We start from the raw sequence: 41,831 nt of genomic DNA on the forward strand, positions 1-41,831 counted from the left end.
ACAACAGCTTGAAGAAAAGCGATATCAAAATCACGTGCAAAGGCAGCAGATATGAGCATAAATAAAGAAAATCTTATTTTATTCATTTTGTGTCCTTTATGGAAAGTATATTAAATTTAATGGTACAAATACTAGAGATAAATTTGCGCACAAACTAGGGCGCAAATTTCTTAAGGAGGGAATGTTTAATATTAAAATTTATAAGTGTAGCCTACGTAAAGACCGATGTTGCTCTCTCTAACTTTGCTAACATCGTCTGCTTTGTAGAAAGTGTAGTCAGTTTTCATGCCAGCTTCTAGGATGTTATTTTGATCAAGTAGGTACTCAGCACCAAATTTAGCACCTAAAACAAATCCTGTGTCATAGAATTTATGATCTGTGTCATCTCTACTTATCAAAAGTCTAGATACGCCAGTGTAGCCACCTAAAACAAGCTTAATATCTTCAGTGATGCTTGGAGTATAGTCGGCTCCAGCTAATAAGCTATGTTTTTTCCATTTAACAGTAAATCTGTCATCATCATTTTCTATTTGTTTTTTTGTTTGAAAGCTATAAAAATAAGCACCATAAGCTCTGAAACTGTCAAAATCATAACCAGCTTTTACGCCACTGTTAAATTGACCTTTTCTAACACTTGCGCTCTCGCCGTCTGTTGTTTTCTCTTTCCAGTTTGACGCAAAAGAGTATCCGCCCTCGTAACCAATAAATGCTCCCTCTGCCATAGCAAATGAGCAAACCGCACATGCAATCATGCTAGCTTTCAAAAATGAACTTTTCATTTTCAATCCTTTAAAAATATAATGTGAATGTAATTTTACGGATTTTTATTTAAAATATTATTAATTTATAATATTAAATAAGTATTGATAAATTTATTTTGTTTATATAGTACGTATCTTAGGGATTTATAAAGATAAATTTATAAAATTTTTAATTATTAAAAAGTAATACCTAGTCATTAAATTTCAAACGACTAGGCAGAAAGCTATAAAATTTCTCGTATAAGAAGCTGTGGTGTAACAAGCCCGCGGAATGAATTTTTAGATACGCAAAAGATGATATCCACCATCTCACCCACTCTAACGTGCCTTGTGAAGTTAAAAAACAGCGCCTCAAGCGTCTTGTTGTCTTTTTGCAAGATAAGTTTTAAGTGGTTTTGATCCCTACCTATGAGCCTCTCGTTCTTCACGACAGCGTTTTCTATCTTAAAGACTGGACGTGGATTTTTCTGTCCGTACGGCTCGTAAAATTCCAAAATTTCAAGTAGTTCAAAGTCGATCTCGCTTGGCATTATGTCGCCAAGTAACTCGTCTGAGCTTTTGCACTCTTGCATGTTTAAGCATGAGCAGCTTTTATTTATCGCCTCTTTAAATTTTTCTAAATTTTCAGGCGCAAGCGTTAGCCCTGCTGCACCTTTGTGACCGCCGTAGCTTGTTAGCAGATCTTCGTGGCTTGCGATGAGTGATAGGATATCAAGCTTGCCAACGCTTCTAGCACTGCCTTTTGCGCGGCCTTTATCGATGCTAAAGACGATAGCTGGCTTTGCAAAGTGCTTTGCCAGGCGGCTGGCCACGATGCCTATCACGCCCTCATGCCACTGCTCGCCCCAGGTGATGATGACCTCATCGTCCTCTTTTACGTCCTTTAATGAGCACTCAAAGAGTTGGCGCTCCTCCTCTTTTCTGGAGTTGTTAAATTCAATGATCGTATCAAGGTAGTTGTAAGCCTCTTCGATGCTCTTTGCACGCAAGAAGTTAAATGAATTCATCGCATCGTCCATGCGTCCGGCTGAATTTATAAGAGGCGCTATAAGAAAGCTGATATCATCACACTCAAATTTATCCTTGCCGTAAAACTCTTTTATGACGCAAAATGCCGAGCGTTTCGAGGCATTTAACTTGCAAATACCCATGCGAACAAGCATCCTGTTCATGTCTCTTAGCTCCATCATATCAGCTATTATCGCGATGGCTAAAAGCTCTAAAAACTTGCTCATATCGTAGTTTAGCTTGCAAACATCCTTTAGTGCTCCAACCAAATACCAAGCCACTTCAGCACCGCAAATTTCGATATTTGGGAAGTTACAGTCTTCTTGTTTTGGATTGATGATAGCGTAGGCTTCTGGTAGAACGGCTGGTGGCATGTGGTGATCTGTGATGATAAGATCTATGCCTTTTTCTTTGCAGATGCTAGCTGCTTCATTAGCCGAGATGCCGTTATCGACGGTGATTATTAGACTTACATCGCTTGCGAGCTCATCGATGATCTCAGGATTTAAGCCGTATCCATCCTTAAAGCGGTTTGGGATCTTTACTAGGTAGTTTTTTACGCCAAGATCATCAAAAAACTCGGCTAAAATCACACTTGAAACCACGCCATCAACGTCATAATCGCCAACAATAGCGATGTGTTCGTTTCTCTCGATCGCTTCTTTGATGCGATTAGCGCCTTTGTAGATATCTTTTAGGGCGCTTGGCGTTGGAATTTCACTAAGTTTTTTGTGTATGTCGTTACAAAATCTACGTGCTAGTAAATTCCTAATATCCTCTTTAGTTAACATAGCTTTGGCAAGGACTTTTTGACGCCCTGCCAACTTTTACTAATGCCATTTGCTCACTTAAATTTACGCCCAAACTGCCAAAATTTTGGCAATAAAAATGCTTTTTTTTCATCGTAATCTTTCGTCTTTATTTTGAATGCTTTGATTATATCTTTTTGAAATTTAATTTCTTATAATTTTCATTGAAAGTAAGATTTTTAGGGCAAAAAACTTTTGTTAAATTGATACTCTTTATAAATTAGCCATTGTAAATTTGAAGTAAAAAATGAGAGAAATTTTAAGTAAAAATAAGGGGTCATAAGACCCCAAAAATTAAAATTTATATGTGTAGCCTAGGTAAGCGCCGATATCTGTTGATTTAAGATTTTTAATTTCATCTGTGTCATACCAAGATCTATCAGCTTTTACACCAAACTCAAGTGCATTGTGTTCATCAAAACTATACTCAGCACCAAGTCTTGCACCAAATAACCATCCAGCTTGTGTAAGGTCATAAGTAGCTCTTACAGTAGATGATCTAGCTTCTAAATTTAGGTCAATAATTGAGATACCTGTATAAAGACCAGCAATTAGTTTAAAGTTGTCTGTTATTGCTGGGGTATAATCACCACCTACTACAAGTTTATGATTAGTCCATTTTGCATCTATTGTGCCACTAACACCATTAACTGAGCCTTTATTGCTCTTCTTGCCCTCTGTATGATAGAAGTATCCACCATAAACTCTAGCTACTCCAAAGTCATAACCGCCTTTGATACCAATATTAGGTCTGCTATCCTTTGCGCTACCAGTATCGTCTGTTAGCTTTGAGCTAAAATCATAGCCACCCTCAACTCCGACAAATCCACCTTGTGCTAAAGCAAATGAGCCAGCAAGTGAAAGTGCCAAAACACTTTTTAAAACGCAATTTTTCATTTTTTCTCCTTTATAAATGATTGCATAAGCATTGTATGTTTAGCAAGATTAAAAAATACTTAAATGATTTAAATTTTATCAATAATACATTTACTTTTATTTTTAATATAAATTTGAGAGAAATTTAAAGAGAAAATTTGGCAAGAAAGCTTGCCAAATTTATCATTTTACGTGATTAGCCAAGCTTGCTTTTATAAAGCCTAGTATCACAGGGTTTGGTCTAGTTAAGCGGCTAGTAAATTCAGGGTGACACTGCACGCCTACAAACCACGGATGGCCTTTTAGCTCGATCGCCTCTACTAGTCCGTCGCTTTCACCACTTACTATTAGACCAGCCTTTTCAAAGACCTCTTTATATTTTGGATTTGCCTCGTAGCGGTGGCGGTGGCGCTCTTTTACGCTCTTTGCGTTGCCATAAATTTCAGCCAAAAGCGTCTTTGGCTTGATGTCGCAGTTGTAAGCACCTAGCCTCATAGTGCCGCCAAGTGGGCTTGTGTGCGTTCTTATCTGCTTTTTGCCGTGGGCATCGATGAAGCTATCTATTAGATAGATGATAGGATTTTTGCACTCTTTGTTAAATTCCATAGAATTTGCATCTTCTAAGCCCAAAACATCCCTTGCAAACTCGATCATCGCTAGCTGCATACCAAGGCAAATTCCAAGATAAGGTATCTTATTTTCACGAGCAAATTTTATGGCCTGCATCTTGCCTAAAACGCCTCTTTCTCCAAAGCCGCCAGCTACTAAGATGCCATCCACGTCTTTTAAAAGCTCATTTACATTGCTCTCTTCTATCTTTTCACTATCTATCCAGCGTAAATTTACCCTAGCGTCCAAATTTGCTCCAGCATGGATGATGCCCTCAGTTAGGCTCTTGTAGCTCTCTTTTAGATCGATATATTTGCCTACAAAGGCGATTGTAGTTTCGTTTGTTGGAGCGATGATCCTTTTTACTAGGCTATCCCAGTTTGCCATGTCTGGTTTTAGCTCGCCAAAGCCTAAATTTTCAGCGATCGGCGTTAAGATATCTTGCTTTAAAAATGAAAGTGGAATTTGATAGATACTTGCGCTGTCTAAGCTCTCTATAACGCAGTTTTTCTCCACACCACAGCTTGCTGCGATCTTATCTTTTAGCTCGCGGTTTAGCGGCATTTCAGATCTGCAGATGATGATATCTGGGCTTATGCCGATGCGTCTTAGCTCGCCCACACTGTGCTGAGTTGGCTTTGTTTTTAGCTCACCAGCTACTTTGATAAATGGCACGAGCGTTAGGTGAATATTTAGCGCTCTTTTTTTACCAACTTCTACTCTTAGCGCCCTTATCGCCTCTAAAAATGGCAAGCCCTCGATGTCGCCAACGGTTCCGCCGATCTCAACGATGAGCACATCTTTGCCCTCGCCTGCTTTTTTGATACGATCAACGATCTCGCCAACGATGTGAGGGATCACTTGTATAGTCTTTCCAAGGTAGTCGCCACGGCGCTCTTTTTCGATAACTGAGCTATAAACTCTACCTGTTGTGAAGTTATTATCCTGACTTAGGCTCTCATCTAAAAATCTCTCGTAGTGACCAAGGTCAAGATCAGTCTCAGCGCCATCATCTGTGACAAAGACTTCGCCGTGCTCTAGTGGGCTCATCGTGCCTGGATCTACATTGATATATGGGTCAGCTTTTAAGACGCTCACCTTTAAGCCAGAATTTTTAAGTAATGTCGCGATAGACGCAGCTGCGATGCCTTTTCCAAGTGAGCTTAAAACGCCACCTGTGATAAAAATATACTTCGTCTCTTTTGCCATCAAAATTTCCTTAACTTTAGTTATTTTTTAATCTGCCGATTATACCCCTTAAATATTTAGTAAGGCATTAATCTTGCAATTTTTAAAAATTATTCTTTAAGTTTTTTTGTTATAGACTTCGACATCATGATTAAAAACTGCTTAAAAAACATCGCCTCTTTGTATATAGACGGCTTTAAAAATATGAAAATAGGCAAGAAACTATGGCTTCTCATAGCGATAAAGCTTATCATTATGTTTGGGATATTAAAGGTCTTCATCTTTGACGAGACTCTTAATACCAAATTTCAAACCGACGAAGAAAAAAGCGAATTTGTAATTCGTAATTTAATAAAGGAATAAAATGTCTGAGATGGATTTTGTTGATTGGTCTAGGGCTCAGTTTGCGCTGACTGCCATTTACCACTTTTTGTTTGTCCCGCTTACGTTGGGGCTAAGTTTTATCATCGCCATTATGGAGACGATATATGTTAAAACTGGCGATAAGGCTTGGCTTGAGATAACGAAATTTTGGCTAAAGCTCTTTGGTATAAATTTCGCTATCGGTGTAGCTACTGGCATCATCATGGAGTTTGAGTTTGGTACAAACTGGGCAAACTACAGCTGGTTTGTAGGCGACATCTTTGGCGCTCCACTTGCGATTGAAGGCTTGCTAGCATTTTTCATGGAGAGTACATTTTTTGCCATTATGTTTTTTGGCTGGGATAAAGTTAGCAAGAAATTTCACCTATTTTCAACTTGGCTTGTTGCGATCGGTTCAAATTTAAGCGCACTTTGGATATTGATCGCAAATGGCTGGATGCAGTATCCAATAGGCATGAAATTTAACCCAGATACCGCTAGAATGGAGATGCAAAATTTCTTCGAAGTCGCGCTAAATCCACTTGGTATCACTAAATTTTTACACACAGTAACTAGCGGCTACACCATCTCAGCTCTTTTTGTGATAGGAATTTCTGCTTGGTTTTTGATCCAAAAACGCCACATCTTGCTTGCTAAAAAAAGTATTGTCGTTGCTAGCGCATTTGGTCTTATCACTTCGGCATTTTTGCTACTTAGCGGCGATGAGAGCGCATATCTTGCAGCTCAAAAGCAGCCTATGAAACTTGCAGCCATGGAGGGACTTTACAATGGCGAGAAAAACGCTGGCCTAGTTGCAGCTGGCATTTTAAACCCGGCTAAAAAGCTTGGCGATGAGAGCGATGCCTTTTTGCTTGAGATAAAGGTGCCTTACGCACTTGGCATCATGGCAAACAGAGAGCTTGACTCATTTACACCAGGCATAAACGACCTACTTTATGGTAACAGCGAGCACAATCTAATAAGCGTAGAAGAGAAGATGGCAAAGGGCAAAGTAGCTATCGAAGCTCTTAAAAACTACAAAGAGGCTAAAAAAGCAAATGACGAGAGCTTGATGAAAAGCTCACTTTCAAATTTAGAAAGCAACCTAAATTTCTTAGGATATGGCTATCTTAAGGACGCAAAAGATGCTGTGCCACCAGTTGCACTTACATTTTATAGCTTCCACATCATGGTCGCACTTGGCACATATTTCATAGCTCTTTTTGCTATCACTCTTTATCTAAATCTCTCAAGAAAATATAAATTTGAAAACATAAGAGCGTTTTTGTGGATCTGCCTCTTTACCATACCGCTTGGCTACATCGCAGCTGAGGCTGGCTGGATAGTAGCAGAGGTCGGCCGTCAGCCATGGGCGATACAAGATCTCATGACCGTTGGTGTCGGAGCTACAAATTTATCTGACTCAAATGTCAAAATTTCATTTATATTATTTGCTGTTTTATTTACGGTCTTGCTAATTGCCGAGATCAAGATCATGCTTAAGCAAATAAAGATAGGATTTAACGATCATGCATAGTTTAAGCTTAGAAAATTTACAAATTTATTGGTGGTTTATAGTTAGCCTTCTTGGCGGACTTTTGGTATTTATGATGTTTGTTCAAGGCGGCCAAACGCTCATCTTTAGCCTTGGCAAGGACGAGCTTAAAAAAGATATGCTCATAAATTCTATCGGTAGAAAATGGGAGCTTACATTTACGACACTTGTTATGTTTGGTGGCGCGTGCTTTGCGGCATTCCCGCTATTTTACGCTACTAGCTTTGGTGGCGCTTACTGGGTTTGGCTGGCTATTTTATTTTGCTTTATCATCCAAGCTGTAAGCTACGAGTACCGCAAAAAGCCTGATAACTTCTTGGGTGCTAAAACTTATGAAATTTTCCTTTTCATAAATGGCTCACTTGGTGTTATCCTTATTGGTATGGCGGTTAGTACATTTTTTAGCGGCAGTGACTTTGTGCTAAATGAGCATAACTTTGTCGAGTGGAAGACTCCATTTCGCGGTCTTGAAGCATTGGCAAATCCTTACTTATACTTACTTGGTATAGCTATGTTTTTCTTATCTCGCGTAGGTGGCTGCTTATATCTTATAAACAACATCGCTGATGGCGAATTTATACAAAACGCCAGAAAACAGCTAATTATCAACACCGTGCTATTCTTGCCATTTTTCTTAGGCTTTCTTGCTTGGATACTTACAAAAGATGGCTTTGCATACGACGCAAACGGCGTAGTTAGCCTTATGCCTTACAAATACGCTATAAATTTGATCGAGATGCCTATCGCTGGCGCACTGCTACTTGTTGGCGTGCTTTTGGTGCTTGTTGGAATTTTCCAAGGAGCATTTACAAAAAGTATCCGCGGAATTTTTGCTTATGGCGTTGGTGTAACGCTTGCTGTAACCGCGCTATTTTTGATAACAGGACTAAATGGCACTGCATTTTATCCGTCATTTAGCGACCTTTCTAGCTCGCTAACTATCAAAAATGCAAGCTCTAGCCACTACACACTTGGCGTTATGGCATATGTTAGCTTACTAGTGCCAGTAGTGCTTGCTTATATCTTCATCGTCTGGAGAGCGATAGATAGCAAGAAGATCACGCAAGATGAGATCAAAAACGATCATCACGCATACTAAGGATAAAAGATGTTAGAAGCAGGAATTTTTTTGATACTTTGGCCAGTAACGCTATTTATTAGCTACAAATTTGTTCTCTTTTCTCTTAAGAAATTTGACTCAAATAACTAAAATTTAGGGGCATTTGCTCCTAAATTCTTCTTTTTATTTTCACCCTTTAAAACCACTTCTTTATAAATTTACTTAAGCATCTTTTTATATAAGCGTTAGTTTTGCGTGAAATTTGGGTAGTAAGATATCATTAAATTTCACAAAGGAGCGAAAATGAGCAAGAATTTCTTAGGTTCAGTTGCCCTTGCGGCTGTTTTGGTGAGTGGTTTTGGCTTTAGTACTCCACTAAACGCTGGAGTCTTGGCTCATCAAGTAAAGGTTCAAGGAGAGCTTGGCTCAGTCTTTATAAACCCCTACGATGTATCGCCGCTAACTGCTATCATCGATAGAGCTGGCAAGGACATCAAAGATATCCACGTCAAAGTAAAGGGCAAGCCAGATAGCGGCATAGATATCGACTACAACGTCTCAGAACATGCCTTGCTCACGCATGATGGCGTGCCTATTTGGGGACTTTATCCTGACTATCTAAACGAGGTCGTGCTTAGTTATACATTTAACGGAGCTAAAAAGGTTGAGACATATAAAATTTACGCCCAACCTATCGTCACATATAGCCGTGATTTTAGGTTCTCCCACATGCAAAAAACTCACGTCAAAAAGGTCGATCCTGCCTTTAAAAACAGGCTCTATCTCATAAACAACACAATTACAAGCGTCTATAAACCGCTTGATTGGAAAAATGGTGGAGCTGCTAGCTGGAACGACTTTACCGAAAACTACATCGTAGATACCAAGGGCGAGGTCAGATGGTATCTTGACTATCAGAAATTTTACGACCGCAGCGAGAGAAGAGTGATGGATGGAGGCATGATGATGGGATTTCATCAGCTCAAAAACGGCGACATCAGCTTTGGCATGGCTCAAAGATATCTTAGATATGATCTAATGGGAAAAGAAATTTACAACCGCCCGCTACCTAGAGGCTACATCGATCTAAGCCACGAGGTGATGCCACTAAAAGATGATCACGCACTTCTTAGAGTAGCAAAATACAACTACCACCACAAAAATGGCAAAATTTCTCACACCATAAGAGACCACATCATCGAGGTCGATAACACCGGCAAGGTGGTCGAAGAGTGGGATCTAAATGAAATTTTTGGCAACAACGTCTACCGCAGCAACCTCATAAAAGCGCTTGATGCTAGGGCTGTTTGCCTAAACATCGATATGGACGCAAAAGAGATCAAGATAAGCGACGATCAGCCATTTGGCGATGTCACCTCCACTGGCACAGGCAGAAACTGGGCACATGTAAATTCGATCTCATACGATGAGAGCGATGATAGCATCATCCTTTCGCTTCGTCACCAAGGCATCGTAAAGATAGGACGCGACAAGAAAGTAAAATGGATACTAGCCTCTCCTGAGGGCTGGAGCGAGGACTTTAAAGCAAAAGTGTTAACTCCGGTTGATAGCAAAGGCAATAAGATAAAATGTGAAAACTCAAAATGCGAAGGCGAATTTGACTGGTCATGGACGCAGCACACCGCATGGCTAACACCAAGATATGACAACAAAGGTAGCGTAAAACACCTAAGCGTCTTTGACAATGGCGATGGCAGAGGCATGGAGCAGCCAGCCTTTAAAGAGGACAAATACTCTCGTGCGGTTGAATACAAGATAGATGAGAAAAAGGGCACGGTTGAGCAGACTTGGCAGTTTGGCAAGGAGCGTGGATTTGACTTTTATAGTGCAGTCACTAGCAACGTCGAGTGGCAAAAAGATAAAAACACCTACTTTATCTCAAGCTCAAATGTAAATTTACTCCGCCCTGATAAGACTATCAAGATGGTCTTAGTTGAGATCGACCCAAAGACAAATGATATAAAATTTGAAATGGATGTGGATTCTGCATCAAGAGATGATGTCGCTTATAGAGCGATGGTTATCGATCCAGAAGTGTTTAGTTATTAAATTTTGGTGTGAGACCCCCTCTCACACCATTTTTATCGGATATTGTTTTGAAATTTATAAATTTCTTCTTTGACGCTAGTTAGGTCAAAATTTATCGCTCGCTCTAGCTCTAGCAAGCTTACATCTTTGTCTATCTCAAGAGCCATCGCTATCTCGTTTAGCTCTTTTGCTTCCTCATTTGCGAGGATCGCACTCTTAAAACTAGCCTCATCTATCTGGCCAAATTTTGAAAAGATCGATTGAAATTTATCTTTTAAAATTTCTCTACTTAGCTTTTTATCTTCTAAAGCCTTTTTCGTGCCGCCATTTCTGTTACAGGTTCTAAATATAAAATCTATTGTTTCATTTACTTCATCAAGTAAATTTTTTGTCTTCTCGCTTTGCATACAAACTCCCTTCACCGCAAACAAATTCAAAGCAAGGCAGACTCTCCTGCCCTGCTTATATTTTTAGACTAGATAACGTGGATCTCGTCTTTGATTTGAATAGTTACGGTGTTGTTTGTATATGTTGTGTAACCATCTTCTGAAGCACCTTGATGCCATCCGCTGCCTTTAACGTCCTCTTTTAGATCAACTGTGTCGCCTTTATCGCCTGTGATTTTTAGCGTATGTTTGTCATCAGTCATATCTAGGACATCATTGATGCCAACTTTTAGAGTAGTGTTTTTAGCACCAGATATATCAAGCTCTTCAAAATTCTTAGCATGATATGAAACATGTTTTAGATCTATGGTATCTTCTGGGCTAGAGATGATTAGCTTATCATAGCCTTTGCCACCATCAAGGGCACCTTTGTCATCTACGCCGCCTATAACGTGTGCTGCTTTGATGGTTAGAGTATCATCGCCATTGCCTAGATCTATCTTAGCTTTATCTATAGCATTGCCTTTGATAGTTACGCTATCGTTGCCATCGCCAGTTGAAATTCCAACTTTGGTAAATATAGTATTTGCTACTGTATCTCCTACTATCACAGTGTCATTACCTGCACCTGTGATAATCTTAGCACCATTAGCAACATCGTCTTTGATCTCTATATAGTCATCACCTTTGCCAGATATAACAGTAGAGCTATCAAGGTCTGCAGCTACAATTAATCTATTATTGCCATCGCCTAGATCTATCTTAGAGTCCATGTTTATCCAGCCCCAGCCGTTATCGCTCTTATGGATATTTACTACATCATCACCAGAACCAAGTGTAAATTCTGATTTATGAGTTATAGTTTTGACATCTATCTCATAGTTATCATTGCCATTTATCTGTGGTTGCAACTCAGTAGAAGCTTTTAGTACTGGTCCGTGTCCTTCTAGCCATAAGCCTGTATCATTATCTCCATAGATAGCTTCAGCATTGATCTTTATATTTTTAACAGGATCAGCTGGCTTATCGCTAAAGTCAAATACTACTTTATCGCTACCTACTTTGCCTTGATTGCCAGCTGCATCGCTAAAGTATGCTTCAGCTTCATATACACGTCCATTAGCATTTGCGCCAAATGCTAAAGGTTTGCCTGCATTTGGTTGGCCTTGCTCGTATTGATTTTGTACTTTCTCACCTATGAAGCCTCTTTCTATATCAGATTGTTTTATCTCACGTGAATGCCAGCTATCTTGGCTACCCCATCTGTAGTGGAAAATGTCACCTTCTTTTATCGAACCATCTTGTGGAATGATTGCCTTCCAAGCCATGCGTCCGATATTAGGATTTTCTATATTTTCTTTCCAGCTAAATTTACCGTCATTGTTTGTATCTTCGATAAACTCAACTTTCGCATCTGCTATCTTAGTATCGACTGTTACATTAGCTACATATTCAAGGCTAGTGTTACCAGCTTTATCTACTGCTTGGTATGAGATTATATGCTCACCATCGCTAAGAGGATTAGTGATCTTGTATTCCCAATGACCATTTTTATCAGCTTTAGTGGTAACCACATTCTCATGATGCTCACCATATTTTATGATGATTACAGATCCAGCCTCTGCTGTGCCTTTTAGAAGTGGAGTGTTATCATTTGTAAACTTATCTTTGACATTTCCTGTAAAATCAACCACATCGTTAGTTTTTACACTATCTTCGATACTTGTCAAAGTTACCTCAGGCCCTGTAGTATCAACTGTTACAGTGATTGGGCTTGAAGACTCACTCTCTTTGCCAAATACATTTTTAGCAATTGCTTTTATCTCATAGTCGCCATCAGCCCATGGAGAATTCTCCTCTGGTTCGTAGTGCCAATTACCGTTAGCATCCACTGGGATTTTTTCAGCGATTACTGTATCGCCATTTTTAAGAGTGATGGTTGTACCAGCCTCAGCTTTACCTATCAACGTAGGGGTTTTGTCATTTGTTATAGCTATAGTACCCTCCAAGACATTGCCAGTTGTATCTCCAGCGTTTATGTCGGTTGGGTTCTTTGGATCTATGCCATACTCATTATCTAAAACTGCTATGATAGTTGGAGCTTTTGGAGCAAAACCTACTATTTTTACTGCATCCATAGAACCTTCACTTACATTACCTGCATCATCGACTAGTCTATAAGATGGAGTTTGGAAGCCTCTTGATTTTGGCATATCGATGCTAAATTCATCTCTTTCTATAAAGCCTTTAGCTATATCTTGCGCAGTTACTTTAAAGATATCTGTCCAAGTTTTAGCGTCGCTTCCAAGAATTTGAACCCTATCACCTACTTTTACAGTATTTTCTGGGATGTCGATAACCCATTTAAGCTTGCCATCTTTTAGAGCTGAAGCATCAGCTATATCTATCTTCTTGTCGCTATTTATATCAGTTGTTATCTTAACTGTTGGAGCACCAATAGTTGTATCAACATCTACACTTGACCACTCTGATACAGCACTTCTATTGCCTGCTCTATCGGTTGTTTGAACTTTAAGAGTATGTACTCCATCTTCTAGTGCAGCATGTACTTCGCCACCCCAGTTTAAATTTGCCTCAAATGTATATTCCCAGTTGCCGTCTTTATCAGCTGTAACTGTTACTTCTTTGCCATCTTTAAATACTAGTTTATCATCTACCATTATCTTAACAGTTGAGAATGCCTCAGCCGTACCTTTTAGTGTTGGCAAGTTGTCATTTGTAAGAGCATTTTTAACATTACCTACAACACCACCAGCAACATCATCGATGATCTCAGTTATAACTGGCTGTGTAGTGCTTATATCAACATTTACAGTTGCAACATTTGATGGATTGCTAACATTACCAGCTTTATCAGTTGCGATAGCTACTACATTATACTCACCCTCAGCAAGTGGAGATTTTGGAGTAAATTCCCAGTTACCATCAGCATCAGCTTTTACAATGATGTCTTTGTTAATAATGTCATTGCCATTTTTAAGAACGATAGTTGAGCCAGCCTCAGCTTTGCCTTTAAATGTCGGTGTAGTATCATTTGTAAAGCCGTCATTTACGCCAAGTATATTTCCGCCATTTTCAACACCGCCCCACCAGTTATCTGTTACTGCAGTGATGACTGGAGCATCGATATTAGTATCAACGTCTATGCTTACTAGAGCAGATGGTTGGCTATTGTTACCAGCTACGTCAGTCGCTTGAGCTTCGAAGTTATGGTGTCCATCGCTTAGTTTAGGTGTTGTAAATTCCCAGTTACCATCTTTATCAGCTACTGCAGTCCAGTTGCTGATAACTTCACCATTCTCAAATCTATAACTACCTCTACCATCAATCTTGATCTCAACAGTCGCAAATGGCTCAGCTGTGCCTTTTAGAGTTGGAGTATTGTCGTTTGTTAAGCCACCCTTAACATCACCATTTACTACGCCACCAGCCACATTATCAATGATCTCAGTGATGACTGGTTCATCAGAGTGAAGATCAATCTTGATAGTTGCAGCATCTGAAGGAGCGCTTACTTTACCAGCTGCATTTGTTGCAGTTGCTGTTATACTGTAATCACCCTGAGCAAGTGGAGTTTTTATAGTAAATTCCCAGCTACCATCAGTTTTTACAGGGATATTATCAGCGATAACATCATTGCCATTTTTAAGAGTGATGGTTGTACCTGGTTTTGCTGTACCTTTAAATGTAGGCGTGCTATCATTTGTTAAGCCACCTTTGACGTCTTCGTTAAATTTACCGCCCCTTTGATCATCAATTACTTCTGTGATTACTGGAGCTTCTGGAGCTTTAGTATTCTCACTATCTTCGCCTATCACCTTGCTATCCTTGCCTGGGTTGTTAGGGTTATTTGGATTGATGATCTCTGCTGTTACATTGTTATCTTTACCTGGGTTTAGATCAACTGGGATATCAATCTTACCTTTATCGATATCATCTTGGTTGATTGGTTTTTCAGTCTTTTTGCCATTGTCATCAGTAACAACTACTTTATCACCTGGTTTTACTGAACCATCTTTTGGTATAGTAACTTCTACTGTTGTTTTACCAGCATCTTTGTCACCAGCTTTGTTTTCATCATCAGAAATTTTGCCATCTTTGTTTGTATCTTCTGGGAATTTAATTTCTGGGTTACTTGGTTTTCTGCTAAATTCGCTGTCAAGTTGCACGTTAGCATGTATAGCTGTGCTTTGGTTACCAACTAGGTCGACTATTCTATAGCTTGGGCTTTCGAAGTGTTTTCCTGATAAAGTTGCTTCATATTCAAAGCTTTTACCTAGATCGTCATTTGATAAGACTTTTTCGATCTTCCATTTACCATCTTTTCCAAGTACTTGAAGAACATCACCTGCGCTTACAGTGCCATCTTTTGGTATCTCTACTTCCCAGTGGATCTTACTATCTTTTAAATTCTTAGCTTCTTCTACGCTTAGAACTCCATTGTTATCTGCATCTTCTTTGATAGATACTTTTGGAGCACCGATAGTTGTATCAACTTCTAGTGCAGAAGTTGCTTCGCTAGTATTGCCAGCTGCATCTGTCACTACTGCTTTTATAACGTGAACACGACCAACAAGATCTGCTAGTGGCTCTTTATAGTCGCTTGGTTTAAATTCCCAGTTGCCATCTTTGTCAGCTGTAGCTCTACCAAACTCTTTATTATTATCATAGAGAACTACTTCTTGATTTGCATCAGCTGTACCTTTTATGGTTGGCTTGTTGTCGTTTGTGTTAGTACCTGCAACATTGCCTTTATATACACCACCCTCTACGTTATCAATGATTCCTGTGATCTTGACATTTGGAGCTGTAAAGTCTGAGTCTATGCTGCTAGATACTTCTTTGCTTGCATTACCAGCTTGATCAACGATCTTAGCTGTTACGCTTGAAGCTTTACCATCAACTACTGGTACTTTTACCTCTACATATCCAGTTACTCTGTCATTGTAAGTAATAGTATGTGTTTTTTCCTCACCATTTATAGTGTAGTGGATCACATCATTTTCTTCAGCATCACCTGGGACAGAAATTTGAGCTTTTGTGCTAGTGCTATCGCCATCTTTGCCATTTTCAGCTTTATTTAGCTTGCCATCTTTTGGATTTACATCTTCAACAAATGTGATTGTTGGTTCTGATGGAGCTATTAGATCAGCATTAACTACTACAACCTCTGAGAAGTCTGAGATATTTCCTGCTTTATCTTGTGCTCTTGTAGTATATTTATACTCACCATCTCCTAGTTCAGGTAGTTCAAATTTCCAACCACCATGATTATCAGCTGTGACTGTTCCTATAGCTGTTTTCTCACCATTTAGCTCACTAATTTCATAGATAGTGATAACTGAATCAGGCTCAGCATATCCTTCAAGAGTTGGTGTGCTGTCGTTTGTTAGAGCAACTTTTGTTTTAGCGTCTAAAACGTTACCAGTTTGGCTATCTACATTGTCATTTACAGCGTCTATTACAGGAGCATCTGCAAATGTATCAACATCAAGTGAAACTCTATCAGATGTTGATTTATTGCCTACTTTATCTGTGGCAACTGCTTCAAAGTAGTGCTCTCCATCACCCATAGCTTCAGTTGGAGTAAAGCTCCATTTGCCATTAGCGTCAGCTACTGTTTTACCAACTAGAGTTTTTTCTGTAGTTGTGTAGAAGCTCTCATAAATTTCTACTGTTGCGCCTGGTGCTGCACTACCTTTGAATGTTGGTAGGTTATCATTTGTTAGATGACCTTTTACATCAAGAACGTTACCAACTTTAGTATCTTCTCCATAGCCCTTAACATCATCAATGATCTCATCAATTGTTACTTTAACAGTGTTTGAAGCTTCACCTATCACCTTGCTATCCTTGCCTGGGTTGTTAGGGTTATTTGGATTGATGATCTCTGCTGTTACATTGTTATCTTTACCTGGGTTTAGATCAACTGGGATATCAATCTTACCTTTATCGATATCATCTTGGTTGATTGGTTTTTCAGTCTTTTTGCCATTGTCATCAGTAACAACTACTTTATCACCTGGTTTTACTGAACCATCTTTTGGTATAGTAACTTCTACTGTTGTTTTACCAGCATCTTTGTCACCAGCTTTGTTTTCATCATCAGAAATTTTGCCATCTTTGTTTGTATCTTCTGGGAATTTAATTTCTGGGTTGCTTGGTTTTCTAGTGGTTTCTGGATCGATAGTAGTACCAGCGCCTGCTGTATCGCCATCACTACCGCCACGACCGCTATCTAAACCGCCACTTTTACCCTCAACTGGACCTGCAAAAGATGCAGCGCCCAAAGGATTGATCGCGCTTGTGCTAGCACTTATGTTTGAGTAGTGTCCGCCATGCTCAAATCTTGTCTCGCCAAGGCTCATGCCATCACCACGACCACCGCTATTGCCACCAGCTGCTGTCTCTTCTAGATCTTCTAAATTTGCACCATTTAACAATGCTTTTTGAAGTGCCGCTACTTGTGAATCAGCAGCAGTTGCCTTTGGATCGAGACTTAGTGTATCTTCACCGATCATTGATAGCTCTTTTCCATTATTTGTCGCTATCACAACCTTAGAATCAGCTGAAGTTGTTTTTACCGTCTCACCTTCATAAAGGCTATTACCAACTTTTAGTACCCTTTGGTTACCACTTTTATCTACTGCGATAACCTCAGCAGAACCCGATATAGACTTGATTGTGCCTAATTTCTTTGCCATGTTCATTCCTTTTGGGCTAAATTAATTTTGGCATTATTTTATAACTATTAGGAGAAATTGTAAATTGTACCTAGGTACAATATAGTTACATTATTTTAATATGTGTTACATTTAGAAAATTTTTTGTAAATTTTGAGTGATATTGAAGTGATTTTTAGACTTAGCAAAAACTAAGTCCAAAAATCTATAAAATGATATTTTAAGCTATAACTGTATCGATTTGATCTTTGATCTCGATAGAAACTGTGCTTTGATTTGATGTGTAAAGAGTGTAGCCATCGTTTGACTCACCTTTTGTAAAGTCATGAAGCGTGATGCTATCGCCTTTACCAAATTCGTCTTTATCGCCGTTAATCCTAAGAATAGTATCGAGGTTGTTGCCTGTGATATGAAGCACGTCGGCTAAATTTAGATCTAGACTTATATGATTTAGTGACACGCCGTTGCCATCTGATTTAGAGGTTGTTAGATCAAGTACTTCAAAGCCACTTACCTTGCTAAAATCAATAGCCTCAGAGATAAATAGCTTATCCACGCCGTCTCCGCCGTTTATGTGACTGGCCTTCTAGTATCACGCCTTTGCCTATACTTACACTATCATTATCATCGCCCGTTGAGATGTATGTATCTTTTAAATTTACACCATCAGCCACGCTTAGCGCATCACTATCTTTGCCTGTATTTATCACACTGTTAGTTAAATTTGAGCCAACGACGACACCGTCACTGCCATCTTGAGTGAAAATTTTGCTACCACTTATCTCGCCTCTATCTAGCACGATAGTATCAGCATCTTTGCCAGTTACGATAGTTGAGTTCTCTACGTTTGAGCCGCTAAAGCCTATGGTAGTAAAGCCATCTCCACTCTCTATCAAAGTATCGCCTACGCTTGAGTTTGTAGCGTTAAATGTATCATATCCGCTGCCTAGATAGATGTTTGAATTTAAAATGTGGCTACTGCTTAAATTTACACCATCATTGCCATCGCCCATATAGAAATTTATCCTCTCTAGGATACTATCATTACTTATCGTGACGCTATCGTTACCATTTTCTGCTGCTATATATGAGCTAGCGGTGTCATTTGAGCTGTATTTTACATTTTCTAAAACTACCCTGTCATCTCCGTTAGCTAGCTCAAATGCACTATTTATCAAGCTTGAGTCTTTTACGCTTACACTATCGTTTGCTTCGCCTGACCTTACTAGTACACCATTTATATCTGAGTTTTCTACCACACTCATTTTTTTCTCACCGCCCCAGCCAAGATCGAGCTTTGAGTTTGCAAAGTGACTTGCCACCACCTCTACTTTATCAGCTCCATTAGCAAGGTCTATATTTACCTCATCTACACCTGAACCACCGATATAAACTCTATCGTCGCCCTCGCCTGCATAAATTTTTGATTTGATATAAGTCGAGCCATAAATTTTGATAAGATCATCGCCATCACCGCTTGCTATATATGAGCTAGAGTTATCATTTGAGCTAACGTTTGAGTGATCTATCAGCACTACATCATCGCCACTTCCGCTCTCTACTGCTGAGTTTTGAAATTTAGAGTTTTCGAAATTTACGAAGTCCTTGCCCTCGCCTGTCTTCACTAAAAGTCCGTTTGCAACTGTCCCGCTAGTTATATTTACAGTGTCGTTGCCACCTTTTGTGTCAAAAACCACGCCATTTATATTGCTTCCCTCGCTCACGTTAAATTTATCATCACCGCTTCCGCTTGTAAAGCTTGAGTTTATCACGCCCACAACTGAGTTTAGCTCTAGCTTGTCTTCGTTTTTGCCATTTGCATCTGCATCGCCTAGATCAACGCCAGCGTGAAAAATAGCGCTGCCTACATTCATCTTAAATGTATCGTCACCATCACCCATTTTTACATTTACAGCCTCTTTGTCATCTTCTCTAAGACCCTCCATATAAGCTCCAGCACCAAAGACGATCATATCATTGCCAGCCTTAGTATCGATCACGCTCTTTTGAGCCCCTGCTGCGATAGTTAGCGTATCATCGCCATCGTCTAAATTTATCTCATAGCCCTTTTCTCTTATAGTGCCGTCAAGATATACATTGTGATCATTATCCACCACACTTGCATTAGCCAAAGCGCTTATGAAGCCATCAGCTTTCACTTCTAAACTTAGTTCGTTTTCATAAGTGCCATAAAATTTAATAGCTCCAAGAGTGCTTAAATTTTGTGTCATTTCGCCTTCGTTTTGATTATTTTCAAGCTCTCCGTTATCATTAATCACTCTAACACGAGCCTTTATGGTTGAAATTTGATCAAATTTCACATCTTTTAATACATTGCTTTCATCTAAAGCCTCCCAGCTTTTACCGCCGTCTCTTGAAATTTCGATAGTTTTATCGTAGTTATTTGTCTCATGCTTTGCATTTAGTTTAAAGCTAAGATCACCACTTGTTATATCAGCAGGTACGTTTAAAGCTGATATGTCATAGATGATGTATGGCTCACTAGCTCCCTCTTTTACTTTGTTGTTTCTTGCTATCACAGATAACGTGGGATCGTTAAATTCTGTTATAAACTCATTTTCTTGCATAAATTCTCCTTGAATAGTATTGATATGAGTCAAGATTATAATAAATTTTTTTAAATAAGAATTGACAATAAAATTACATTAAGCAATGCTTTGTAAATATTTTTAAATTTAAAGTTAAAAATTTAGATTAGTTAAGAGAGAATTTAGACCCAAAAAGGGTCTAAATTTTAAAGATCGACGTGGATGTTTTCTTTTACATCGATATAAGCTGTAGTTGCGTCGTAATGTGCCTCATATCTTTCAAAGCCTTCTACTACATTAGCAGCAGATTTACTAAAGCCTTCAAGTTTTACTCCGCCACTTGCTTGAGTTATTTGAAGCAAATTATTACTATGTTCGTGTCCGACATCAAGCATATCAGCTATATCAAGAGCTTTTAGAGTGACCTTTTCATTGCTAGTAACCTTTAACTCTTCAAAGCTCTTAACCTTTGTAAAGTCTATCTGACCATCAACCAAAAGCGTATCGTGATCATAGCGACTTCTATTGTCTGAGTATCCACCAAGAATGCTAGTGCCACCCTCAAGCTTCATATCTTTAGATATAAAGACACTATCACTGCCATCCGATAGATCTATTTTAATATTAGTTAAGCTTCCAGATCTTAGCTCCAAATAATCTTTTGCATTTTCATGTCCACTCAAAATCCAGTTCGCATGGTGTTCAGCTGGCAAACCACTAGCTGATGCGTGAGTATCTTCAACTACCACATGCATTTCATTTATATAAGCCATGATATCTACATCTTTTAGGGTAGATGACTTTAAATTTATATCTGTATGATAAGTTTCTCCAAATGAAGGGACTCTACTGCCTCCATTTAGTTCTACATTATCAAGGTTTGAGCTATCTATATTTATAGTACCTTTTGATGATCCTGCATAGATCGCACTTTTTTCTGCTGATGTTGTTGAGTTAATGTCAGTGTATTTGATATTTATAACGTCTTCATCGCCTTTAATTAATTCATTACCAACCAATTGTATGGCACCATTAAGCTTATTAGTATTAGTGCTTATGTCAATATCTGTCATTTTTACATGATCAGCTTTTGTACCTGTTATATTTAAGATATCGCTGTTAATGCCAAGATAGATGGTCTCTTTGTTAAAAACTCCACCATTTATGTTTATGACATCATTGCCAAAGCCCGCATTGATCTCAACTTTTTCGTGCGTTCCACCATTTATATTTATAGTATCATTCCCGTTACGGGTGTCGATAGTGACATTATTTAAATTTGAGTTATTGATATCAATCTTATCTTTTCCAGTATTAGTTCTAATATCAAGCCAATTTAAATTTGAACTATTGATATTGACCTCAGTGTCTCCAGAGTTACTATATACTTCACTAAAATGGATCTTACTAGGTTCTTCTCCTTCTTTATGACTTACGGTTGCATTGTTGAAATTTAAGACATTATCTCCATTTTGAAGATACTCTACATCAAAGCGTTTGTCGTTGTGAAATTCGCTATTTACAGTTGTTATATGGTCATTATCTATGATGCCACCCTCATACGTATATTTAGCGTTATCTATACTAAATTCTAAGATCACACTCTCGCTGTAGTAGTGATTGTTTTCAACGCCCTTATCTGCATCTTTAAATAACTTTTCTTTATCCCATTGATAATAAAATATTCCACTATCTTCATCTTCAGATAAAAGCTTGCCTTCATTTAGCTCTTTATCATCTATTACATTTGCACGAACAACTACTTTGTTGATATCGCCCGCTCTTAGACCTTTTATGACGCCACTACTATCTAGATCTATCCAGTTTTCATTATCGAGTGAGTACTGAATTTTATCGTAGTCTTTGCCGTAAGTCGCCTTGCCACTAAATTTAAGCTTTACATCGATTTTTTGATCCACATCAGCCTCTGCCACTTCACCCCTTAGCTCAAATATTAAATTGTTATGTTCCCACATATTCGATCTTTCATGGTTTTCGATCTGAAAGCCTTGTTTGCCATATATGCCTATGTTTTTTACATATTTTGAGTCGTATTCATGTATATATTCTGGCTCTGGATCAGGCGCAGGCTGTGGCTCAGGTGTCGGCTGTGGAGTTGGCTCTGGTTGCGGAGCTGGCTCAGGTTTAGGTTCTGGTTTTGGTTCTGGCTTAGGTTCTGGTTTTGGTTCAGGTTGTGGGGCTGGAGCTGGATTTACAGGCTCGACTGGCTCAACAGGCGTAGGCTCTGGCTTAGCACCAAGATCGACATTGATACCATTTTTTACATCTATATAGCCTTTCTCCGTATAAGATCTGCCGTTATCTTGAAAACCAAAGTCGGCCTCATATCTTGTAAAGCCATCTTTTAGACCTCTTCCGAACTCTGAAAGCTTAAAGCCTGCTAGCTCTACTCCGCCAGCTGCCTCTGTAACTGTCAAGATATGTTTGCTATCATTATTTTTAATGTCAAGCATATCATATAGATCTTCTAGTTTTAGGCTGACCTTCTCGTTGCCAGTCACTTGTAGCTCTTCAAAGCTCTTAAATTTATTAAAATCAACATTACCATCGATCACAAGTGTATCGGTCTCGTAGCTAGTGCCACCATTTATCGTAGTGTATCCATTAAGCTTCATAGCTTTTGAGACGACGACTTTGTCTTCGCCGTTGCCAAGATTAACCGTCATATCGTTTAATGTGCCTGATCTTAGCTCTAAAGTATCATCTGTATCTGCGAAATTCCACTTTGTGGCATTTTCTGGGTAGCTGCCATTTATCTTTGTATCTTCAACTACTACGTGAGTTTTGTAGATAGTGTTGAGATTGACATCATCTAGGGTAGATGATTTTAAATTTAGATCGAAATTTAGTGGATTTCTATTTACGTCGGTACCTGTGTTTGTCTCTGTACCTATGTTGATACCTTTTAAATTTGAGTTTTCAACATTTATGGTGTTGTTTTTCGCCTCTGCCTCGATGTGGTTGGCTGAATTTTTATATGTTGAGTCGATATCAGCGTATTTGATATTTATCTCATCTTTCTCGCCTGAGCCAGTTCTTAGGTACATATCTGTCATTTTCACATGATCATCTTTTGTGCCATTTAAATTTAATACATCGTTTCCGCTATCAAGCGTGAAGCCACTTTGATAAGGATCGGTGCCTATGTAAGTTCCGCCGTTTAAATTTACGACATCATCTCCAGCGCCAGTTTCGACGTGAAGTCTCTCGTGTCTTCCACCATTTATATTTATGGTGTCATCTCCGCCTTGGGTGTTGATATTTAGCCAGTTTAAATTTGAGTTATCGGCATTGATGGTATCTTTACCTTCATTAAGATAGCTGCCATCGCCAAAGACTATAGTGCTAGCCACGTCACCAGCTTTGTGGTTTATCGTCGCATCTTTGAAATTTAGTGTATTGTCGCCATTGTCTTTAAATGTAACGTCAAAAGATTTATCATTATTAAACTGGTTATTTACAGTGATATCATGATCATTATCTACGATCTTTTCGCTATTTGATGCTTTTAAGCCACCTATGCTAACTTCTAGCGAAACACTCTCTTTAAAGTAGCCATTATTTTCTACGCCCTTATCTGCATCTGTGAAAATTTTCTCCGATGGATCAAGTGTGCCTTCATTTTGGTCATGATCGTTTGCCACAGCAACACGCACGCTTACTTTATTTATATCGCCAGCTCTTACATCTTTTATGACGCCGCTATTATCAAGCGCTTGCCAAGTTTTACCGCCATCTAGCGAGTACTCTGCATTTTCATAGTCTTTGCCAGCAGTTGCCTCTCCGCCAAATTTAAGCGTCACATCTACCTTTTTATCAGCGTCAGCCTCCGCTACTTCGCCTTTTAGGTTGTACTCTAGGTATGATTTGTCATCTGAACTTCTTGGGTCCGAGCTCTTTTCGTAGCCAAATTCTGTCTTGTTTTCAACCGAGATATTTTTAACTATATCTTTGCTCTCGTCAGGTTTAGGTTCTGGCTTAGGTTCTGGTTTAGGCTCAGGCTGTGGCTCCGGAGTTGGTTCTGGTTGTGGGGTTGGATTTTCTGGTTCTGGTTTTGGTTCAACTGGCTCAACCGGTTTAGGCTGCGGAGTTGGAGTTGGATTTTCTGGTTGTGATGGCTCAACTGGGGCTACAGGTGCAATGGCAGAATTTATATCACTATCTGAACCATCAAAAACATCACTACCGCCACCTTTTACCTCTTGGTTAGTTAGTTTTACAGCGCCAAAAGTATCTGAAAGTGATCTAAAGCTAGCTGACACATCAGAGCTTTCATGACCGCCATGTTCAAACCTTGTCTCGCCAAGGCTCACGCCATCTCCGCCTCTACCACCGCTATTGCCTCCAGCGGCACTCTCTTCGAGATTTGCTAAATTTTCGCCTTTTAAAAGGGCTTTTTGTATAGCTGCTACCTCTTTGTCTGAGCTAAGGTCGTTATTTAAATTTAGAGTTTCGCCATCTTTTAGCTCAAACTCTTTGCCGTCGTTTGATGCGATAGTTACCTTTGCGCCGTTTGCTTTAACAACGTCGCCCTCGTACAAACTATCTCCCGCGACAACAACTCTTTCGTTGCCATTTTTGTCTATAACTACTACTTCCTTGGAGCCAAGAATGTTTTTGATAACACCTACTTTAACAGCCATCGCTGCCTCCTTCAAAATCAATTTGACACATTATAAATATTTCTTTTAAATATAAAGTAATGTAAATATGATGTTAATTCTTAAGATTACGCTGTTGCAGTGGGTTTTAAAAATTAAATTTTTGATAAATTTAAATAAGATCCCAAGAGGGATCTAAAATTTAAAGATCGACGTGAATGTCCTCTTTTATATCTATATAGACTGTGCCTTGACGATCACTACCGTCTGCTAAGTGCGTATTATAGGCACTTTCATATCTGTGGTAGCCATTTTCTGCTCCGCTAGTTTCGCTAAAACCATTAAGTTTTACAGTGCCGTGGGCTTCACTAAATTTAACTACATTAGAGCCATTGTCTAAAATGTCACTCAAATGAGCCATATCATTGCCATTTAATGTCACATAAGCACCGCTCGTTACTTTTAATTCTTCAAAACCAGAGACCTTTGAGAAGTCGATATTATTATCAAGCACGAGAGTATCATAGCCCTTGCCACCAAATATTTGAGTATTATTATCTATATCTGTTCTTGTCATAGTTAAACTAACTGTATCATCTCCGCCACCTAGATAAAATTTAGAATTTTTTATGATAGCTGATGTCACATTTAAAGTATCGTTTTGATTATCTGAGAAGTAAAATTCGTTATTTTTACCATGAAATTCTGAGTCGTCTATATGCATATTGACCTTGTTGTTTCTGCCGTCAAATTTAACGTCACCCATAAATTTTGGCCCAAGAAAATTCATATCAAAAAGAGGCGTGTGGTCTAAATTTGCGTGTGAGCCTTTTATATCTATCTCGCCGTCTCCACCGCACACTTTTATATTCATAGTGGTCTTTTCGCCGTCGTTCGCTTCGATCGTAGTGTGTCCGTTAAAGATAGTGTTGTCCATATTTAGCGTATCTACTTCGTTTGGACTAGTAAAGCTAGAAAGAGAAATTTTCGTATCACCAAAAAAGCCCACCCAGTCGGTGTTTATAGTGTCATTTCCTCCGCCAAGCCTTATGTCTGCGCCATTTTTGATCTCAGATCTTTGGATATCAATGACATCGTTATCTAAACCTGTATGAATGACAGCATTTTCCATCGTCGCACCATAAATTTTTACGCTATCATCGCCGTCATTTGTATATAAAAGTGTATGATCTTTTATGCCGACATTGTTTCTTATCTCTACCAAGTCGTTGCCAGCCCCAGCGTCAAATCTAAGCCCTCTAACCTCGATATTATCGTGAATTCTTAGCTTATTGTCGCCATCTCCTGCGTCTATCTTGGCGTCATTTACGATAGATCTTGTCATATCGACTATATCGTTGCCATTGTCAAAACGCACATCGTTTGCGCTCGTGGTTGCATCTGCGATGTTTAAAATTTGATCCTGCGCTTTTGGTCTCGCCTCTGCCACCTTTCGTCCGTATAACTCAGCAAAAAGCTTATCAGAGTCAAGTATCTCAAGCGACTTTATCTCCTCTACGATAGTCACTTGAGGGTCGTTTTGCCCACCATTTTGGCTCACTCCACCGCTTAAATTTAACCCCTCTTTGTCGGCTACTTCTACGCTCATATTAATCCTTTCTTAAAAAAATTGACTTTTGGATTTTAATAAGCGTTTTTAAATCACATTGAAATATAAATTATATTGATTATCAAAAGAAATGCCTAAATTTAGGCTTTTTGTATAAAAAATTTTATTAAATGAAGCAAGGGGAGTTTAGACCCAAAATATGGGTCTAAATTTTACATTGAAGGATTTATAGTGATATCATTTTCTATTGTAAGAGTAAATGTCTGACCGCCATCATTTACGCTATATACGTGGTTTCCATTGCTATCTTCTTTACCAGCACTTGCTATTTCAGATGAGCCTTCTTCAAATTTACCAACACCTTCTACACCTTTTACGATCAGCGATGTCGCACCTTCTCCACCGACATTTTTTATGAAATTTGCGATATCTGAGGCATTATGAAATATAAATTTAGCATCAGCATTAATATCTGACATATCAAGCACCTCAAAGCCACTTATCTTGCCAGCATTTGTCGTATTAAATGATGCGTCATGAACTTTTAGCGTATCTATGCCATCGCCTCCATTTATAGCAGTGCCATTTAGGCTTACGTCCTTGCCAAGATCGACTAAGTCATTGCCGTCGCCACCTGAAAGGTAGGTGTTGGTTAGTGTCACGTTATCAGCTATATTGATAGTGTCATTGCCTTTGCCTGAGTTGATGTTTGATGCATCGTGGTCATGTGCAGCTTCGCCTGCAGCTGGACTTAAATTTACATTTGATGTACCAGTTAGATCGGAATTTATATTTATCGTATCGTCTCCGCCTTGAGTGAAGATCTTAACATCGGTGTTGTCATGAGTGCCAGCTCCGATAGTCACCCTATCGCCGTCATCTGCGGTATTTATAGTAACTCTTCTAAGCTCGGCGTTATCGATAGTTACGGTTTTTACGCCAGCATTTCCAACGCCTGCACCCTCTATATTTGTATCAACTAGACCAGTAGCCTTTGCAACATTTAGTGTTACATTGCCATTTTCAAGCATGATGTTTGAATCCACCATAGAGACGTCACCATTGACATTTACATCGTCATTTCCGCCGTTTGTGTAAATGATAGCCTTGTCAAATGAACTATTTCCATAGATATTAATGGTGTCCTTTCCACCGCCTGCGCCAATATATGTGCTATATCCATCGTTTGAGATCATGGTGACATCTTTTAAATTTATCTCATCATCGCCATATCCAGTCTCAATGGCAGCGTTGTTAAATTTAGCGCCAGTAACATCTACAAAATCTCTATCGTCACTTATTCCAGCATCAGCTGAGCTAGTGTTTATCTTAGTATTTGAAATTTCAGCGCCTCTTTCGATAGTTAATGTATCTCTACCTTTGCCCATCTCTATGTAGTTTGAGTGAATTCCAGCTTGGTTAGCTCCTGGATTTGCCACGTGAGCTGGTGAGCTTATAGGGTTATTATGTTCGGCACTATTATTTGTTATTTTGGTGCCACCTTTGATAGTTAGGCTATCATTGCCCTCGCCTGTGTAGATATCCATGACATCTGCTTTGGCATCTTGAAGTACGATCTTATCGTTGCCATTACCACTTTTTATTTCAGAGTTATATATGCCTGCACTGATGAAATTTAGCATATCGCCTGTGTCTGAGTCGCCTGTATCGATATCAACTCTCCTGATACTTGCATCAGTAACATTTATAGTGTCGTCGCCCTCGCCTGTTTTTATAAAGCTATCAGTTCTGCTTCCTGCATACTCAGTCTCATCAGTTGTTCCGTTATTAGTAACGTAAGCATACATATCGCTTTTAATATTTACGGTGTCGTTATTAGCACCGGTGTCTATTTTGGTATTTTTTATAAGCTGATGATTATCGCTTTTTTCGATATTTACAGTGTCGTTGCCACTTCCTGTTTTAAACAAGACATTGTCTAAAATAGTACTACCAAGGCTTGGACCAGAATCATCTTTTATAGTAAATACATCATTGCCATCATGGCTTGTAAATCTTGTATCTGTTATAACAGTTCCATTTATATTGAGTGTATCTTGATTTTTCTCTCCGCCAGCGTTTCCAAGATCTATCCTAGTATTTTCTACAACAGCATCTTTTCCTGTATTAAACACATCGTCGCCATCACCCATTTTTATAACATCATTGGCATTTTCTTTTAGATCATATAACCCACTTGAAAAATAGACTTCCTCTTTTATAGTTATCGTATCATCACCATCTTTTGTATCGATGATAGTTTTCATAGTGTTGCCATTATCTGGGTCAGAATTTACAAGAGCAGGGTTTAAGCCCTCTGTAGATGCATCTATATTTTCTGTGATATTTATATTGTCATCATTATCGATGATCTTGCCCTCAGCCATGCCAGATGTGATAACTGCGTTATTTGTAGTCACGCTAAGAGTTACGCCCTCTTTATAAACACCGTAGTCTTTTATACCAGGAGCGATATTTGCGCCTAGATCTTCGCTACTTGTGCCCTCGTTTTGATTACCTGTTGTTTGACCGTAGTCGTCGATAACCTGCACTCTAACCTTTACATTTGCGATATCGCTTGGTGCGACGCCGCTTATCGTGCCACCATTTTGTATCGCTGTCCAACTATGTCCGCCATCAAGTGAGTACTCCATAGCGTTTGAGTAGTCTCTGCCTGCACTTGCACCGCTTAAATTTAGTGTTAGATCAGTAGGTGTAGTTGAGCTTGTAGCAGCTGATAGGCCTAGGTTATAGACTAGATACTCGTTTGGAGTTGCCTCTCTTGCCTCGCCGCTACCATCAAGCGATACGCTTAGCGCAACAGGGGTTGCAGGCGTTGCTGGAGTAACTGGGCTTACAGGCGTTGCTGGAGCAACTGGAGTGACCGGTGTTACAGGGACTGCTGGGTTTGTTGGGGTTATTGGGGTTATTGGGGTTATTGGGGTTATTGGATTTGCTGGGTTTTGCGGTGCAACATTATCGCTCGTGCCATTGTCGTTATTATCAGCATAGCCGCCGATTGGGCTATTAAAAGAGTCAAAAGCTCTATTTGCATCAGTTAAATTTCTAAAATTTTCATTGATATTTGCGTAGTGGCCACCCTCAGCAAAGCTAGCAGCACCTAGACTTACGCCATCTCCGCCAGCACCACCAGCTGCTGCGTTACCACCAGCTGCAGTCTCTTCAAGATCTGTGATGTTTGCACCATTTAAAAGAGCATTTTGAAGTGCTGCGACCTCTGGGTTAGCACTTTGTGCGTTTGCTACCTCTTTTGGATCAAGTGAGATAGTATCTTCGCCTACTATAGAGACTTCCTTGCCGTCATTTGCAACGATGACTACCTTCGCATCAGCTGAAGTTGTCTTTATGCTCTCGCCCTCGTACAAGCTATCGCCAACTTTTAAAATTCTCTCATTTCCACTTTTATCGACTGCGATCACTTCAGTTTGACCTGAAATTGATTTTATACTTCCTAGTTTTGCTGCCATGTTCATCCTTGTTAAATTTTTTCTCGCATTTTAATGAATTTTATAATTCATGTATATTGTACCCAGGTACAATAAAGCCCTTAAATTCGGCATTTGTGACACATGTATGACAATTTTACGTTATCAATTTATACATCATTTTGATTAAAATAAGGCAAATTTCATTTTATCTGTCTTATCTTTTAAGAGCGATTTAAATTTAACGTGTGATTTTTGTGATAAAATGAGCGAAAATAATATTTTTTAAATTTATAAAAATATTTTAAAAATTTATTTGAGCTACTTTATTTTTGTCTATTTGCTTGGTTTGGTATTACGAAAATTTAAAAATGCGTAAAATTCTTACTAGGAGGATAGCTATGAAAAAGCTAGTTTTATTGATCTGCATTCTAGTTGCTTCGCTCTATGCAAAGCCAAACGTCGTCATCTTAGCCACAGGCGGTACGATCGCAGGAAGTGCTAGTGGCGCGACAAATGCCCAGTACGACGCGGCTCAGCTTGGCGTCGATATCCTCATCAAAGCCGTGCCTGAGATAGCAAATTTAGCAAATGTAAAAGGCGAGCAAGTCGCAAACATCAGCTCAAACAACATGACTGATGAAATTTGGCTAAAGCTTGCAAAACGCGTAAATGAGCTACTTGCCAGCAAGGACGTGGATGGTATCGTCATAACTCACGGCACCGACACCCTCGAAGAGACTGCTTACTTCTTAAATTTGGTCGTCAAGTCAGATAAGCCTGTCGTTTTAGTAGGTGCTATGAGAAGTGCCACATCTATGAGCGCTGATGGTCCGCTAAATTTATATAACGCAGTAAGCGTAGCAGCTAGCAAAGAAAGCATTGGCAATGGCGTTTTGGTCGTGCTAAATGACGAGATCAACGCTGCTAGAGAGGTTACAAAAACAAACACCTCATCAGTCGATACATTTAAGTCAAGAAACACTGGCGCCATCGGCAGGGTCTATTATGGCAAGGTCGTTTACAGCACAAAAAGCCTCAAAAAACACACCGCAAACAGCGTCTTTGACGTAAGCAAGCTAGAGGCCTTACCAAGGGTCGATATCATCTACTCACATGCAAATGACTACGGCGATATCGCAAAACACCTGATAGATGTCGGCTCAAAGGGCATCATCCACGCAGGCACAGGTAACGGCAGCATCCACAACAACGTATTTACCGTGCTTCAAGAGGCAAACGCTAAAGGCATAAAGATAGTAAGAAGCGCGATCGTTGGCAGTGGCTACGTAGATAGCAACAAAAAGATGGATGATAATGGAAATTTCATCACCGCAAGCGATCTAAACCCGCAAAAGGCTAGAATTTTACTCATGCTAGCCCTCACAAAGACGAGCGACACCAAAGAAATTCAAAAATTCTTTGATGAATATTAAAATTTACTTGGCTGCCATGCGCGGCCAAGCTTTAAAATTTTTGATACTTTAGATGTGATAAAATCCTCTCAAATTTTAAAAAAGGATCAAATTTGAGAAGCGATATAATCAAAAAAGGCTACACAAGAGCCCCGCACCGCTCACTTTTACGTGCGACTGGGCTAAAAGACGAGGACTTTGCTAAGCCATTTATCGGCGTTGCAAACAGCTTTATAGAGATCATACCTGGGCACTTTTTCTTAAACAAATACGCACAAATTTTAAAAGATGAAATTCGCAAAAATGGCTGTGTGCCGTTTGAGTTTAACTGCATCGGCGTGGATGACGGCATCGCGATGGGGCATGGGGGCATGCTATATAGCTTGCCTAGCCGCGAGATCATCGCAAATTCGATCGAGACAGTGATGAACGCTCACGCGCTTGACGCGCTTGTTTGTATGCCAAACTGCGACAAGATCGTCCCTGGCATGGTTATGGGTGCTTTAAGGGTCAATGTCCCAACCATTTTTGTAAGCGGCGGCCCTATGAGAAAAGGCCACACAAAAGATGGCAGGCCGATCGATCTTGCGACTGCGTTTGAGGCGGTTGGTAAATTTGAGACCAAAGAGATAGACGAGGCCGAGCTAAGAGATATCGAGTGCAACGCATGTCCAAGTGGAGGCAGCTGTAGCGGTATGTTTACGGCAAATTCTATGAACACACTTTGCGAAGCGATGGGTATAGCGCTTCCTGGCAACGGCACTATCTTGGCACTTACTCCAGAGCGTGAGGAGCTCATCAGGCAGGCTGCTCGCAGGATCTGCCAGATCGCCCTTGATGAGAAATTTAAGATAAGAAACATACTAAACGAAAAGGCGATCCGCAACGCACTTGTCGTTGATATGGCGATGGGTGGCAGCAGCAACACCGTCCTTCACATGCTAGCTATCTCAAGAGAAGCTGGCGTAATTTTAGACATAAAAGAGCTAAATAAGATCAGCCAAAACATCGCTCACATCGCTAAGATCAGCCCAAGCTTGCCAAACGTGCATATGGAGGATGTCGGCAGAGCTGGCGGTATGAATGCGGTGATAAAAGAAATTTCACGCAGAGACCACGGCATGCTAAATTTGGACAACCTAACAGTTAGCGGCGAAACTTTGGGCGAGCGCGTACGTGCCAGCGACATAAAAGATGAAAGCGTCATCCACAAGGTGGAAAATGCCTATTCTCAGGTCGGCGGACTTGCCATTTTGTTTGGAAATTTAGCTGAGCAAGGCTGTGTCATCAAGACAGCTGGCATCGTTGGCGAGCGTAAATTTAGCGGAAAGGCAGTCTGCTTTAACTCACAAGATGAAGCTATTGCCGGCATCTCAAGTGGCAAAGTAGATAAAGGCGACGTCGTTGTCATCCGCTACGAAGGCCCACGCGGGGGACCAGGCATGCAAGAGATGCTAAGCCCTACTTCGCTCATCATGGGACGAGGACTTGGCGCAGACGTAGCGCTCATCACAGATGGTCGCTTTAGTGGGGCGACAAGAGGTCTAAGCATCGGCCACGTAAGCCCAGAAGCGGCTGAAGGCGGCATGATAGGCCTGCTACGAGATGGCGACATCATCGATATAGACGTCGATAAATACGAGATAAACGTTCGCCTAAGCGAAGCCGAGATCGCAAAGAGAAGAGCAGAATTTAAGCCAGTTGATAAGGCGCTAACCTCTCGCTGGCTAAGGCAGTATCAAAAACTAGTCACAAACGCAAGCAACGGCGCGATATTAGAGGCGTAAAGCAAAACTATCAAATTTAAGCCTAAATTTTAGGCTTAAATTTACTTTGCTCCGTGCCAAAGTAGGCGGTTTTTGCCTAGTTTTGTGTCGATACTCTCTTTTATAATGGAGCAGATGTACTCTTTTGAAAGCCCTATAGCCTCCTCCAAGCTCTTGCCCTTTGCAAGGTAGCAAGCAAGCGCCGTTGAGAAAGTGCAACCAGTGCCGCTCATCACAAGCGGGCTAGCAAGCGGGGTTTTGAAATTTTGCAGTGAGCCATCTTTTCTATAAAGCGTATCTATGCTGCTATCCTCACTTACATGTTTTTTCACGATGATATCGCAAGGCAGATCTTTAAAATTCCCTCCAAAAAGGACGTTTGCCTCATCTAAATTTGGCGTGGCGACGGTGGCAAGCTTCATTAGCTCTTTTAGCTTCTCTACTGCGCTATCTTTTATGAGCTTGTGGCCGCTCTTTGAGACGCAGACTGGATCAAGCACGATCTTGCACTTTTGAGTGAGTAAAAACTCATGCACCACGTCCATTATCTCCTCGCTAAATAGCATGCCGATCTTTATGGCATCAAAGCTAAATTCCTCCGCAAGCGTGCTAAGTTCATCTTTAACAAAGCTAGACTCTAAACAAACTACGCTTTTTATCGCATCTGTGGTCTCAGCAACTAGCGAAGTGACCGCCGTTGCGCTGTAACAATTTAGCTTAGCGCATGTCTTTATATCAGCCTGAAGCCCTGCTGTGCCACTATTGCAAGAGCCTGCGATGATTAAAATTTTCTTCATCGTTTTCCTTTTGTAAATTTTGGCTTATTATAAGAGATGTTAGTTAAATTTGAGTTTTTTAAAATGATTTGAGCCAAGAGGCTCAAATTTATGAAAGTTTGTTTAGATCGTTATCGATCTCGATATATATCGTAGTTGCGTCAAAATTTGCATGCTCATAAGAGTTATCTACTTTTAGCTCGTTTGAGTCAGATAAAATCTCATCATTTGCGCTATGTTTGTGCGCTAAATTTTCACTGCTCTCAAGGCTATTTGAGCTATTTTCAGCCTCATTTGGCTGCGCTTTTGCAAACATATCTTCTACTTTTTCATTCATCTGATCAAGTATCTCAGCGTAGTTTTCTCCAAGAAGCGCTCTAAAAAGTGCATCAGTATCGATGCTATTTTCGGCGCTTGTATCAGCACTTACCACGCTACTATCAAGCCATATCGTGTCATATCCATTTAGTGATATATCGCTACCATCCACTGCAGTGATAGTCACGCTAGCACTTTGGCTCTCACCCTTTATACTCTCTCCTATATAAACCTCATCATCTACGTTTAGAACTCTTACACGGTCGTTTTTATCTATCGCTATAACATCAGATGTGACGCTTTTTACCTTGCCGGCTACAGCTGCCATCTTTATTCCTTACTTTTATTTTTGATTTATTCTAGTGTTTTTTATTAAATTTGTATATTGTACTTTGGTACAAAGATGGTTTTAGAGGCGTTTTTTGGGAGTAAAATAGAAATTTAAAAAAAAGAAATTTGGGCTAAAAAGCCCAAATTTTATACAAGTTGTTTGTTTATGTCGTTATCGATGTCTATATAGATAGTTTTTGCTGTGCTTGTTTCACCCTCGTATCTTGTATATCCAGATTCGACACCACTTTGATTTGTAGCCTCAGTAAATCCTTTTAATGAAACGCTATCTTTGTTATCGCCACTTATTTTTAAGATAGTATTTACATCATCAGTGATGCTAAATACATTATCCGCTTTTAAATTTAGTAGCTTAACAGCTTGATTGTCATTGCCATGCTCATCCATGCCAAGTTGGATCTCTTCAAAACTCTTGATCGCGTTATTCAAGCCTTTGTTGTCTATCTTATCAAAGTCGATAGTGCCATCCTTTGCCACTGGACGCATGATAAGCGTATCTGTGCCAGTACCGCCATCTAGGCTTTGAGATAGAGCTGCTCTTGGATTATCAAAGGTAAATACAACCTTATCATCACCAGCGCCAGCATTTACTAGATCGCCTTTGTTCATGCCAGTATAGCCGCTTCTGCCAGCGTCGATGTAGTCGTTGCCACTTCCTGTGGTTATGACGTCGTTGTTATCGCCAGTGATGATTACGTTGTTGCCATTGCCTGTGCGAATTTCATTTTCACCGCGTCCTGCATTGATCACGTTGTTTCCATCTCCAACATTGATAATGTCGTTGCCTTCACTTGTTGTGATGACATTATTATTGTTGTTATTTTCTGCATCTACTGTTGTATTTTTAGCGATATCAGAAATTTGTAGATAGACATCGCTTGCTTTTACTTCGCCGTTAAATACCGCTTCGAAATTTCCATTATCATCAAGCGTTACAGAATTTGCAGCTATGATGTGTCCATTTGCATCTCTTAAAGTGATGCTATCTTTTAGAGCTATGCCTTTTACCGCCTCTTCAAAGTGTTGTTTTAATGTATAGCTTGCACCAACTCCATTTTCACTTAAATTTCCACTCCATGTGGTTTTATTTGTAGCTGCATCGTAGCTTAAATTTGAGTCTTTTATCGTTGCAGCTGTTGCATCGATCGTAAATCTGATAGAGTTGTAAAGTAGCTCATCTCCACCTTGATATTTACCATCGATAGAAATTTTATAAACACCATCAGCCATCTTGCCAGCGGCATCAAGTCTGTTGTTATAGCCTGTAAGTCTGTTGTAGTGATCAGGCGTTACATTGCCTATTGGTTTTTCTATCGCTTGAGATAATAGATCTTTTGAAACACCTGTATCGATGTTGGTTGCTACAAATCTAACATCGCCAGTGCCCCATGATATGCCTCTACCACTATTTAAAAACTCACTTACAGTTTGATTATTGCTAGCATTGCCAGCTGTTGCATCTTCTGGGATCACAGCTCTTAGGTATGGCACAGCGTCATTTGAAACGATCCTTGAGCCATCAGCTCTAAAACCATCTTCGCTCATCTCCATAGTACCCCACAACTTCTCAGCTGAGCGGTTATTTGCATTTGTAGTTGTGTCATTGCCGTTTTCAAACTGCGTCATAGTTGGAACTAAAATTTCATTTACATGAGTATATTTTGTACCAGCTTTATCAGTCATCTCAACTTCTATCTTATCGCCTAGTTTTATCTTATGATCGTACTCAAAGCTTAGCACACCATTAGTTGGCTTAGTAGTGCCAACAGAGATTACGTTAGTAGTTCCGTCAGCAGTTACGATTTTTATACTCTCGATCTTATCGCCATCCTCATAGTTTTTGAGGTTAAATTTAAGCGTATGATGTAGTCCCTCGCCATCATTTTCGATGATCTTGATGTTTTCTATAGTAACTGGTGTTTTATCAACTACAAATTCGCTAACTATTGTGCTCTTGTCGCCATTTGAAAAGACAGCAGTTGCTTTGATGTTATAGTTGCCATCCTCTAAGTTATCAGATGTGACTTCAAATTTACCATTTGCAAATTCGCTTTGGCTAAGCTCTTTTGTAAAGACTTCATGTCCATTTTTATCAAGAACAGTGATGATAGCTTTAGTTGCGCTGCTATCTATGCTGCCCGTAAATGTCGGAGTCTTATCGCTTAGTACTGGTAGTGGCGCATTAGATGAAAATTTATCAGTTTGAGCGATATCATCAGTTGTAAATTTATAATATTTAGTTGCGTCATTTATACCTGTATTTGTATTTGCGCTTACAACGCTTGCGTCATTATCTATCGCGTCTATTAGGTCTGTATTAGCGACATTTAGCTTAGTTGATGATGCCTGCGCCTCGTTACCTACAAGGTCGCTAACCTTAGCTGTGTATGTCGCTTTTGGATCGCTTGTTTTAAACTCAACTTCATATTTGCCATCTACCACTTTAGCTGTATGGCTCTCGCCTGTGCTTGATGTCACAGTTACGATCTGTCCATCTTCTACATTATCCACAGTTCCTGTGATCTTTTGAGTGACTTTATAGACATTTCTTGTTACTGTATCTACATAGCTGTCAAAGTCGGTTGAATTTAGTTTTATGCCACTTGCCTCTGAGCCAAGTATGCTCTCAGGTCCGCCATCTTTTGAAACTGTTAGTTTTAGCTTACCCCAAAAGATATAGTTTGCATAGCTCATATCAAAGTCATAGTAACCTGCTTTATCAACGTGTAAAGTTGTAACTGTGGCTCTATTTCCCGAGTGGATAGTGTCATAATCAACCATAGTAACGCCATCAACCTTAAATCTTACGCTATCATCAGTACCTTTTGCGTCAAATTTATAATCGCCCGGCTCAAGATACATAGTGCCTTTTAAATTTATCATCGCACCAGCTGTTGTGTTTTTGCCATTAGGAGCATCTCTTACGATATGAATATCGCTACCTTTTGCGTTGTCGATGAAGTACTCAAGCGCTTTGAAATTTGGAGCTACCCACTCATTATTTGGAGTTACTACATTGCCATCAAGATCGACCTTACCGACCATATTGTGAGCACCGTCAAGTCCTGATACTGTTCCAGCATCGCTATCAACATTATCTCTATCGCCACCTTTACCTTGTTGGAAATTTAGCTCTTTTGCTTTAAAACTTGCCCAAGGCTTGGTATTGTTTGTATAGTATTCGACAAAATCATTTTGCTTCATGCCGTTATGAGCGTATGTTGTATTATTAAAGGCATAAGGTCTTAGCTCAGTACCTCTTACGCCTTCTTCATAGATATGGTTAAACCAGAAATTTCCTTTTAGTCCGCTACTCATCTCAGACTCTTTAACAAGGCTCATCTCTGTTTCAACGTTTATAGTTATTTTTGCAACTGTATCAAGCACGAAATTACCAGTATCGGTTGCAGTACTGCCGTCTCTTCCAGTAGCTACTACTTTTACTTCATAGTCGCCATCATGGCTACCATTTACGCTTAACTCATCAGTTGTAAATTTAAATTTACCATCAGCATAGTCGCTTGGATTTAGAGTTTTTGTAAAGACTTCGTGTCCGTCTTTGTCAAGCACGCTAACAACCGCTCTTACAGCAGTAGGCTCAACTGTGCCGCTTATAGTTGGAGTAGCGTCATTTGTGCGAGGTACGCTTGGCGCATCTAAGTTATAATCCCCAGTTATAGTGCCAAAATCATCAGTTAAAGTTTTGATATCAACGCTGATTGGAGGTATGACTGGCGCAACAGGAGTTGCGTTGCCTGCGTCATTGCCATCATTGTAGCCACCGATTGAGTTTTCTGGAGTTTGAAAGACTCTGTTTGAATCAGGTAAATTTCTATAATCATCAGTAATGTTTGAGTAGTGACCACCCTCTTCAAAGCTAGCTGCGCCTAAGCTTACGCCGTCTCCGCCAGCGTTGCCACCTTGGTTACCACCAGCTGCAGTCTCTTCAAGATCAGTGATGTTTGCACCATCAAGAAGTGCTTTTTGTATAGCGCTTACATCAGCTACGCTATCGTCGCCAAAGCTATCGTTGTGAGCTACGCTCTTGTCTAAATTTAGGGTATCTTTTCCGATGATCGCAATGTCTTTGCCATCGTTTGCAGTTATGACTACTTTTGAGTCAAAATCAGTTGTCTGTATAGTCTCACCAAGAAAAATTTCATCGCCTACTTTTAACACTCTTTGTGTGCCATCCTTTGCAGTTGCGATTACGCTTGATCCTTGTGAGATGCTTTTTATAACGCCTATCCTTGTTGCCATTTTACTTCCTTATTTAAAAATTTTGAACGTATTTTAATATCTTGAAAGAGCTTTGTAAATTGTACTATGGTACTAAAATTTGAAATTTTATAAGAATTTGCCCTAGTTTAGGAGACTAGGGCATGAAATTTAAGAGTGTAAGACTATTTCGTCTTTTATCTCGATGGTAAATGTCGCGCCATTAGACGTTGCTGAGAATTCTCTGTATCCCTCAGAATTTACCCCACCTTTGCTAAAGGCTGACATATCTACTTGATCACCATTTTCGCCATCTATCCTAAGAGTGCGGTTAGTGCCGTTGCCATTTGTGATATTTAGCACGTCATTTATAGTTAAATTTAGTGTTACGTTGTTTTCACTGCCGCCAAGAGTAAGTTTTTCAAAGCCAGCTACCTTGCTAAAGTCGATATTTCCAGCAATATCTAGTGTATCAGTGCCTACTCCACCTTGGATAACTATGCCGCCATGCTCTTTTTTATAACTACCACCAGCACTAGTCATGCCGTCTGCATTTATCTCTGCGTCCTTGCCGATATGTATGATATCGTTGCCACTACCAAGATCAATAGTACTTGAGCCATCCCAGTATGTACCACCAGCATGTTTTAAACTACCATTTAAATTTACAACGTCATCGCCATCGCCCATGCTTATGGTAGTGCTTTTTAGCTCAGCGCCTTTGTCGATATTTATCGTATCGTCGCCATCGCCCATTCTTATACTAGAAAACTGAACGCTTTTATATACATATTTTTCATGTGTTCCACCAAATTTAGTTTCGCCACCGATATTTATGGTGTCATTGCCAGCGTCAGTATTTATATTGATGGCACCAGCTACGTTTTTGCCTTCAAAATTTATAGTATCGTTGCCACCTCTTGTATCTATATCAGCACTACTTGAATCGTCAAGGTTATTTAAGATGTTGTTACCTTTAAAATTTATCGTATCATTACTTTCGCCATAGCTACCTACCCACACACGAGTTTTAGCTGTTAAATTTGATATATCAGCTGTAAAATCAACACCTGTTTTATTGCTAAAGCCTGCTTGACCTATACTTATACCATCTGCTATAACGTGAGCTGAGCTAAATGATCCAGTTTCATAGTGACTATTGCCATCATTATTGCCTTTTACTTCAAGTAGGTCTTTTGCATAAGCTGTAACGCTCTCGCCTTTGTTATTATCTAGTTTTAGACTTTGATATCCCAGCACTGCATCTTGTGACTCTCTATTTAAATTTACATTTGTTAGCGTAGAGTTTGATATCTCCATAGTATTTACATCTCTTGCCTCAGAGTATCTGTCGCTAGTATCTACCCACACATCTGTCATGGTTATATTGTTTGCTTTAAAAGTATTACTACCAGTATCCATCTGGATATTTACTTTTTCTATTCTCACACCATCTTTTACGTTTACCACATCATCGCCGTCACCTGTGTGGATGCGGTTATCATTGTACCAGCTATTATGGATATTAGGGTCTATAACTTTAAATGTTTCTTTGCCAAGGATATTTGCATTGATATTTAAAGTGTTATTTCCTGCTTCGTCGTGAGCGCTATTGCTTGAGCTATGAGTATACGCGCCAAGTTTGATCTCAGCCTTAAATATACTAAGATCAGCATTGATATTTACTACATCATCGCCTCTACCAAGATTTATAGTAGTACTATTATAATGTCCAAGAACACCACCTACGCTAGGGCTATTTTTAGTGCCGCTAATCGTAACCTCTTTATCAAAATTTACCACGTCGTTACCAGAGCCAGTATTTAAGTGTAAATTCTCTAAATTTGCTTTTATGCTAACTGTATCATCACCATCATTTGTGTTTAAATTTGTATAGTTTGCGATATTGCCTTTGATGTCTTTATTTAGCTCGATGTTGTCGTCATTATCTATAATCTTGCCTTCAGCCATATTTGCATTAGTTGTTGGTAGCAGGTAGCTACTGTTTGGTGTGACACTTAGTTTCACACCCTCTTTAAATACAGCAAAATTATCAACCATATCAGTTTTTTGTACGTTGTCGATAGTCATGCCTTGAGGGCCAGTGTTCTCACCCTCGTTTTGGTTGTGATGCAAAGGACCTTTTGTGGTGTCTTGGCCGTTATCGTCAAGCACCTTTATCCTTACTTGCACTTTTGAGATATCTTCTATATTTACGCCAGTTATCGTGTAGCCTGATAGTGGCTGAAATGTCGCTCCATTGTCAGTTGAGTACTCAACCACGTTTGAATAATCCTCTCCTCTAGTGCCGCCTATGAAATTTAGAGCAAGGTCTGTTGTCTCGCCACTTGGGCTTACTGGAGTGCCTGATAGACCTAGTTTATAAACAAGATAGTGTCCGCCCTCACCGTTTGCCCCTGCGCCACTCTCTCTTGCCTCGCTAGCAGCAGGATCGATGCTAGTAGTGATCTCTACTGCGCCAGGACGAGGCGTGATGACTGGAGGATTAGCAGGTGAAGGGGTGCCTGGAGTTACAGTTACGCCAGGAGTGCTTGGAGTACTTGGAGTTGATGGCGTTACTGGAGTGCTTGGTGTGACAGGCGTAGCTGGTGAGATAGGAGTTGTCGTATCCGCATCTGTGCCTGCATCGTTATAGCCGCCTATTGAGTTTTCTGGAGTTTGAAAAGCTCTATTTGCGTCGGTTAAATTTCTATAGTTTTCATTGATATTTGAGTAGTGGCCGCCCTCAGCAAAGCTTGCAGCGCCTAAACTCACGCCATCTCCAGTAGCATTGCCACCGCCTTGGTTGCCACCAGCTGCAGTCTCTTCAAGGTCTGTGATGTTTGCACCGTTTAGCAAGGCTTTTTGGATAGAGGCTATCTCTGGGTTGTCACTAAGTGCATTTGCCTCTTTATCTAGGCTCAGACTTTCGCCGTTTTGCAAGCTGACCTCTTTGCCGTCGTTTGCTGCGATCACTGCTTTTGCAGAGCCATTAGCCTTTATCGTTTCGCCTTCAAAAATGCTATCGCCCACCTTCAAGACTCTTTCGTTGCCGCTTTTATCAACAGCTACGATTTCACCGCCTAGGATATTTTTGATAACGCCTAACTTTTGCATCTTAGTGCCTCCCTTTGGATTTTATTGACCTATATCAAGATTTTAGCCAAGAAAAAAATTTAGTTATATTGTACTTTGGTACAATACCCTTAAGAAAAGCCTAAGTTTAGGGGTTAATAATGTGTAAATTTTTTATAAATGTGTGAAAATTTTTATATTTATCTATATAAATTTTAAAATTTTAAGTTTTTGTTCATCAAAATGGCATAGTAGTTGATAAAATAACCCAAAAATGTCACAAAATTTTTTTCATTTTAAACGCATAAATTCTTAATCAAAAAAGCCTTTATATAGCCTTATTATCACTAAATTTAG

The 41,831-nt window shown here is 39.7% G+C and carries 21 protein-coding genes; 6 read left to right on the top strand and 15 right to left on the bottom strand.

The window, feature by feature from the left end; translation table 11 throughout:
* Positions 1-191 precede the first annotated feature (191 nt).
* From CYP84_RS09055 to CYP84_RS09070, 4 genes are all read right to left on the bottom strand, one after another.
* Positions 192-779, bottom strand: coding sequence for a porin family protein (locus tag CYP84_RS09055; RefSeq protein ID WP_258033925.1), 588 nt, complete (start codon positions 777-779; stop codon positions 192-194).
* Positions 780-985: 206 nt separating this feature from the next.
* On the bottom strand, positions 986-2,560 hold the full coding sequence (gene recJ, locus CYP84_RS09060; protein WP_103637327.1) for a single-stranded-DNA-specific exonuclease RecJ: 1,575 nt from the start codon (positions 2,558-2,560) through the stop codon (positions 986-988).
* Positions 2,561-2,872: 312 nt separating this feature from the next.
* Positions 2,873-3,475 carry an outer membrane beta-barrel protein gene (locus CYP84_RS09065; protein WP_087583587.1) on the bottom strand — a complete coding sequence of 201 codons (603 nt, stop codon included), beginning with the start codon at positions 3,473-3,475 and terminating at the stop codon, positions 2,873-2,875.
* A gap of 162 nt (positions 3,476-3,637) precedes the next feature.
* The gene (locus tag CYP84_RS09070; protein WP_103568212.1) at positions 3,638-5,272 is read right to left on the bottom strand and encodes a CTP synthase; all 1,635 of its coding nucleotides are present in this window, start codon (positions 5,270-5,272) and stop codon (positions 3,638-3,640) included.
* A 126-nt stretch (positions 5,273-5,398) separates the two neighbouring features.
* Between CYP84_RS09070 and CYP84_RS09075 the strand changes: the two genes are divergently transcribed.
* From CYP84_RS09075 to CYP84_RS09090, 4 genes are all read left to right on the top strand, one after another.
* A complete protein-coding gene (locus CYP84_RS09075) occupies positions 5,399-5,614 on the top strand; it encodes a DUF4492 domain-containing protein (protein ID WP_009295224.1) in 216 nt (71 codons plus the stop codon).
* A gap of 1 nt (position 5,615) precedes the next feature.
* Positions 5,616-7,151, top strand: coding sequence for a cytochrome ubiquinol oxidase subunit I (locus tag CYP84_RS09080; RefSeq protein ID WP_103637328.1), 1,536 nt, complete (start codon positions 5,616-5,618; stop codon positions 7,149-7,151).
* Positions 7,141-8,268, top strand: coding sequence for a cytochrome d ubiquinol oxidase subunit II (locus CYP84_RS09085; RefSeq protein ID WP_258033927.1), 1,128 nt, complete (start codon positions 7,141-7,143; stop codon positions 8,266-8,268). The genes CYP84_RS09080 and CYP84_RS09085 overlap by 11 nt, the downstream gene beginning before the upstream one ends.
* Positions 8,269-8,532: 264 nt before the next feature.
* Positions 8,533-10,299, top strand: coding sequence for an aryl-sulfate sulfotransferase (locus tag CYP84_RS09090; RefSeq protein ID WP_103637330.1), 1,767 nt, complete (start codon positions 8,533-8,535; stop codon positions 10,297-10,299).
* A gap of 32 nt (positions 10,300-10,331) precedes the next feature.
* Here CYP84_RS09090 and CYP84_RS09095 read toward each other — a convergent pair whose 3' ends face one another.
* From CYP84_RS09095 to CYP84_RS10625, 7 genes are all read right to left on the bottom strand, one after another.
* Positions 10,332-10,685 (bottom strand): hypothetical protein, encoded by a 354-nt coding sequence (locus tag CYP84_RS09095; RefSeq protein ID WP_103637331.1) that lies wholly within the window; start codon positions 10,683-10,685, stop codon positions 10,332-10,334.
* A 68-nt stretch (positions 10,686-10,753) separates the two neighbouring features.
* Positions 10,754-17,389 (bottom strand): retention module-containing protein, encoded by a 6,636-nt coding sequence (locus CYP84_RS09100; RefSeq protein WP_180996409.1) that lies wholly within the window; start codon positions 17,387-17,389, stop codon positions 10,754-10,756.
* A gap of 199 nt (positions 17,390-17,588) precedes the next feature.
* Positions 17,589-17,924, bottom strand: a complete 336-nt coding sequence (locus tag CYP84_RS09105; protein WP_103637333.1) for a hypothetical protein — start codon at positions 17,922-17,924, stop codon at positions 17,589-17,591.
* Entirely contained in the window at positions 17,917-19,956 is a 2,040-nt protein-coding gene (locus CYP84_RS09110) for a hypothetical protein (protein ID WP_103637334.1), read from the bottom strand. Before CYP84_RS09110 ends, CYP84_RS09105 begins: the two co-directional genes overlap by 8 nt.
* Before the next feature lie 167 nt (positions 19,957-20,123).
* Positions 20,124-24,581: a hypothetical protein gene (locus tag CYP84_RS10840; RefSeq protein ID WP_103637335.1), complete on the bottom strand. Its 4,458-nt coding sequence runs from the start codon at positions 24,579-24,581 to the stop codon at positions 20,124-20,126.
* A gap of 160 nt (positions 24,582-24,741) precedes the next feature.
* Positions 24,742-26,148, bottom strand: a complete 1,407-nt coding sequence (locus CYP84_RS09120; RefSeq protein WP_103637336.1) for a hypothetical protein — start codon at positions 26,146-26,148, stop codon at positions 24,742-24,744.
* 173 nt (positions 26,149-26,321) lie between these two features.
* On the bottom strand, positions 26,322-29,597 hold the full coding sequence (locus tag CYP84_RS10625; RefSeq protein WP_141089214.1) for a retention module-containing protein: 3,276 nt from the start codon (positions 29,595-29,597) through the stop codon (positions 26,322-26,324).
* Positions 29,598-29,956: 359 nt separating this feature from the next.
* On the opposite strand from CYP84_RS10625, the gene CYP84_RS09130 reads away from it, so the two are divergent.
* Positions 29,957-30,991 carry a type II asparaginase gene (locus tag CYP84_RS09130; protein WP_021085711.1) on the top strand — a complete coding sequence of 345 codons (1,035 nt, stop codon included), beginning with the start codon at positions 29,957-29,959 and terminating at the stop codon, positions 30,989-30,991.
* Positions 30,992-31,083: 92 nt separating this feature from the next.
* Positions 31,084-32,757, top strand: a complete 1,674-nt coding sequence (gene ilvD, locus CYP84_RS09135; protein ID WP_103637337.1) for a dihydroxy-acid dehydratase — start codon at positions 31,084-31,086, stop codon at positions 32,755-32,757.
* A gap of 41 nt (positions 32,758-32,798) precedes the next feature.
* Here ilvD and CYP84_RS09140 read toward each other — a convergent pair whose 3' ends face one another.
* From CYP84_RS09140 to CYP84_RS10630, 4 genes are all read right to left on the bottom strand, one after another.
* Positions 32,799-33,533, bottom strand: a complete 735-nt coding sequence (locus CYP84_RS09140; RefSeq protein ID WP_103637338.1) for a hydroxymethylpyrimidine/phosphomethylpyrimidine kinase — start codon at positions 33,531-33,533, stop codon at positions 32,799-32,801.
* A gap of 88 nt (positions 33,534-33,621) precedes the next feature.
* A complete protein-coding gene (locus tag CYP84_RS09145; protein WP_103637339.1) occupies positions 33,622-34,158 on the bottom strand; it encodes a hypothetical protein in 537 nt (178 codons plus the stop codon).
* Between the two features lie 149 nt (positions 34,159-34,307).
* Positions 34,308-38,441, bottom strand: a complete 4,134-nt coding sequence (locus CYP84_RS09150; protein WP_103637340.1) for a hypothetical protein — start codon at positions 38,439-38,441, stop codon at positions 34,308-34,310.
* A gap of 129 nt (positions 38,442-38,570) precedes the next feature.
* Entirely contained in the window at positions 38,571-41,516 is a 2,946-nt protein-coding gene (locus tag CYP84_RS10630; RefSeq protein WP_141089215.1) for a retention module-containing protein, read from the bottom strand.
* Positions 41,517-41,831 lie beyond the last annotated feature (315 nt).

It is taken from the genome of Campylobacter concisus, from assembly GCF_002912425.1.
GTDB classification, from domain to species: Bacteria; Campylobacterota; Campylobacteria; order Campylobacterales; family Campylobacteraceae; genus Campylobacter_A; species Campylobacter_A concisus_AH.

Coding starts and splice junctions, on each gene's coding strand:
- CYP84_RS09145 (WP_103637339.1), bottom strand. CDS start 34,158: ATGGCAGCTGTAGCCGGCAAGGTAAAAAGCGTCACATCTGATGTTATA.
- CYP84_RS10840 (WP_103637335.1), bottom strand. CDS start 24,581: ATGGCTGTTAAAGTAGGTGTTATCAAAAACATTCTTGGCTCCAAGGAA.
- CYP84_RS10625 (WP_141089214.1), bottom strand. CDS start 29,597: ATGGCAGCAAAACTAGGAAGTATAAAATCAATTTCAGGTCAAACTGAA.
- CYP84_RS09070 (WP_103568212.1), bottom strand. CDS start 5,272: ATGGCAAAAGAGACGAAGTATATTTTTATCACAGGTGGCGTTTTAAGC.
- CYP84_RS09120 (WP_103637336.1), bottom strand. CDS start 26,148: ATGAGCGTAGAAGTAGCCGACAAAGAGGGGTTAAATTTAAGCGGTGGA.
- recJ (WP_103637327.1), bottom strand. CDS start 2,560: ATGTTAACTAAAGAGGATATTAGGAATTTACTAGCACGTAGATTTTGT.
- CYP84_RS09055 (WP_258033925.1), bottom strand. CDS start 779: ATGAAAAGTTCATTTTTGAAAGCTAGCATGATTGCATGTGCGGTTTGC.
- CYP84_RS09130 (WP_021085711.1), top strand. CDS start 29,957: ATGAAAAAGCTAGTTTTATTGATCTGCATTCTAGTTGCTTCGCTCTAT.
- CYP84_RS09100 (WP_180996409.1), bottom strand. CDS start 17,389: ATGGCAAAGAAATTAGGCACAATCAAGTCTATATCGGGTTCTGCTGAG.
- CYP84_RS09080 (WP_103637328.1), top strand. CDS start 5,616: ATGTCTGAGATGGATTTTGTTGATTGGTCTAGGGCTCAGTTTGCGCTG.
- CYP84_RS09075 (WP_009295224.1), top strand. CDS start 5,399: ATGATTAAAAACTGCTTAAAAAACATCGCCTCTTTGTATATAGACGGC.
- CYP84_RS09150 (WP_103637340.1), bottom strand. CDS start 38,441: ATGGCAACAAGGATAGGCGTTATAAAAAGCATCTCACAAGGATCAAGC.
- CYP84_RS10630 (WP_141089215.1), bottom strand. CDS start 41,516: ATGCAAAAGTTAGGCGTTATCAAAAATATCCTAGGCGGTGAAATCGTA.
- CYP84_RS09090 (WP_103637330.1), top strand. CDS start 8,533: ATGAGCAAGAATTTCTTAGGTTCAGTTGCCCTTGCGGCTGTTTTGGTG.
- CYP84_RS09110 (WP_103637334.1), bottom strand. CDS start 19,956: ATGCAAGAAAATGAGTTTATAACAGAATTTAACGATCCCACGTTATCT.
- CYP84_RS09095 (WP_103637331.1), bottom strand. CDS start 10,685: ATGCAAAGCGAGAAGACAAAAAATTTACTTGATGAAGTAAATGAAACA.
- CYP84_RS09065 (WP_087583587.1), bottom strand. CDS start 3,475: ATGAAAAATTGCGTTTTAAAAAGTGTTTTGGCACTTTCACTTGCTGGC.
- CYP84_RS09140 (WP_103637338.1), bottom strand. CDS start 33,533: ATGAAGAAAATTTTAATCATCGCAGGCTCTTGCAATAGTGGCACAGCA.